A 46,932-nucleotide genomic window follows, 5' to 3' on the forward strand; every position below is an offset into this window, starting at 1 on the left:
ATTTGGAGAATATCAAGGTAATCACGGAGATGGAAATGAAAAACCATTTGAATGGCCAAAAGGTGTAACAAGAATCGTAGATCATGGAGATCATTGGCATTTATATGTTGGAGATAAAGAGGTTGCAGTTGTTCACGAAAATCCAAGAAGTCATTATCCTAATGCAGAATATATCAAAGAAGGAAGTGACCACTCTGATATTGGTGTAGATGAAAATGAATTATTTACTTATGAAAGTGTAAAAGCGGAAATAAAAGACAAAGTAATTCCATATCTTGACAATAATCTAAGAGCAATGAGACATTATGGAGATTTAAATACAACATTACCAGTTTATGGATCTAACGGAGTTACAAAAGGAATATTTTATTGGTTACATGGAAATCACTACCATGCGATAACTATAAAACAAATTATTCAAAATGCAAAAGCTGGTCAATATGGTGATTGTACTGCAAAAGAAATTGTATCTGCTCTAAAATATATAATTGAAAATCCAAATGCAAAAATTGAGTCTAAAATAACTGTTGATAGAGAAGAAGTAGAAAAATATCTTATGAAAGTTTATAATCTAAAAGATAAATTGGATGTACAGGTTATTGGAAATATTGCTTATGTTTATATAAATAATGAGACTTTAACATTTAGTTTAGCGGATTTTGAAAAAGTAAATGGAGAAATAAGATATAAAAAGGAACTACCGAAAGCACCAAAAAAAGTAGATAAAGATAATAAAAATTCTGATGTAGAAAAGGAAGATAATAATAAAAACACCATTTCTAAGTCTGAAGATAAAAAAGTTGATGAAAAGAAAAAAGAAAAATTAAATACTAATAAGTCAACAAAATTAGACGAAAATAAGAAAGAAAAAGACAACAAAAAGAAGTAATCTTCTAAATTTAAAATCACTCAAATAGAGTAAAATCTAATTGAGTGATTTTTTTGTAAATAAATAAGTTTTATTTAAATAAAATTTTTTAATTAAAAACTTTTTTTGTAAATATGTTTGTAAAATGTTTTTTATGTGGTATAATATATTTGTAATCAATTAGCACTCAAGTTAATAGACTGCTAATAACTTTAATAGGAGGGATATTATGAAATTAAAACCAATAGGAGATAAATTAGTTATAGAAATGGTTGAGGTAGAAGAAAAGACAAGCTCAGGTATTGTTCTTCCTACTTCTGCAAAGGAAGCGCCAAGTGTTGCAAAAGTTTTGGCAATTGGTGATGAAATTTTAAAAGATGAAGATAAAAAAGATTTAATCAAGGTTGGAGATAAAATAATTTTCTCTAAATATGCAGGAACTGAAGTTAAACTTGATAAAAAAGAATATATTGTTGTAAAAATTGCTGATGTTTTAGCAGTTGTTGAAGATTAGGAGGTTTTTAAATGGCTAAAGAAATTAAATTTAATGAAGATGCAAGAAAAGGAATGGAAGCTGGTATTAATAAACTTTCAAATGCAGTAAAAGTTACTCTTGGACCTAAGGGTAGAAATGTGGTTTTAGATAAAAAATTCGGTGCACCTCTTATAACAAATGATGGTGTTACTATTGCAAGAGAAATTGAATTGGAAGACCCTTATGAAAATATGGGTGCTCAACTTGTTAAAGAAGTTGCTACTAAGACAAATGATGTTGCAGGGGACGGTACAACTACTGCAACACTTTTAGCTCAAGCAATTATTAGAGAAGGATTAAAGAATGTTGCTGCTGGAGCAAATCCTATGATTATTCAAAAGGGAATTAAAAAGGCAGTTGAAAAGGCAGTTGAAGGAATTAAGGAATTTTCAAAACCTGTTGAAACAAAAGAAAGTATTGCTCAAGTAGCATCAATTTCTGCTGCTGATGAAGAGGTTGGAAAACTAATTTCAGATGCAATGGAAAAAGTTGGTAAAGACGGTGTTATAACTGTTGAAGAATCAAGAAGTATGGGAACAACTTTAGAAGTTGTTGAAGGTATGCAATTCGATAGAGGATATGTTTCTCCTTATATGGTAACAAATACTGAAAAAATGGAAGCTGAACTTGAAGACCCATACATTTTAATTACTGATAAAAAGATTAGTAATATTCAAGAAGTTTTACCTGTTTTAGAACAAATCGTTCAACAAGGAAAACCACTTTTAATTATCGCTGATGATGTTGAAGGGGAAGCAATGGCAACTCTTGTTGTTAATAAATTAAGAGGAACATTTAACTGTGTAGCAGTAAAAGCACCTGCTTTTGGAGATAGAAGAAAAGATATGTTACAAGATATTGCTATCTTAACAGGTGGTACAGTTATTTCAGAAGATTTAGGATATGAATTAAAAGAAACTTCTATTGAAATGTTAGGTAGAGCAAGAAGAGTAACTGTTGGAAAAGAACTTACTGTTATCGTAAATGGTGCTGGAGAACAAAAAGCTATTGAAGAAAGAGTTGCATTAATTAGAAATCAAATTGAAATAAGCGATTCTGAATATGATAGAGATAAATTACAAGAAAGACTTGCTAAACTTGCAGGTGGAGTTGCTGTAATCCAAGTTGGAGCAGCAACAGAAACAGAATTAAAAGAAAGAAAATTAAGAATTGAAGATGCTTTAGCAGCTACAAGAGCAGCAGTTGAAGAGGGTATCGTTCCAGGTGGTGGAACTGTATTGTTAAATGTAATTCCAAGAGTTAAAGCACTTCTTGAAAAAACAAATGGAGATGAAAAAACAGGTGTTAGCATAATTGTTAAAGCACTTGAAGAACCTGTTAGACAAATTGCTATTAATGCAGGTTTAGAAGGCTCTGTAATCGTTGAAAATGTTAAAAATGCAGAAGTTGGAATTGGTTTTGATGCTTTAAATGAAAAATATGTAAATATGCTTGAAAGCGGAATTGTTGACCCTACAAAAGTTACAAGGTCAGCATTACAAAATGCATCAAGTGTTGCATCAATGGTATTAACAACAGAGGCTGCTGTTGCTGATGTTACTAAAGAAGAACCAATGGGACAAATGCCTGGTGGAATGAATCCCGGAATGGGATATATGTAGGCTAATCTACACATAAGATTCAGTTGAAGTATCTTTTAAAATTAAAATTTAATTTTGAATATATTTAAATTTATGGTAAAATAGAACTTAGATGATGTCTAAGTTCTTTTTTTTATGGAGATTTTATGATTATTTTATTTTTTAATATTATATTTTTAATTTGTATTACTATTTTGGGGATACATCAAGGTTTTTATTTATATGAATTTAATAAAATTTTAAAAAATTTAAAAGTTTTAGGTGAAAATAAAGATTTAAAAGAAAATAAAAAAAATATTTTAGAGTATAATTACAATCTTGCACAACTTAATTATATTTTTTGTGTTTGTTTTTCTACACCTATGAAAAAATATTTTGAAAAAAAGATTAAATTTGAATACATTGAATAGGAGAAAATTTTGAAAGATTATTTATTTATACATAAAGATGAAGAAAAAATTGAATATGGAAAAGTTGTAGATAGCAAGTTGAATTCCTATTTTGTAAAAAAAATTAGTGATTTTGAAATAGGAGATATTTATAGAGTAAGAGTTGTAAAAAAAGTTGTAGCACTACATTGTTTTTTTGTTGAGCTTAAAAATGGGAAAAACGGATTTTTGGATTTTAAAGATACCATTGGAGAAATCAAAGTTGGAGATGTGATTTTTGTTGAAATATATAAGATAAACGCAGGAGATAAGGCACCTAATGTTTCAATGAATTTTTCAATTTCTTCTCTTTTTTCAGTTGTTTCATTTAAGAATAGTGAAGAAATTTTGATTTCAAAAAAATTAAAAGATTTTAAATTTGATATTGATAAAATAAAGGCTTTAAAATCAAATTTTTCAATAAAATTGAGGACGAAGTCTGTATCTTGTGATGAAGAATTTTTGTTAAATGATATAAGTGAAAATTTGAAAAAAATGCAAGAAATTGTGGACAGTATAAATAATTTACCGGTTCCAAAATTGATATATAAAAAAGAAAATTTTTTGGAAGACTTTTTAATTGAAAATGAAAAATATAGTTGTATCTTAAATGAAAAAGAGTTGTATAAAAAATTTAAAAATGATGAATTTTTAAAAAATGAATTGATTTTTGATGAAGAATATTCTCCAAAATATGACTATAACATTGGGATTTATCTTGAAAATTTAAACAAAAAAGTTGTTGAAGTTGAAAATATAAATATAGTAATAGAAAAAACAGAGGCACTTACTGTTATAGACGTAAATTCAAAAGGAAAGACAAGTGAAAGTGATAAAAGTAAAAATGCACTTAGTGTAAATTTAATTGCTATTGATGAAATTTTAAGGCAAATTTCTTTTAGAGATATTTCAGGGATAATAATCGTTGATTTTATAAATATGAAAGCAAAAGAAAAAGAAGTTTTAGAAGAAAAAATTAGTAAAATACAAGTTTTAGATAATAAAATTTGGAATTTTCACGGATTTACAAAACTTGGACTATATGAGATAACAAGACAGAGAGGAAAATAATGGAAATAAAAAATTTAGAAATAATAGACAACACTAATGAAGGACTTGGAGTTGCAAAAAGCGATGAGGGAATAATTTTTGTAAAAGGTGGACTTGTTGGTGATATTGTTGATGTTGAAATAACACAAAAAAAGAAAAATTTTTCTAATGGATATGTAAAAAATTATGTAAAGTTTAGTGAATTTAGAGAAAATAAATATGATGAAAACTTAACGGATATATATCCTTTTATAAATTTGAAATATGAAAAAGAACTTGAATTAAAGAAAAAAATGTTTTTAAACAATCTTAGAAAAAATACTAAAATTGAATTGGGAAATGTTGAAATTTTAGGAAATGAAAAAAATCTTAATTATAGAAATAAGATAGAATTAAAGACAAATGAAAATTTTGAACTTTGCTATTGTGTAGATAATGGAGAAAATAAATTAAAGCTTGAAAGCTGTCCGATTAGTGATTTAGCCATCAATGAATTTTTACCATTTTTACAAGAAAAGTTAAGAGAATTTAAAATAAAGTCTTATGATGTTAATACAGATATGGGAATTTTGAAGAATATCAGTATAAGAGCAAATTTTAATTCTGAAATTATGATTACCTTTGTTGTAAAGAAAAATACAAAAGAAGTTGAAAATTTTGTTAAAAGTTTAAAGATTTACGAAAATTTAGTTAGTGGATATGTAAATATAAATCCTAAAAAAGCAAGTATAATTATGGGTAATGAATGTATTTGTGTATTTTCAAAAAAACTTTTTATAGATAAAATCGGAAAATATGAATTTAATATTTCTCCAAAGAGCTTTTTTCAAGTAAATAAATTTCAAACTGAAAATTTATATAAAATAGCAAAAGAATTTTTAGGAGAAAATAAGGAAGAAACTTTGCTTGACCTTTACTCAGGAATAGGAACGACAAGTATATACTTTGCAGAAAATTTCAAAAAAGTAATCGGCGTTGAAGTCGTAAAAGATGCAGTAAAAGATGCAAAAGAAAATTTAAAACTGAACGAAGTTAAAAATGTAGAATTCATCTATGGGAAAAGTGAAGAAAAAATCGAAGAAATACTAAAAACAAAAAATATAGACATAGTTTCAGTGGACCCTCCACGAAAGGGATTGGATAAAAAAGTTGTAGATACAATATTGAAAAGCAATATAAAAAAATTAGTCTATATAAGCTGTAACGGAGCTACATTAACAAGAGATTTAAAACTTTTCATTGACGGTGGCTTTGAATTGCAAAAAGTAAAACTATGCGATATGTTCAGTAGAACAGCACATTGCGAGGTTGTTGTAGAGATTGGGAGATTAAAATAATTATTTAAGTGATTTGATAAAGGTGTAAGTTGGTGATTTTATGGAAAACAAACAAATTTATGATTTTGCAGTTAAGTGGGAGTCTGTTTTTAGAGATTTTACAAATTATAAATTTCAGGATATTTATTTTAAACTTATTAATGATTGTGAAAAGTTAGGTTTTAAAGAAGACTTAGGGATAGGTTTTGAGTATAGTTATGAAGAGGCTTTTTGTGATTATTTAGATTTTGAAGATATTGTTGACTATATTAGTGATGTTGATATTTTAGGCTCAATTATTTACCATAAACTTAAAACTTTTGATAAAAATTCTGATGCTTATGAATTTTCTTTGTGGTTAAACATTGCTTTTACTAGATTTGTTGAAATTTTTTGTGTAAAAATTATAGATAAGAAGTTAAAAAATGTAAACATTTCATCTAAAAAACATTTGAAAAAATTAGGTGTTTCTAAAATTGTAGAAGAAGTTGTTACCTTGAATAATTTGGGAGAAGTTAAATTTTATATATATGAAAATTTTGCAGGTATATCAAGAAAAATAGAAGAAAAAAGTTTTAATATAGATTCTGAAATGGTAGAAAAAATTTTTGAAAATTTAATTTGTTCAATTAATAAAAGAAAATTCCCAAAAGATGATATAGATGAGAATTTTTGGACTTTAAGCTTAGAGGACATATCCTATGAAAAATATAAATTTAAAGATTTTTTAGGTAATGATTTATTTTTTGATTCGCTTAGCTTGTCCGAATTTATCAGGAATACTTTAGATATTGATGATTTGTTATTGTTTGACAACAACAAATATGACGAAATCAAAAAATTTGAAATAAAATATGATAGGATTACTAAAATTTCTGATGATGAAATAAATTATAGTGAGAATTTTAGTATTGATGCAGATTTAGGAACTATTGAGCATATTCAAAATATTAGTGAGGATATAGTTGTTTCTAAAAAGTATCAAATTAAGTATGAAATAAAAAAATTATTAGATGAAATAAATTCAAAAAATTTATTTGAAAACAATAAACAAAATTTAAATGAAATTATTTTTCCAAGTAATGAAGAAAGAAAATATAGTATAATAATTGATTTTAAAAAGAAAGGTCAAAAGGTTATTAACGGCTTTTATTATAAAAATAATTTGCCAAAGTGCTGGAGAAATCTTATTTATAATATAGAACATTTAATTAAATTTTTTGATTATAAAGAATTATTTGACGAAAAAGTTTTTGATAAGGAACTTTTTTCTAAGGACGATTTTATGTTTTGTAGTGTTGTATTTTCAGATTGTGGTAAGAAATATTACTATATTTCTGAGGATAATAACATAAATATAGGTGATGATGTTTTGGTTTCCGTTGGTAAGGAACATAAAATAAAAATAGTAAAAGTTGTTAAAATTGAATATTTTAACGAAAAAAATTCACCGTTTCCTATTGAAAAAACTAAAAGAATAATTCGTAAATGTGTTAAATCTGATTATTATCTATATGAAGATTATGAATAAAAATATAAAAGACCTGTTTTATCAGGTCTTTAGTTTTTATCAATTTTTATTTATAGTCTTCAACAATCATCTTTGCAAGTTCGTGTGGGTTTCCACAGCCTGTTGTAATTATTGTATCTTTATTTTTGAATGTTTCAAATATATAATCTCTTGCCTCTTCAAAAGTTTTTAAGTAAATTGCATTTACACCATTTTTATTTAATTTTTCAACTAAATCTATTGAATGGATTGTTGGGTCAAACTTTTCTCTTGCTGCATATATTTCTGTAACTATTACTTCATCACAATCATCAAAACATTTTGCAAAGTCATTTAATAATGTTTTTGTTCTTGAGTAAGTATGTGGTTGGAATATACAAACAAGTCTGCCTTCTTTATGTTCGGCGATTGAACTTAAACAACTTTTTATTTCTCTTGGGTGATGACCGTAGTCTGTTAATATAGTAGCTTTTTTATCATTTCCAATTACTCCATAAACTTCCATTCTTCTATGAAGATTTCTATACTTTGAAATAGCCTCTTTTATAGTTTCTACATCAATTCCTGTTTCGTAAGTTGCAATGATTGCAGCAGCTGCATTATAAATATTATGCCTACCAATTATATTTAAACAGAAATGATGTTTTCCAAATTTTTCATTTTCAATGTCAAAACAAGGATGACCAACTTTGTCAAAACTTATATTTGTAATGTTGTAATTTGCTTTTTCGTTATTTACGCCAAAGGTAATAGTTTCTCCTTTTATATGTTCTAATAGTGGAAGACAGTTCGGGTCGTCAATATTTATTATAGCTTTTGAATCTTCATCAAGATTTTTCATATAACCGATAAAAGTATCAACAATATGGTCTAAATTTTTGTAAAAATCTAAATGGTCTTCGTCAATATTTAAAATAATTGCCATACTTGGATAATAATGCAATATATTTGCTTTGAATTCACAAGCCTCAGTTACCAGATAGTCTTCGCTTCCACATAGTACATTTCCGTCTATTTCATCTAAATTTCCACCGATTAAAATTGACGGCTTAAAAGGGGAATTAATTAAAATTTTTGAAATCATACTTGTAGTTGAACTCTTTCCGTGAGAGCCTGAAATTGCTATTGAATGAAGATAATTTCTCATCAAAGCACCTAAAAATTGTCCTCTTGTAACACAAGGAACACCAATAGATTTTGCTTTTATCAATTCTTCATTATCCGGTAAAATTGCATCTGTATATACAATTAAATCCGGATTTTGAATATTTTCTTTCTTTTGTCCAATAAAAATTTTAGCTCCATTTTTTTCTAAAATTTGAATTTCTTTAGAAGTATTCCTATCACTTCCTGAAATATTATATCCTTTTTTCAAAAGTAATTTTGCAATTCCACTCATACTTATTCCACCAATTCCGATGAAATGTATATTTTTATATTTTTTATCATTAAAATCAAATTTAAACATAATAAATCTCCATTGTATTAATTGTATGACTAAGTTATTAAGTCATACTAATTATATCATAGTTTCAATATGATAATCAAATAGTTTTCGTTTAATTATCAAATAATTATGTACAAAAAGCAATAAAAAATTTATTAAATTTTCAAAAAATTCAACTTTATGATATAATAAGTGTAACTTTATATTTTGGAGAAAAAAATGAAAAAAATACTTTTGATTGACGGTTCAAGTCTTATTTTTAGGGCTTTTTATGCAATAAAAAATTTAACAACTAAAGACGGTGTTTTCGTAAACGGAGTTTATGGATTTTTAAATATGTATTACAAAGCGTTGGAGTTAATAAAACCAACTCATATTTTTGTTGCCTTTGATAAGGGCTCAAAAACTTTTAGACATAATGAGTTTTCTGATTATAAAGGAACTCGTGATAAGGCTCCTAATGAAATAACATACCAATTTGGAATTTTAAAGGATTTACTTTCTTCTATGAATGTAAATTATTTAGAGCTTGATGAGTATGAGGCTGATGATATTTTGGGAACTGTTGCAAAACTTGCTCAAAAAGAGGGCTTTGAAGTAGATATTTTTACAGGAGATAGAGATTACTTGCAATTAGTTGATGAAAATATTTTTGTTCATTTAACTAAAAAGGGAATAAGTGAAATTAAACTTATGAATATGGATTCCATTTTAGAAGATTATGGTCTTTCTCCTAAACAATTAATCGATGTTAAGGCACTTCAAGGCGATAGCTCCGATAACATTCCAGGTGTTAAGGGTGTTGGAGAAAAAACTGCTTTAAAACTTATTCAAGAGTATGGAACGCTTGATAATTTATACGAAAATTTAGGAAATCTTAAAGGGAAGTTAAAAGAAAATCTTGAAAATGAAAAAGATAAGGCGTATTTGAGTCGTTATCTTGGAGAAATTTTCTTAAATGTTCCACTTGAAAAGAATATTGATGATTTTGTAATTAAGGAAGTAAATACTTCTGAATATATCGAAAAACTTGAAAAATTGGAATTTAAAAGTATTATAAATAAATATTTTAAAGATAGTAAAAAAGAAAATGTAGAAAAAACAAATCAAAATATTGATTTTGAAGTAATTAATTTTTCAGAAATTTTTGAAAAAATAAAAGATGATAAGGCTGTATCCATTAAATTTTTCTCCGATAAAAATTATATTTATAGAGATGAATTTTATATTGGAATTTATTCAGATGTAAACAAAAAAGTTTATATCTGTAGAGAATTTACTTTAAAAGATTTTGAAAAGTTTTGTAATTTAGATGTAGTAAAAATTGGTTATGATATAAAGGAAGAATTATTTTTTGCTTTAAAAAATAATTTAGATTTTAAAAATTATGAAGATGTTATGATTTTAGAATATCTAATTGATTCAAATAAGGGAAGTTATGAGATTTCAAGAGTTAGTAAAGAGTTTTTGGACTTTGAAATTTTAGATATAAAAGAAAAATTTGGAAAAGGTAAAAATAAAAAGACTTTTTTCGAATTGGACGAAGAGATTATTTTTAAATACATTTCACAAAATGTAATTGCTATTTTCAAATTGTATAATTTATTTAATGAAAAGGCGAAAGAAAATAATTTAATTTCATTGTATGAAGAAGTTGAAAAGCCTTTGGTTAAAGTTCTTGCAGATATGGAAAATGTTGGAGTTTTAGTTGATAGAGATAAAATTGTTGAGTTAAAGGAAGAGTATTCTAAACTCGCTTATGGGTATGAGCAAAAAGTTTATGAGTTTGCAGGAGAAACTTTTAACTTAAACTCTCCAAAACAACTTGGAGCGATTTTATTTGAAAAAATGGAACTTCCCGTTATTAAGAAAACTAAAACAGGGTATTCAACTGATGTTGAAGTTTTAGAAAAATTATCTGAAAAACATGAAATAGCAGACTATATTTTAAAGTATAGGTCTTTGAATAAATTAATTTCAACTTATTTAGATGGAATTTTGGAATATATTATGAATGACGGTAGGGTTAGAACTTCATTTAAACAGATGATTACTGCAACGGGTAGGCTTAGTTCTGTTGACCCTAATTTACAAAATATTCCGATAAGAAGTGAAGAGGGAAGAAATATCAGAAAAGTATTTGTTGCAGATAAAAATAAAGTTTTTATCGATGCAGACTATTCACAAATAGAGCTTAGAGTTTTAGCTCATCTGTCTAAAGATTCAGTTATGATTGATTCTTTCAAAAATGATTTGGATATTCATAGCAAAACTGCAAGTGAAGTTTTTGGAGTTCCTATTGATGAGGTAACTGCTAATCAAAGACGTAATGCAAAGGCTGTAAATTTTGGAATTGTTTATGGAATAAGTGATTATGGTCTTTCAAAGGATTTGAATATCACAAGGAAAGAGGCAAAACAATATATTGACGGTTATTTAAATACTTATTTAGATATAAAAGATTATATGGAAAAAATTGTTGAGAAAGCCAAAAAAGACGGTTTTGTAACTACTATTTTAGATAGAAAGAGATATATTCCTGAAATAAATTCAAAGAATTTTAATATTAGAAGTTTTGGAGAGAGAATTGCATTAAATACACCTATTCAAGGAAGTGCAGCTGATATTATAAAACTTGCTATGATTAAAGTTTATGAAAGATTAAAGGAAGAAAAACTTAATGCTAAATTGATTTTACAAGTTCACGATGAGCTTATAATCGAATGTGATGAGAATGAAAGAGAAAGAGTTAAGGAAATTTTAAAAGATTCAATGGAAAATGTATATAAGTTGGATTTACCATTGAAAGTAGATGTTTGTGAAGGGAGTAATTGGTATGAGTCAAAATAAAAAATATATTGTTATCACTGGACAAATCGCAAGTGGTAAGAGTAGTTTATCTAAACTTATCGAAGAAAGATGTGAAGATTATTTAGTTTTAGATGCCGATGACCAAGTTAAAGAATTATATAAAAGAGGAGCCGTTCTTTATAAAGTTTTAGTAAATGAGTTTGGAGATAGTATTTTAAATGAAAAAGGAAATATCTCAAAGGCAAAATTAAGAAGAACTGTATTTTTCAACGATGAAAATAGAGAAAGACTTAATGCTCTAACTCACCCTGTTATTTTAAAAAATATGGTTAATCTTGCTAAAAATTCTGATGCTGAAGTTGTATTTCTACAAATTCCATTATTGAATGAATCAATAGATAGATTAAAAAAATTAATTAATATTGATGAAGTTTGGAATATTACTGCAAGTGATGAAGTTAGATTCGCTAGAATTATGCAAAGAAAAGGAATGACAGAAGAACTTGCAAGTAGAATTATGTCAATTCAATCAGAGTTTGAAAGCGACGATTATGATATTTTATCAGTTGAAAATAATGGAGATTTTGAAGATTTAAAGAAAAAAGTTGATTTATTTTTTGAAAATAGTTGCATAAAAGAAAAGAAAAAAATCGGATTTTTTGCAAAGCTAAGACAAAATAAACAAGAAAAAGAAGTTGAAGAATTAGATGAAGCAAAAGAAGTTTTAGAAGAACCTGAAAATTTTGAAAAAGATAATTTGGTTAAATCTGAAGAATTAGATGATGAAGTTTCAAAAGTTGAAGAAACAGATAAATCTAAGCAAAAAGATGCAGATTTAAAAGAATTTATGCAATCTGTATTTTCTGAAAATGTAGAAGAAAATACACCAAAAGAAAATGTTGATTTAAAAATTTTAGAAAAGCAAGATTCTCTTGGTATGGAAAAAACTAAATTAACAGATTTAAGTTCTTTACGTGAAAATATTGGAGATACAGGTGTAATTAATAAGAATTTAGTAAATGATAATACAGTTTTTTTCGAAGAAGAAACAGAAGAACAAGAATTAGAAGTTAAAAAAAATGAACAAAAAGGTAGAAAAAAGAAAAAGATGAAATTATGGAAAAAAATATTAATGTTGATAGTTGCACTATTAGTATTGGTTAATGCTTTATTTTTTGGAGCAATATATTATGGAGGAAATAATTATCCGATAAATTATATTGAAGAGATACAAAAATATTCTGATGAATATGGAGTTGACCCTAAAGTTGTATTAGCTATAATGAGAGTTGAAAGTAATTTTAAAAGCGATGCAACAAGTAAGGTTAATGCAAAAGGATTGATGCAAATTTTACCTGATACTGCAAAACATATTGCAAAATTGATGCAAGTAGATGTGAATTCATTAGATTTAAATGACCCTGAAACTAATATAAAAATTGGAACATATTATATAAAATATTTGACTCAAAACTTTAGTAATATGGATACTGTTTATGCAGCCTATAATGGAGGAATTGGAAGTGTTAATACTTGGTTAAAAGATGCTAAGTATTCAAACGATGGAGTTACTCTTTACAATATCCCTTCATCAGAAACAAAACATTATGTTTATAAAGTTAATAAGGCTTTAAAAGCTTATGAAATTTTATATGGAAAGGAATTTCCAAAGAAGAAAACAAAAGGATTTTCAAAATTTATGGAAAATGTAAAAAATACATTTAGATATATTTTTAGAAGTTTTTAAATAAAATAGTATGAATTCAAAGATCAACGGGTGATAAAATCCCGTTGTTTTTTTGTGATATTAGAAAACTAAGTTATATGCTTTCTATAATGGAATGTTCTATAATTGGATATAAAAAATATATATTGTATAATCAGCATAATTTTATAAAAATATTGTAATGGGAAGCTATAACATTGTTTTTTTATGCTAGAAATTGTTTTTAGATTTGGATTAATTATATTTATAATAAGTTTTCTACTCTTATTTTAAGTTTTAATAGAGACACAAAAGAAAAAAGAAATATTTTTCTCTTTCTTTACTTTCTTTGTTTAGACTATTGTTTGTTGGAGCATTAGTTTATGGAATTTATTAGATAGGGAAGGTAATGACTGCTGTTGGATAATATTTTAGATAAATTGTGTAGAAAACTGCATCCAAAATTTTTGATATAAGAAATGGATGCAGTACACATATATTTTATTAAGAATTTAGTTTTTTAAAATTATTTTTGTTAAAAATTTGATGTATGTATTTTTTATTTAATTTTTTTCCTATTATTACAACTCTTGAATCTTCCATTGGATTGCATCCACATATCTCGTAATTATCATTTACTAAATCAAATTTAAACCAAAAATCTTTTATGTTAAAATATCCTTTTGCTCTCACAATATTTCCTAATTGTTTAGACATTAATACATTTAATTTAAAAATTAATTCAGGAATATTTTTTATTTTTATATTTAGTAAAGAAATATTTTCAAGTATTTGTTCTTCGTCTATTTCTATTTTATTAAACACTACTTTTAATTCGCCTTTGTGATCTTTTTTTATAGAATATTCATTATTAAATAAGTTCTCCCAATCTTGTTTTGTCCAATTTGAATAATGTGTTAGATTGAAATTTACTAATTTTCGATTTATCTCTAGTTCGTTTTTAATATTAGAAAATTCTACTTCTGACAAATTTTCTGATTTGCTTAAAATTACTTTTGAAGAATTATTTAGCTGATCTAAGAAATACTCAGAGTAATTTTCTAAATTATTTTTAAAGTTATTTGCATCTATAATTACTATGGGGGATAGTAGTACTATATTTTCATAGCATATTTTCGATAGTTGTTCTATTATATTGCTTAGCATAGCAACTCCACTTGGTTCTACTATCAAATATTCAGGATTTATGGTATTTGCTATTGTTAATATAGAATGTGTAAAATCTAAATTTAATGAACAACATATACAACCTTCTGTTAATTCCCAAATCTTTATTTCTTCATTATTAAAATTTTCTTTTATTAGATTTCCATCTAAACCAAGTTTTCCAAATTCATTTTCAACAATTACGAATTGTTTTTTTGTTTTTTTAACCATTTCTTTTATAAAAGTAGTTTTTCCTGAACCTAAAAATCCAGATATAATTAGTATTTTCATATTACTCCAATAATTAATATGGGGGAGTTTAACTCCCCCATAGTTATAATTTAATTTTTTACTAAAGAACAACCACTGGTTTAATTAAATCAGCAGGTTTATCTTTCATTAACAATAAAGCATCTTCAACATGTTCAAATCCTTTAAATTTGTGAGTTAATAAAGGTTTAACATCTAATTTTCCACATGCAATAAGTGATGCAAGTTTTTCTAAACGTAAACGACCGCCAGGCATAAGTCCACCTAAAATTTGTTTATGACCCATACCAACACCCCATTCAATACGTGGGATATTGATATAAGTACCTGAACCTAAATAATTTACATTACCAATTTTTCCACCTGGTTTTAAACACTTTATTACAGGTTCAAAAGTTTCAACTCCACCACCTGCTATTATAGCTTTATCGACACCAACACCATTTGTTAGTTTTAAAACTTGTTCATCTATAGAACCTTCTTTATATCCTATGAAATCAGTTGCACCATATCCCTTAGCAACTTGTTTACATATTTCCCTTGTACCAACACAAATTATTCTAGATGCTCCTCTTAAATTAGCACCAGCAACTGCCATAAGACCAACAGGTCCAATTCCAACAACTAATACAGTATCTCCAAATTGAACATCAGCAAGTTCAACTCCGTGGAAACCTGTAGGAACCATATCAGAAAGCATACATGCTTCTTCTGGAGAAATTTCGTCAGGTAAATGTGCAAGATTTCCATCCGCGTCATTCACATGGAAAACTTCTCCAAAAACACCATCTTTAAAGTTTGAAAATTTCCAACCAGCAAGCATCCCTCCAGAATGCATACTAAAACCACCTTGTGCTTCTAAAGAGTTCCAATCGGGAGTTATAGCTGCGACCATAACTCTGTCTCCAATTTTAAAATCTTTTACTAATTCACCAACTTTAACAACAACACCACAACCTTCATGACCTAAAATCATATCTTTTCTATCACCAATAGCACCTTCCCAAACAGTATGTACATCTGAAGTGCAAGGTGATAGGGCTAATGGTTTAACTAAAGCATCCATAGGACCACAAAATGGTTCTTCTTTTTCAATCCAACCGATTTCCCCGATTTTTTTCATTGCAAAACCTTTCATAACAAAAATCCTCCTTTAATATTTTTACAATAATAAATATTGTAAAAATATTATAAACCTACATTTGAACATTGTCAACACAAATTTTAGTATTTTCATAGATTTTTTTGACAAAAAGTTAACTTTAAATAAAAAAAATCAAAATAATTTAATAGATAAAATAATATTACAGTATATTATATAAAAAATTTTTTTGAGTAAATTATAAATCTTTTTTAATCTATAAAGATTAGTAAAAATTTTAAAAATATTTTTCAAAATGTAAAAAGTTTTTATTCGTTGGGTATAATATAGAAAAGGTCAAAGTAGGTCAAGAGGTGATTGTATGGCTGGTGTTAGCGATATTATTGAAAAATTTTTAAAAGAAATGTTGGAAAATTCAGAAAATGGAATTATAGAGATTGGAAGAAATGATTTAGCAAGTAAGTTTTCTTGTGCTCCATCTCAAATAAATTATGTTTTGACAACAAGATTTTCTTCAACTAATGGATACTATATAGAAAGTCATCGTGGTGGGAGTGGTTACATAAAGATTGCTACTCTTTCAAATGAAGACAGTTTTTTTAATTCTATTATGGAATATTTAGAGGAAAATTCTATAACTTTTAATGAAGGTCGAAGAATTGTAAATAGAATATTTGAACTTGGATATATCACAAAAAGAGAAAGATTTATTATTTTACACGCTATAAGTGATAATTCTCTTTGTATAGATAGTAAGGGAAGAGATAGTTTAAGGTCGAATGTTTTGCTTAATATTTTATATTCTTTTAGGAGGGAAAATGAGTAGAAAAATTGCATCAATACATTATGAAAGAGAAATAACGGATAGTAAATATGATAGTTTTTTTGAATCTCTACAAGAAGATAAAAGGAGTGAGTTGTTTTCCGATTTTAAAGGGCAAATTTCTAATTCAAATGTCAAATGTAAAAAATGTAAAACTTTCATAAAAGATATGGTTTTTGTAAAAACTACTGTTTGTCCTTGCTGTTTTGAAACTATTCATAAAGTTATAGAAAAAGGAAAATTAAAACCGACACTTGTTTATTCTAATTTTCTTAGAAGATTTTTATATAATGAGCCTAATAAATATAAGGGTAAAAGGCCTGACTATACCAAAGAATTTTTTAAAAATCAAGCGAAAATTGCTGATTTAAAAAGGGAATTGGAATATAGTATTGAAATGGAAGAATATGAAAGATGTGAAGTTTTGAAAAATACTATAAAAGATTTTACAAATAAAAATCTAAAACTTAGGAGGAAGATAAATGAGTAGTTTTTTAGGGAAAATTTCCGAAAAATATATTTCTCTTTCCAGTCAGGTTGATGTTTATAGAAATATAAAAGATTATAGATTCAATTATATGTTGTCTTTTGATGATGAAGTTAAACTCTACAATAAAATTTGCTCATCATTTTATAAATTGTATTATAGTGATAGATTTTCTTTTGAAAAGGTGAATACCAAAGAAAAAGTTTTAAAATATTACAATAAGGGGTTGTTTTTAGATTGCAATGATATTTTTAGAGAAAATTCTTATGTAGGCTCAAGAGATGATGAATTTGCTTTTGTAAATATTAATATTAGAGAGCATCTTAGATTTACCGGAAAACTTCCGGGCGTTAATTTTTTTAGATGTGGTCATTTTGCTTATGGATTAGAGTCTGATATGGATAGTAAATTGGATTTTGCTTTTAATACAAATTTTGGATATGTTTTTGAAGATGTGAATTTGGTCGGAAATGGTCTTAAAATGACAGGTGTTTTACATATTCCGTCATTGAAATATTATAAAACGACCGACTTTTTAGAAAAGAAAATGAGAAATTTAGGAATTAAATTTTATTCTTTATCTGAATTAGGTCTTTGTGAAGATTTTTATATTGCAGAATTTTTAAATCCTACTGCTGAGGAATTTTCTGCTATTAGAAAAATGGACAAATATATTACGGAGATTGTAAATTTAGAAATTGATAATCGTAGAAAGCTTTTAGGAATAAAAACCGATTATTATAGAGAAAAGTTTGAAAAATATAAAAAAATATTGATAAAGAGAGAAAATATAACTCCATATATAGTTAGTAAATTTATTTCTCTTTGTCTGTTGCTACAAAGTTTAGAGCTTATTGTGGGTTATGATGTGAAATTATTATATGAATGTCTTATGAAAGTTAGAAGTTCAACTTTTTTACCTGAAAAGGAAAGTAATGTGGAGCTTTTAGATAGCGTTCTTAAATTGATATAGAGGTGATTTTATGTATGAAAATATAATTAGAAGTGTTGATGAATTTATTCGTTATGCTGTGAATGAAGCTTTTTATTTGAAGGATGATTATATTGGAACAGAGCATATTTTACTTGCGTTTATGAAAGTAAACAGTAGAGAAACAGAATGTCTTGTTTCAGCCGGAGTAAATTATAATTCGTTGAAGAGCTATTTGATAAATAAAAGAGGAATGGGAAGTTTTAATAATGTTGCAAGTAAATTATCTAAAAATGCAAGAAAAGTTGTAGATAATGCAATGAGTATTGCTATGAACTCAGATAATGTTCAAGTTTTACCTTGCCATCTTTTGATTTCTCTTATGGAGCTTAAAGATGGTCTTGCATATAAAATGCTTATTGAATTAGGTATTAGTCCTGAAAGTATTTCAGCAGATATAAAGGAAAAGATAAATTTTGATGTAGATTCAAATGTTAGTGAGGGAGTATCAACCGAATCTTTAGAAAAATATACTGTAAATTTGAATGAAAGAGCGAAGAATGAAAAGATTGACCCGGTTATTGGTAGAGATAAGGAAATAGATAGGATTTTACAGATTTTACTTAGGAGAACAAAAAACAATCCCGTTTTGATTGGAGAGGCTGGTGTTGGAAAGACAGCAATAGCAGAGGGACTTGCTCTTAGAATTGTAGAGGGTAAAGTGCCAACGGTTTTAGAAAATAAAACAATTTATAGTTTAGATTTACCTGCAATGCTTGCAGGAAGTAAATATCGTGGAGATTTTGAAAAGAGAATAAAAGATACTCTAACAGAAATTATGGAAAATAAAAATGTAATTATCTTCATAGATGAATTTCATAATATAGTTGGAACGGGTGGTAGTGAAGGCTCTATTGACGCTGCAAATATTTTAAAACCATTTTTAGCTAGAGGAGAGATTCAATTAATTGGAGCGACAACTATTGATGAATATAGAAAGCATATTGAAAAGGATTCTGCTCTTGAAAGAAGATTACAACCGATTGAAGTTTTAGAGCCGACTGTAAATGAAACTATAAATATTTTACTTGGACTAAAGGAAAAGTATGAAAAACATCATGGTATAAAAATTACAGATGAGGCAATAAAAGCATCAGTTGAACTTTCAAATAGATATTTAACGGATAGATTTTTACCTGATAAGGCTATTGATTTGATAGATGAGGCTGGCTCTATGGTAAGGATAAAATCATATCTAAATACAGATGATATAAATTTCTTAAAAGATGAAAATATCAAATTGAAAGCTGAAATAAAAGATTTAGTTGCAAAACAAGAATTTTTAAAAGCACAAGAATGTAAGGATAAATACGAAGAAAATTTAGAAGAAATAAAAAAGCTTAAAGAGATAAAAAAAGATAGAAAAAATAATGAAAGTCTAACTTTAAAATATGATGATATTGCAAAGATTGTTTCTGATTGGAGCAAAATTCCTGTTAATAGATTAACTGCAAAGGAAAGTCAAAAATATTTATCTCTTTCTGATAATTTGAAAAATATTGTTATAGGACAAGGAACGGCGATTGATAGAGTTGCCAATGCAATAAAAAGGTCAAGGGCAGGGGTTTCTTTAGGTAGTAAGCCGATAGGTAGTTTTATCTTTGTTGGAGCAACAGGAGTTGGAAAAACTTATCTTGCAAAATCTTTGGCTAATCTTTTATTTGAATCTGAAGAAAATATGATTAGAATAGATATGAGTGAGTATATGGAAAAGCATACTGTTTCTAAACTTATAGGCTCTCCACCAGGATATGTTGGATATGGAGAGGGTGGATATTTAACAGAGGCAGTTAGAAGAAAGCCGTATAGTGTAATTCTATTTGATGAAATTGAAAAAGCTCACCCTGATGTATTTAATATGTTACTTCAAATTTTAGATGATGGTAGGCTAACAGATTCACAAGGAAAAACTGTTAATTTCAAAAATACTGTAATCATTATGACTTCAAATGTTGGAGCATCGACTATTGATAAGAAAAACACTTTGGGCTTTTCATCAAAGAAAGATGAAGAGGAAAAAGAATATGATAGAATAAAAGAAATTGTAAATTCCGAATTAAAAATTATGTTTAAACCTGAATTTTTAAACAGGGTAGATGATATCATCGTCTTTTCAAGATTAGATGAAAAAGATATAATGAAAATTACAGAGCTTTTACTTGAAAAGTTAAAGAAAAGACTTAAAAATTTAGGGCTTAATATCGGATATAGTTCAAAGCTTGTAAAAAAATTATCCGATATGGGATTTGATAAATCTTATGGAGCAAGACCTCTTGAAAGAATTATAAAATCAGAACTTGAAAATAAAATTGCAGATGAAATTTTAAAAGATACTATTCTTGATGATGAAAAATTGTTCCTAGACGTAAAAAGAGGAAATATAGTATTAGAAAAAGTAAAAGTTAAGACACAATGAATTTAAGAGAGCAAAAGCTCTCTTTTTAGTTGACTAAATTGCAAAAACATGATATTATCTATTAAAAGATATGTTTAGATAAATTAATAATGTGTTTATAACTGTTTAATATGGGTGAAATATGAAAAGGAAAAATTTTAAAATTTTTATGTTGATGAGTTTATTAGTTCTGACTTCTTGTTAAACTTTGTTATCTACTTTACCTTTATCACAAGCAGATAAAACCATTGCTGATAAAATTAAAATAGATAAAATTCTTTTATTCTTCATATTGTCTCCTTAATAAGAATTAGTTTTATTTTTGCTTATAATATTAACATTTTTTTCTTTTTTGTTAATAAAAATATTGATAAAAGTAAAAAAATATGCTAATATTATTTTAGAGGAGGTAGTATTTATGATAATTACAACTACAAATAATGTTGACGGATATGAAATTGTTGAGTATAAGGGAGTTATCTTTGGAGAGGTAATTACAGGTGTTAATTTTATAAAAGACTTTAGTGCAGGTCTTAGAGATTTCTTTGGTGGACGTTCATCTTCTTACGAAGAAGAATTAATGGGTGCAAGAGATGAAAGTTTAAAAGAAATTATGCAAAGAGCAAATGAAGTAGGAGCAAATGCTATTGTAGGTCTTAAAATGGACTATGAAATGCTTGGAGCGTCAAACAGTATGATGATGGTTACTTGTTCAGGAACTGCCGTTAGAATTGAAAAAAGATAATTTTTAGGTGTTTTGTTTTTAAAACACCTTTTTGATAGGAATTTATTTTTGAAATTTGATGTATTATACTTGAAATAATTTTAAAAGTTTAGTATAATATAGTCAATAAAGGGGAGTAGCTAATTTTGTTTAGTCGTCAATACGGTTTATCCCGGCTAAGCACCTAACTATTTCAATAGGAAGCAAGACCTTTGTTTAATTTTATTAAACAAGGTTTTTTTTATGCAAAAAAACCTTAAAGGAGGAAAAATTATGTTTTGGTACAATAAGAGTACAGATGAATGTATCAACGAGCTTGGAAGTGATTTAAAAAATGGTCTTTCAAGTGAAAAAGCAAGTGAGCTTTTAGAAAAAAACGGAAGAAATGAATTGAAACAAAAAAATAAAAAATCACTTCTTTCAAAAATAATCGACCAATTTAAAGACCCAATGATTTTAATTTTGATTGGTGCTTGTATTATGTCAGCTGTGGTTGGTGAAATAACAGATGCTTTTATAATCATTGCGATAGTAGTTGTAAATGCAATTCTTTCACTTAATCAAGAAGGAAAGGCTGAAAAGGCGATTGAAGCTTTACAAAAAATGGCAAGTCCTATGGCTAAGGTTTATAGAGATGGAAAGTTACTTCATATTCCTTCTCCGGAAATTGTTGTTGGGGATATTGTTGAACTTGAAACGGGAGATATTATTCCTGCCGATTTAAGACTTATCGAAAGTGTAAACTTAAAAATTGATGAGGCGTCTTTAACCGGAGAATCCGTACCTGTTGAAAAATTTGCCCAAAAAGTTTATGATGGAGAAATGGAAATAGGCGATAGAGAAAATATGGCTTATTCATCAACTATCGTATCCTATGGTAGAGGACTTGGAATAGTTATTTCTACCGGAGAAAATACAGAAATAGGTAAAATTGCAACAACTCTTGATTCTTTTGAAGATGAAGATACTCCACTTCAAAGAAAACTTGCAGGACTTTCAAAGTCTTTAGGGCTTATAACAATAGGAGTTTGTATTGTTGTTTTTATTGTAGGACTTTTATATAAACAACCATTTTTACTTATGCTTTTAACTGCTATTTCTCTTGCAGTTGCAGCTGTTCCGGAAGGTTTACCTGCGATTGTTACAATAGTATTATCACTTGGTATGACTAGAATGGTTAAGAAAAATGCAATAGTAAAGAAACTTTTAGCAGTTGAAACTCTAGGAACTACAACAGTAATTTGTTCTGATAAAACAGGAACACTTACTCAAAATGAAATGACTGTAAAAAAAGTTTTTGTAAATAATTCTGTTTATGATGTAGAAGGGACAGGTTATGAGCCTGTTGGAGATATACTTTTAAATGGAGAAAAAACTAATGCAAAAGAAAATGAAGATTTTATTTCAATTTCAAAGATTGCAACTTTAGTAAATGATGCGAAACTTATTAATGAAGAAAATCTTTATAAAATAGTAGGAGACCCTACTGAAGGAGCATTATTAACTCTTTCTGAAAAAGTAAATATTTCTAAAGAAGAATTAAATATTGCACATAAGAGAATTGCAGAGATACCTTTTGATTCCACAAGAAAAATGATGACAACTTTTAACGAAAATATTTTTGGAGCAAATGTTGTTTCTGCTACAAAAGGTGCACCTGATATTGTAATAGATAATTGCAAATATATTTTGATAAATGGAAAAGAAGAAGAATTTACTTCTGAATTAAAAGAAAAAGTTCTTTCACAAAATATTGAATTTGCCAGAGAAGCACTTCGTGTTTTAGCTTTTGCTTATAGAAAATTTGATTCATTACCTGAAGAACAAACAACTGAAAATATTGAAAGAGATATGGTTTTTGTTGGACTTATGGGAATGATTGACCCTGCAAGACCTGAAGCTAAAGAAGCTATTAAAGAATGTAAAAAAGCCGGTATTATTCCAATAATGATAACGGGAGATTATCTTGAAACAGCTGTTGCAATCGCAAAAGATTTAGGAATTTTAGATGAAAACTCAAAGGCCATTATGGGTCGTGAGTTAAATAAAATGACTGAAGAAGAAATTTGTGAAGTAGTTAAGACTACAAGAGTTTTTGCTCGTGTAAGTCCTGAAAATAAGGTACAAATAGTTAGTGCTTTAAAGAAAAATGGACATATTGCTGCGATGACAGGTGATGGAGTAAATGATGCACCTGCTATCAAGAGAGCTGACATAGGTGTTTCAATGGGAATTACCGGAACAGATGTTGCGAAAAATACTTCAGATGTAATTTTGACTGACGATAATTTTGCTACAATAGTTTCAGCAGTACACGAAGGACGTATAATTTATTCAAATATTAAGAAATTTGTTTCTTTCCTATTATCTTGTAATGTTGGGGAAATTTTGATAGTTTTAGTTTCAATTCTATTGAATATTCCGGTACCATTTATACCGATTCAATTACTTTGGTTGAATTTAGTTACAGACAGTTTCCCTGCTCTTGCACTTGGAGTTGAAAAGGGTGATGAGGATATTATGGAAGTTCCACCTAGAAATCCAAATGAACCGATTTTGGATAAAGATATGATTTACAGTATAATTTCTCAATCAATTGCAATTACCGTTGCTACACTTGGAGCATATTTCTATGGAATGCATCATTATCCAAATCATATTGAAGGAGCAAGAACTGTTGCATTCTTTACACTTATAACTGCAGAACTTTTAAGAAGTTATTCAGTTAGAAGTAGTAGATTTACATTATTCCATATAGGTGTATTTTCAAATAAAACATTGTTATATGGAACTGCTTTATCATTCGTTATGATGCTTGTAGTTGTTTATGTACCATTCTTACAACCATATTTCGATACTGTTTCATTAGGAATAAAAGAATTAGCAGTTGCAATTCCACTTGCATTTGTTCCTTTTGTAGTTGCAGAAATTTCAAAAGTTATAAGAAAAAAATAATATAAAAAAATATTATGAGTAATTTAAACTGACCTTTATGTTTGGAGGTCAGTTTTTTCATGTCTTATCAAAATTAAGAAACGTTTTAATTGATTTTTTATATTAAAAAAATTTATAGATAAGACAAATTTTACTTTAATTATACTTTGTTAGTAAAAAGTAGTTCACCAAATATGTAAAAAACATTCATTTTGCTATAAAAAATAAATTAAAAAATTTTTTAAAAATTGTGTTTTATATTTTATCCATAAGGGTATCTTATATCATAAGTATATAGTTTGGTTTATACGCAAGTAAATTTCTTTTTTTAATAAAAGACATTGACAAATTGTTAAATAAGTTATATACTTAATAATAGGAATAACGATTCCCTAATAAAATTTTTTTGTAAATAAAAAAGGAGGATTTTTTATGAAGACAGATGTGCAAATTGCTCAAGAAGCAAAAATGAAACCTATCAGAGAAGTTGCTGATTACTTAGGATTCCCGGAAGAAGCCATAGAGCTTTACGGAAATTACAAAGCTAAGCTAAATATACACGAATTAAAAGATTATAATGATAGACCAAATGGTAAATTAATTTTAGTTACTGCCATTACTCCAACTCCTGCAGGAGAAGGAAAAACTACAACTGTTGTAGGTCTTGGCGACGGATTAAATAAAATAGGAAAAAGAACTGCTCTTGCACTTAGAGAACCTTCTTTAGGACCGGTTTTTGGAGTTAAAGGTGGAGCTGCCGGTGGTGGATATGCTCAAGTAGTTCCTATGGAAGATATAAATTTACATTTTACAGGAGATTTTAATGCTATTGGAGCAGCAAATAACTTACTTGCTGCAATGTTAGATAACCATATCAATCATGGAAATGAATTAGATATTGATGCTAGAACTATTACTTTAAAGAGAGTTGTAGATATGAACGATAGACAACTTCGTTTCATAGTTGACGGTTTAAATGGTAAAGTTAATGGTGTTCCAAGAGAAGACGGATTTGAAATAGTAGTAGCATCAGAAGTAATGGCTATTTTATGCTTATCAAATGATTTAAAAGATTTAAAAGAAAAACTTGGAAAGATTATAGTTGCTTATAATAGAAAAGGCGAACCTGTAACTGCAAAAGATTTGAAAGCACAAGGTGCAATGGCTGCTTTATTAAAAGATGCTATTAAACCAAATCTTGTTCAAACATTAGAACATACTCCAGCTTTCATTCATGGTGGACCATTTGCAAATATAGCTCATGGATGTAATAGTATTATAGCTACAAAATTAGCTTTAAAATATGCTGATTATGTTGTAACTGAAGCAGGTTTCGGTGCTGACTTGGGTGCTGAAAAGTTCTTAGACATTAAATGTAGATTTGCAGGTTTAAATCCTAATGCTGTTGTAGTTGTTGCTACTGTAAGAGCATTAAAAATGCATGGTGGACTTGCTAAAACTGAACTTGGAAATGAAGACCTTGTTGCATTAGAAAAAGGACTTCCAAACTTGTTAAAGCATGTTGAAAATATGCAAAACTTATTTGGTATTCCATGTGTTGTTGCAATTAATAAATTCCCACTAGATACTGACGCTGAAATTAAGTTAATCGAAACTAAATGTAAAGAATTAGGTGTTAATGTTGTTCTTTCTGACGTTTGGGCTAAAGGTGGCGAAGGTGCAGTTGACCTTGCAAATGAAGTTGTTAAACTTGCTGAAAATGACAAACCGATTAATCAAATTTACGATATTGAAGATTCATTAGAAGAAAAATTAAATAAAATTGTTCAAAAAGTTTATGGTGGTTCTGGTGTAACTTTCTCTCCTGGAGTTAAAAAGAAAATTAGAACTATCGAAGAATTAGGCTTTAAAAATGTTCCTATTTGTATGGCTAAAACACAATATTCATTCTCTGACGACAAGAATAAAGTTGGAAGACCTGAAGGCTTTAAAGTAAATATTAAAGACATAAAGATTGCTGCAGGAGCAGGTTTTGCTGTTGCTTACAGTGGCGATATTATGACTATGCCAGGACTTCCAAAAGTTCCAGCTGCAAATAATATTGATATTACAGATGATGGAAAGATAGTTGGTTTATTCTAGTTAATAGGAGGAATTTATGGAACAAAAAATGTGTGATAAAACCATAAATTTATTTATTCAAGAATTATCAGATAAACAACCTGTACCAGGGGGCGGAGGTGCCTCTGCCCTTGTTGGTGCTTTAGGCGTTGCGCTTTTAAATATGGACGCAATTTATACAACTGGTAATGAAAAGTTTAAAGATGTTGAAGAAGAAATAAAAGAACAAATTAAAAAATACAATGAATTAATTATTTCATTAAAAGAGTTAGTTCAAGGCGATGCTGATGCTTTTTATCCACTTTCTCAATGCTATAAAATGCCAAGAAATACTGATGAAGAAAAGAGATTAAAGAGAGAGGCTCTGGAAGAAAATCTTTATAAGGCTGCTATGATTCCATTACAAATAATGGAAAAATCTTATGAGGCTATTCTTTTGATTGACAGATTAACTGAGATAGGTAATAAAAATTTAATTGGTGATGTTGCAACAGGAGCCGTATTTTTAGAGTCTGCACTTAAGGGTGCAAGTCTTAGTGTTTTTGCAAATACTTGTTCAATGAAAAACGAAGACAATATCAAGATGATAAATGAAAAATCTATGAAATTGTTAAAAGAAGGAACTGAACTTGCTAATAAAGCATTTGAAAAAATCTTTAATGGCTTTTTGAAATAAGGAGATTATTATGACAACAATAATGAAAGGTAAAGAAGTAGCGATAGCTTTAAAAGAAAAAATTAAAGCCGGAGTTGCTGAACTTAAGGAAAAAGGAAAAGTTACTACTTGTGGTTTTATTAGAGTTGGAGATAGAAGTGATTCTATCGGTTATGAAAATGCTGCTATAAAGGTTTTATCTTCTCTAGGTATTGAATGTGTTCAATTCCATTTCCCTGAGGATATTACAGAGGCGAATTTTATAGCTGAACTTGAAAAAATCGGAAATGATGATAGTGTAGATGGATTTTTGCTTTTAAGACCATTACCTGCACATATCGATGATGACTTGGTTGGTATGAAGATTAATCCTAAAAAAGATATTGACGGTGTTAGTCCATATAATATCGGAGAAGTTTTCTATCCTAAGGAAGACAGTTTTATTCCTTGTACTGCTGCAGCAGTTATAAAAATGTTAGAATTCTATGATTTAGAGTTAACTGGTAAAAATGCAGTTGTATTGGGACGTAGTAATGTTATCGGTAAACCGGTTGCAATGTTATTATTAGCAAAGAATGCAACAGTTACTGTATGTCATAGTAGAACTCAAAACTTAAAAGAAGTTTGTAAAAATGCAGACATTTTAGTTTCAGCTATCGGTAAGGCTCATTTTGTTACAAAGGAATTTGTAAAAGAAGGAGCAATCGTAGTTGATGTTGGAACAAATTATGATGAAAACGGAAAGGTAACAGGCGATGTTCATTTTGATGAAGTTTCTGAAATTGCAAGTTTTATTAATCCGGTACCGGGTGGTATTGGCTCAATAACAACTTCAGTTTTAGCTGAAAAATGTTTAATCGCTGCTAGAAAAAAGGTAAAATAAATGGATTATGAAACTGCAATGATAAAACTTAGAGGAGAAGTTTGCAGTGGAATTAAATTAGGTTTACAAAATATAAAAACTCTTATGGAAAAATTAGGAAATCCACAAGATAAATTAAAAATTATTCATATTGCAGGAACCAACGGTAAAGGTTCCTGCACTTCTTTTGTAAATTCTGCCTTAGTTTCACAAGGATATAAAGTTGGAATGTTCACTTCTCCATCTATTTATAATTTTGAAGAAAGAATTAGAATTAATAATAAAAATATTCCTGAAGATAAGTTAATAGACTTGATGAATGAGGTTAGAGAAGTCGCAGAAACAATGGAAGTTTTTCCTGCTGATTTTGAGCTTGTAACAGCTATTGCATTTTTGTATTTTTATAGGGAAAAATGTGATTTTGCGATTATGGAAGTAGGATTGGGTGGCAGACTTGATGCTACAAATGTAGCCCAAAACCCTCTAATAACTTTAATAACTTCAATAAGTTTAGACCATCAACAATTTTTAGGAAATACAATTCCTGAGATTGCTCTCGAAAAGGCAGGAATTATAAAAGAAAATGTTCCTCTTGTTTTGTATTCACAAAGTAAAGAAGCTATGGATAGTATAATTGGGGTTGCTAATTCTAAAAACTCTAAAGTTATTCTAAATGATTTAGAAAAAATTGAACTTTTAGAAAATACAAAAAATGGACAAATAATAAATTATAAAGATTTTAAAGATTTAAAAATAAATTTACTTGGTTCACATCAAATTAATAATGCTACAATTTCACTTGAATTGCTTGAACAACTTAGAAAAATGGGATTTGAAATTTCAAATGAAAGCATTTATAATGGTTTTTCAAGTGTAACTTGGCCTTGTAGATTTGAATTAGTTTCAAAAAATCCTGATTTTATTTTAGATGGAGCACATAATATTGATGGAATAGAAAAATTTATTTCAAGTATGAATTTTTATTATAAAGACAATAAAAAAATTGGAATTTTTGGTGTTTTAGCTGATAAAGATTACAATGAAATGTTAGCTAAAATAGTTCCTTGTTTTGATGTATTCTTAACTGTTAGACCGGATTCTGATAGGGCAATGGAATCTAAAGAATTAAAAGAAAGAATTGAAAAATTAACAGAAAAGAAAGTTTATAGTTTTGAAAATTATCAAGATGCAATAAATAAAGCGATTGAAATTTCTAAAGAAGATGATGTTATATCGGCTTTCGGCTCTTTGTATTTTGTTGGGGAAGTGCGTAATCTTTTGGGAGTTGGTGATTATTAATGGATAAAAAATTTTTAAGAAAAGAAATTCAGGAAAAATTAAAAAAAATATCAACAGAAGATAGAAAAAATTTTGAAGAAATTTTATATAAAAAGTTATTTGAAAATGAAAATTTTAAAAATGCAAGATGTATTGCACTTACAATTCCTTTTGGGACAGAGATAAATACATATCCAATAATTGAAAAATTATTAGAAGAAGGTAAAATTATTTGTGCTCCTATTTGTGAAAAGGAAACTAGAAAGATGCTCTTTTATAAAATAAGTTCTTTAGATGAGTTAGTTGAGGGACATTATGGAATAAAAACTCCACCTGAAATTGAAGAAAATATTATTGAAAAAGAAAATATTGATTTGATTTTAGTTCCGGGTGTTGGATTTGACAAAGATAACTACAGAATCGGTTTTGGTGGGGGATATTATGATAGATATTTAAAAGACTTTAAAGGACATACAATAGCTTTAGCTTTTAAAGAACAAATAATCGAAAAAGTTCCAACAAATGAATTTGACTTGCCTGTTGAGTTGGTAATTACAAATTAACATGAATTTTAAAACAGTTTTGATTTCAAAGCTGTTTTTTCTTGCAAAATTTTTTAAAATAGTATATTATATATACTAGGTAAGTTTTTGAAAATAGGAGGTATATATGATAAAGTTATTTTCTGATATGGGAGCAGATATTCCAGTAGAAATTGCCAAAAAATATAAAATACAAATTTTTAATATGATGGTTACAGATGGCGAAAATGAATATACTTTAAATTCTGATATAGACAAATATAAATTATTTGAAAATATGGCTAAAGGTATTGATTATAAAACTTCACAAGTTTCATATAAAGAGTTTTATGATGTTTTTAAAGCAGAAATTTTATCTGAAAATGAAATTATTTATATTTCTTTATCTTCTGGACTTTCAGGAACTTTTAGTACAGCAAATATGGTAAAAAATGATTTGTTAGATGAATTTCCAAACGCAAAAATTCATATAATAGATAGTTTAGGTGCTAGTTTTGGTTATGGTGCTTTAACTATCAAAGTTGCAAAAATGATTGAAAATAAAGAAAGTTTAGAAGAGATTTTAAAATATATTGATTTTTATAAAAATCATATAAATTATATTTTTACAGTTGATGATTTGACATATCTTTATAGAGGTGGAAGATTAAATAAGGCTAAATTTATTTTAGGTAATTTATTAAATATTTGCCCTATATTAGATATTTCTAAAGAAACAGGAAAGCTTAACTTTTTCGACAAAGTTAGAGGGCATAAGGCTTTTAAGAAAAAAATTATTGATATAGTTAAGAAAAAATCTGATTGCTTAGATAAGCAGACTATTGTTATTTTGCAAGGCGATTGTATGGATAAAGCGAATGAATTAAAAGAACTTTTAACTAAAGAGTTTAATAATTCAGATATTATTATAACCGGTGTAGATGCTGTTATCGGTTGTCATACAGGTCCTAGTATTTTGGCTATGGTTTATTTAGACGAGTTATATGGAAAATATGATAATTTTGAAATTTAAGGGTTAGAAATAACCCTTTTATTGTGAAGTAATAAGGTTGCTACCAACTCTATGCGAAGCATCGTGTAAAGAGTATTTTAATTTTTGGGGAGATGATTAATATTAAACATATTTATGAATTTTTAGTTATTTTGATTTTTTTAGTTTTTGGGACATTTGTAGAAATAATTTTTAAATCTCCTGTTCCGGCGACAATTTTATCGATGTTATTTTTAGTTGTATTATTATATTTTAAAATAATTGAGCTTAAAAAAATTGAAAGAGTTTCAGAGTTTTTGCTTGAAAATATTACATTATTTATGACACCTTTGGTTATTGGTGTTATAGATAAATTTAATTATTTTAATGGGAAATTTTTACAAATATTTTTGATTTTATTTGTAAGTGTAGTCGTATCTATAATTGTTACAGCATTTGCAACTTCTTTTTTAGTAAAAATTTTTGTAAAAGGAGGTAGTAAAAATGGAATTAATGATTAATAGTCCACTTTTTGGAATATTTTTAACTGTTATAACTTTTATTATCGGATATGAAATTCAAACTAAATTGGGATTAAAATTTTTAAGTCCAATGGTTACATCTTCAGTTTTAATCATAGCTGTTCTTTTGATTTTTAAAATTCCTTATGTGAATTACAAAGAAGGTGCTGATATTTTAACTTTTTTTGTTGCTCCTGCAACAGTTGTTTTAGCAATTCCACTTTATAAAAACTTAGATATAATAAAAAAGTATTTTATTCCAATTTTTCTTGGTTGTTTAATAGGAATAAGTGTTGGAGCAATCACTGCAATTATTTTATGTAATATTTTTGGAATAAATAGAGAAATTTTGCTTTCAATGTTACCTAAGTCAGTTACATCAGCAATAGGATATGAAATTTCTAAAAAAATTGGTGCAATAATTGAAATTTCTATGGTATTTATAGTTATATGTGGAATTATAGGATATAGTGTTGGAGAATTGATTTTTAAGATTTTTAAGATTGATGATAAAATTGCAAGAGGAGTTGCACTTGGCTCTTGTAGTCATGTTTTAGGAACTGCAAAAGCAATGGAGCTTGGAGAAGTTGAAGGTTCAATTTCAACAGTTTCAATTTCAATCTCCGGAGTATTAGCAGTTATACTACTACCTTTAATTTTAAATTTTATTTAATGAAAATTAATGAAAAATAACTACCGTTCTGTCGGTAGTTATTTTTTTAAAAATGAAATAAATTCAGTTGAGTTTTTGTTATTTGTAAATAACTTGTAAATTTTTCTTGTATTTTTTTCCAATTCAAATTTGTTTTTTTGTAATTCTGATAAATTTTGTGAGCTTTTGTGTGTAGTTATTATCTCTAAATTTGATTTATTTTTTATTTCTTTTAATAATTCCTGCCCGTTTTTGTTAAATGCAAGGACACTTATATACTCAGGTTCTTTAGAATAAATTTCTTTTACACTGTTATCTATGTTAAGCAGGTAATTGTAAATAAATCTTTTTATTCTAACTTTTTTATATCTTTTACTTTGAATTTTTTCTGCTAATTCTTCTATTGAATTTACGGTAAAAATATTTTTCTTTATCAAATTTAAAATTCCATTTTCATAATTTACAATATTTTCAGGGTTTATTTGATTTATTAAAATATTGTATTTCAATATTTCTAAAATATTTTTTTCATTTGGAAGAATATTGTTCTTTACTGAATTTTTTAATTCTTCAAAAGTATCTTTATCTATAAAATTTTCTATTTTTTCAAAATTATTTTCATAAATTGCTTTTCTGATTGCAGATGCACTTAATTGCTTATTTGAATTATAGTTTTCACTATTATAATTCTCGCCTTTTCTTTTTATAGGGAAAGGAATTATTTTAGAATTTGAAAGAATTAAATTTTTTACATATTCTATTGAAAGAATATTATTTGAAATAAAGAAATTATCCTTAATTTCTAAAACATTATATTTTTTATTTATTTCTATACAAGCATTTTTGTAAGCGACTGCATAACTTTTTCCAAGTTTCATTTCAGAATTTAAAAATTCTTCTATGTCGCTTTTATATTCAAGTTGAAATTTTGCAATTTCTAAAATGTCTTCTTTTTTTTCACATTCAAAGCCAAAACATAGATAATCTACAATATTTAATTTATTTAAAATTGAAATTCCACCTTTTGCAAAATTTTCAGCGCTTTGTAAACTGAAATAAAAAGGAAGTTCTATAACTAAATCTACACCATTTTTTACAGCAAGACCCGCTCTTGTATATTTATCTAAAATCGCACATTCACCACGTTGAACAAAATCTCCACTCATAATTGAAATTACAAAAGTGTCCAATTTGTTTTTTAAAGTATCTATTTGATATTTGTGTCCCAGATGAAATGGATTATATTCAGAAATTATTCCGGAAACTTTCATAAATTCTCCTTTAATTTTTTATTATAAATTTTATTAAGATTATTATATCATATTTTCAATTTAGATAATCTTTAAACGGTAAATATGATGAAATAAATACACTTTTATACAATAACCATAAAACTGTATTTATTATATCATATTTTCATTCAAATAACTTTTCAACTTGAATTAATAATTTGATATAATTTTTTAAGCATAAATTTATCAATATTATGTATCTTTGATTATTGACTAAATACAAAAAAAACTATATAATAAACGTACTGTTTTATAATATTTTTTGGAGGTTTTGTTATGGACATTAGAGTTGTTAGTGAAAGCATTTTTGATATTGAATCAGATTGTATTGTTTACTTTGTTGACAATGCTTTTTCAAGCGAAGATACTATGGAATTAGTTTCTAAAGCCGGAGATAGACTACTTGATGTTTTTAGCAAGATAAGTTCATTTGCAACTGGAGAGTTTAAAATCGTTCCGGCATTTAACCTTAAAACGACTTATGTGATTATTTCTTCAATTCCACAAAGAATTGAAAATGAAGAAGATGAAAAATTTTTGGAAGAAATTTTTTCAAATATTTTATCAGGAATTGAAAAATATGAATTTAACACAATAGCAGTTGATGTTACAAGGCTTTCAAATAGTTATAGTTCAAAACATAGTGAAGTTTTTAAAAGATTTTTAAGAAATGTAAAAAAAGATATTGTAGTTTTTATGTGTAAATAGATTAGATTTAAATTTATGAAAGGAGGAGAATATGAATACTTTATTAGATAGAGATACTAGACGTGCTTTAGAGTATAGTTTTTTGTATTTAAAAGATTCTGTTGCTTTTGATATTTTTATTTCCTCACTTTCAATAGAACAACGTGGTTTTAATGTAAGATTTAGACAGGCAATTTTTAATAAAATCTCTAAGAGTTTAGATGTTTTTTACAAGAATAGAACAGATAGAGAATATATCAAAAGTGCTGTTAAAAAAGTAGTTTATGATGATATTAATCGCTTGGAAATTGTACTTGCCGTTAATTCATATATTTATGGTAAAAAGTCTAATGTTTTTGCAAATGAACTGGAAAATTATTTTTTACTTAATTATCCTGATTTGAAGATTAGTAGAAAACAAAAACTTATAGTTAGAAAGTTGACTTCTAAAGATTATAGATTTAGAAATAGACTTATAAATAATGTTATAGATTATTACAATTTAAATGAAAAGTTTGAAGAAAAAACTAATGATTTTTTCGAAAATGTAATAAAAGACTATATTTTTAATCTTAATAATTATATTGTAAAACAATTAAAGTTGGAATTTCAGGGTAATAGATATTATATTTTACAAAAAGAAAATTTTTTGACAAAAAAAGATTTAGAAGAACTTTATGCACATATAAAAAAAGTATTTATGGAACATTTATGTAAGACTTCAAGGATATTTATATGGTATGGGCTTAATGATAAAGTTACAAGTAGATATAAAAACTAGAGTCAAAAACGTGAGTTTTTGACTTTTTTATGATAGGAGAATTTTATGGGTTATACAGCTTTTTTACTTATGATTATAAATATTTTATCTAAAATTTTAGGATTTTTTAGAGAAATATTATTATCGTATTTTTATGGAACAGGTGAGATAGCAACCGCTTTTCAAATTTCATTTTTAATTCCATATACTATTTTAGGATTTGTAATGTCCGGACTTTCTACAAATTTTATACCAACATATACGTCTTTGTATAAATCAAAGGGAAGAAATGAGTCAGATAGATTTACAAGTAATATTTTAAATATAATTTTTATAATAGGGATTATTGCGACTATTTTAGCTTATATTTTTGCCAGACAAATAGTTTTTATATTTGCTATGGGATATTCTGGAGAAATTTTTGAATTATCTGTTAAATTTACAAGAATTACAATACTTGGAATGTTTGCTCAACTTTTAAATGCAATTTTAAAGGGATATTTGAATATAAAGGGTAATTTTGTTATACCGGGTTCAACAGGATTTTTATATAATATAGTTATAATTGTATTTTTGATTATAAGTTATAAAATTAATCCGATACTTGCTCCGATTGGAGTTGCTACTGCTACAATTTTTCAATATGTTCCATATATTCCTGCAATCAGAGGAACAAAATATAGACATAAGTTTGTTCTAAATTTTAAAGACGAAAATGTGAAAAGACTTTTGATTTTAGCTCTTCCAATAATTTTTGGGGTTGCAGTAAATCAGATAAATATGATTATAGACCAAAATTTGGCATCATTTATTTCTGATAAGGGTATTTCTGTTTTAACTTATTCTACAAGACTTTATGAATTTGTATGGGGAATAATGATTGTTTCAATAACAACAGCAATTTATCCGACTTTGAGCAGACTTGCAATAGAATCAACTGTGAAGTTTAAAGTACAAATAACAAAGACAATTTCAACTATTTTATATCTTGTTATTCCTTCAGCTATTGGAATTATGATTTTTTCTACTGAAATAATAACTTTGATATACAAGAGAGGAAAGTTTGATGAAAATGACGTTACATTGGTTTCAGGTGCACTGTTTTATTACTCTTTGGGACTTATAGGACTAGGAGTTAGAGATGTTTTATCTTCATCATTCTATGCATTAAAGCTAACTAAAATTCCTTTGATAAATTCAATAGAAATGGTTATTTTAAATGTTATTTCATCAGTAATTTTATCAAGATTTATGGGACTTAACGGTCTTGCATTAGGTTCAACTATTGCGTCTTTCTTTGGAGCGATAAATCTTTATATAAAATTGGAAAAACAAATAGGTAAAATAAAGTGTAAAGTTATGTTGAAAAACATATACAAGATGATAATTTCCGTTTTATTTATGGCTATAGGTTCAAAAGTTATTTTTACTGTATTACATTCAAGATTTTCAAACAACTTAAGTTTGCTTGTATCAATAATTTTTGCAGTAATAATTTATGCGACAGTTTCTATCTTGCTTAGAACAAGACAGGCATTAGATATTTTAAGAGCAATAATAAATAAATTAGAAAGTAAAATTGAATAGACTTGACTTTAATTACATTTGTTGATATAATTAGAAAAAAATTAAATATATGCGTTGAAGGAAAAAAACTTTAAGGAAATTTTTAGAGAGTTAGCATTTGGTGAAAGCTAATATTTGATTTAAGGTGGGACACTCCGGAGCTTTTATTTTAAAGAGAGATACCAATAATTAGGGTGGTACCGCGGATTATATTCGTCCCTGCAGTTTGCAGGGACTTTTTTTATACAAGGAGGAAAGATATGGCACAAATGGGAAATTTAAGAAGAACACATATGTGTGGAAACTTAAGAAAAGAAGATGTTGGAAAAGAAGTAATTTTAATGGGGTGGGTTGCTAAGGAAAGAAACTTAGGCTCATTAATTTTTATGGATTTGAGAGATACAACAGGTATTTCACAAATTGTTGTACGAGATACACTGGGAGAAGAAATTTTTAATAGTGCAAAGGAAGTTAGGTCAGAATTTGTTTTAGCTGTTAAGGGGATTGTTTCTGAAAGAGAAAGCAAAAATCCTAAAATTCCAACAGGAGATATTGAGATTGAAGTTAATGAATTTGTAGTTTTAGATACTGCACAAACTCCTCCAATCTATATTAAAGATGACGACAATGCTTCAGAAAATTTAAGATTAAAATACAGATTTTTAGACTTAAGAAAAGAAAGTTTACAAAATAATTTAAAATTAAGAGCAAAAGTTTGTAAAGTAATTAGAGATTTTTATTCAGAAAATAATTTTGTTGAAATAGAAACTCCATACTTAAACAAACCAACTCCGGAAGGAGCGAGAGATTATCTTGTACCTTCAAGAGTTAATCCGGGTAACTTCTATGCTCTTCCACAATCACCACAAATTATGAAACAACTTTTGATGATTGCAGGAATGGATAGATATTTTCAAATAGTAAAATGCTTTAGAGATGAGGACTTAAGAGCTAATAGACAACCGGAATTTACTCAAGTTGACCTTGAAATGAGTTTTGTAGATGTTGAAGATGTTATCGATGTAAATGAAAGAATGTTACAAAAATTATTTAAGGAAATTAAAGGAATAGATATTGAATTGCCAATAAAGAGAATGAAATATGATGATGCAATGGAAAAATACGGAAGTGATAAACCTGATTTACGTTTTGGTTTTGAAATTAGAAATATTACAGATTGTGTTAAAGATGTTGAATTTGATTTATTTAAAAATGCTATTTCATCAGGTGGAAGTGTAAGAGCAATTTCAATCGGTAAATATTCAAAAGAATATACTAGAAAGAAAATTGACAAATTAATAGACTCAATAAGAGATTATGGGGCTAAAAATATTTTCTGGATAAAAATTGTAAATGGTGAAGTAACTTCTTCAATTTCAAAATTCTTAAATGAAGAAATTATTGCTAATATTAAAGAGAGAATGAATGCTGAAAATGATGATTTAATTTTAATTATTGCAGATAAAAATGATGTAGTTTTAAATTCATTAGGAGCATTAAGGGGTGTAATTGCAAGAGAAATGAATTTATTAAATCCGAATGAATATAATTTATGTTGGATAGTAGATTTTCCACTTTTTGAATATGATGAAGAAGAACAAAGATATGTTTCAAAGCATCATCCATTTACACACCCAAAAGATGAGGATATTCAATATTTAGAAAGCAATCCTGAAAAAGTTTATGCAAAGGCTTATGATATTGTAATAAATGGAGATGAGCTTGGCGGAGGTTCAATTAGAATTAACAATTCTGATTTACAAAACAAAATGTTTAAGGCATTAGGTCTAACAAAAGAAGAAACTGAAGTTAAATTCGGATTCTTACTTGAGGCTTTAAAATATGGAACACCACCACATGGTGGACTTGCATTTGGTCTTGATAGATTGATTATGTTACTTGCGGGTACAAATAATATAAAAGATGTAATAGCATTTCCAAAGACACAATCTGCATCCGACTTGCTTACAGAAGCACCTTGCATAGTTTCAGAGACACAACTTGAGGAGTTAAATTTAAAAATTGGAAAATAATATTTATACGAGAACAGAACTTTTAATAGGAACAGAATCACTTAATATTTTGAAAAATTCTAAAGTAATTGTATTTGGAATTGGTGGTGTTGGAAGTTTTAGCGTTGAATCACTTTGTCGTTGTGGAATCGGAGAAATTTCACTTGTAGATTTTGACACTATTGATATAACAAATGTGAATAGACAAATTCATGCAATGTTAAATAATGTCGGAAAATATAAAGTTGATGAAATGAAAAAGAGGATAGAACTTATTAATCCCGATATAAAAGTTAATGTTTTTAAGGAAAAGTTAGATAAAGATAATATTGAAAAATTTAATTTAAAATATTATGATTATGTTGTAGATGCAATAGATACAATTACTTCTAAGATTTATCTTGCAAAATATTGTTATGAAAATAATATAAAAATAATCAGCGCAATGGGAGCGGGAAATAAATTAGACCCTACAAGATTTAAAGTAGCTGATATTTATAAAACTTCGGTTTGTCCACTTGCAAGAGTTATGCGAAAAGAGCTTAAAAGTTTGGGAGTAAAAAAATTAAAATGCGTCTATTCAGATGAAATTTCTGTTGGGGAAAAGATTGAATCTAATGAGAGAAGAAAATCATCACCGTCCAGCATAAGTTTTATTCCTTCAACTTTAGGACTCATTATTACATCAGAAGTAGTAAAGGATTTGATATTATGGAACAAGTAGGATATATAACTAAAATTTTGCCTGAGAATAAGTGTAAAGTTTTGGTTTCAAGGATAAGTGGTTGTAAAGGAACTTGTAAAACTTGTAGTGGTTGTCCAACACCGACTATGCATATAGTTATGAAAAAGACATTGGACGTTGCAGTTGGTGATTATGTAAAAATAGGTGTAGATAGTAGTATTGTTTTAAAATATTCTATTTTTCTGTATGGTTTTCCACTTTTAATGTTTATGCTTTCAATAGTTTTAGTTAATGTGATTTTTCCAAATTTAAAAGGAATAGATATAATTGGCTTTTTAGTTGGAACTGTTACAATGATTTTAGCTTTTTTTGTAGTTAAACTTGTAGATAAAAAATATGCTCATCTATCAACAAAAGCAATGTATATGGAACAAAAAATTTCAAAAAAAGACATATAAATGAAAAGGTCGATTCAAACGAATCGGCCTTTTGCATCTTTTTATTTAATTCTTATAAAATTTTTTGGTTATTATTTAACTCTTGTAAAAACAGTTTCTCCTGCTTCGTCTTTTATTGTAAGTTTATCATCTTTTATTGAGAAAGTAGCTTTTACCTTTTCTCCCATAAAGTTAATTGTTAAATTTTCTCCATCTACTTTATATTTCATTTCCATTTGTTCAGCTTCTTTTTTAGCTTCTTCTCCAGCAAGAGCAGCCACTGACTTCATTTTTTCTAAAAGACTTTCATCTCCAACTTTAATATCCATCTTTTCATCTTTAGTGAATACTAATGTTACTTCACCTTTCACACCTAAGAATTTTAATGACTCTGAGTCAGTTAATTCTTTCATTGCACCACTAGCTTTTCCTTCCGGTTTCCATTGTCCAACTATTGAATTACTTGAAGCTTTACAAGCAACTAATGAAAACATTATTAATAGTGGTAATACAAATAACATAATTTTTTTGAATTTTTTCATAATATGCCTCCCTTAAAATAAATTAAATTAGTATGTTCTAATTTGTAACTATAGTATAACATAAAAAAGTTTATATAGTTATACACTTTTGGGTAGTATTTTAATAATTATATATTTTGTGAATAAATTGATTTTTTTTCAAAAAAATGATATTATAACATAAAGATTATTTTAAAAGGAGGATATTATGAAAAAGATAGATAAATTTTTTGTTAAATTATTTATAAGTTGTATTCTTCTTTTTTTATATGGATTTTTAAGAGATTATAAATTTAGTTCACATATTATAGATACTTTTTTTGCCCAATTTTTAAGTTTAATTTTGTTTTTAAATATAATATTGTGGGGATTGAAAATAAATAAAAGAATATTGAATGAAAATATAAAAAAATATACTCTTAACATTTCATATCTATTGCTATTTTGGGTTTTTGTTCGTGTGTTTAAGTTTCAATACAGTAATATTTCTGTGGATACAACAAGATTTCTTAGATATTGTTATTATATTCCAATGATTTTAATTCCTTTACTTTTTTATTTTATTAGCTTGTGTATTGATAAAGATGAAAATTATGTTCCGAAAATTGTTTTTCCAACTGCTTTTTCAGTAATTTTAATTTTTATTGTACTTACAAATAATATACATCAACTTGTATTTAAATTTAATTCCATTAATGATGGAGATGGACAAAAAGTATTTTTTTATTTCATAATTGCATTATGGATTGTCTTTATTACTACTTATTCGCTTTATATATTTTTAAAGAAATCATATTTTAAAAAGAATATTAGATATAATTGGTTACCGTTTTTTGTGATTTTTCTATGTATTATATATAATATTATTTATTCATTAAATGGTAGTAAAAATATTTTTGGAGTAGATTTTACAGTTTTTATGTGCTTTTTTTGTATATTGCTACTTGAAACTTTGGTTTTTGTTGGAGAAATTTCGTCCAATGATAATTATAAAATATTTTTTAAAGATATAAAACTTCCTTTAACAATAGTAGATAACAAAGCAAATGTTAAATATCGTTCAGATATTGCTGAAAATTTTAGTAAAGATATTATTAAAAGCATAAAAAATGAAAAGATAAATTTAGACGAAAACAATTTGCTTTACACCTTTAAAATTTTAGGAGGAAATGTTCTTTGGCAAAAAGACATTTCAGAGATTAATAAATTAAATGATGAAATAGCTGAAAGTTCAAATGAAATAAAAAATTCTTTAAGTTTATTGGAGGAAAAGTATAGAATAAAATTGCATAAACTTAGTTTGGTGCATCAAAGTCAAATCTTTACACTTATTTCAAATAGTATTTCATATAAAATTTCAAAGATAAAAAAATTATTAAATGATATGGAGGGGAAAGATTATTCCGTTCAAGAAAATATTTTAAAAAATATAAATGTAATTGGAATTTTTGTAAAAAGATTTACAAATATGATTTTAATAAATGAAATTGGAGAAAAACTAACTTCCGGAGAGTTAAAGCTGTCGCTTTTAGAAAGCTCCACTAATCTTGAATTTTTCGACATTTATTGTGTCATTAATATTGAAGATGAAAATATGGTTTATGGAAAGAATGCTCTTTTATTTTATGAGATTTTTGAAAATATTGTTGAAAAACATATTTTTAATATTGATAATATTTTTATTTCATCTAATTGTAAGAAAAAATTTTTTATACAAATTGAATTGAAAGAAGAAAGTTATTTAGAAATTAATTTTGATAGGGTTAAAGAAAAATATGAAAATATAGAATTTGAAATTAACACAGAAACTTTTGGTAAGTTATTATCATATAGTATTTGTGAAAAGGGGGCGAATTCTAATGATTGATAGTATTATGACTACTAATGATTTATTCTTATTTATTAGTTTAATCGCTTTATTGCTTGTTTCGATTATATTTTGTTATGAATTTAAATCAAATTTGAATAAATTTAGAAATATTGCTCTTTTCGTTATATTAATTTTTTTGCTTTTAGAAACTATTATTGCTAAATATCTTAGTGATGTAGCTTTAAAGGGGCTTGAAATGAGTAAATTTTTTATTTTTAAAATTAAAATTTCATATCATATAATTTTCATTTCTATATTAGTCATACTTGCGTTTTTGTTGAAAATGGAAAGAAAAAAAGATACTATTGATAGAAATTCTATAAAAGAGGCTATTGATAATATACCTGTTGGAATTTGTTTTTATGATAAAACTGGAAAATCTTTATTGATTAATAGGGTTATGAATAGAATAATATTTTCTTTTTCAGGAACTTATATTAATAATATAGAATATTTCCTTGCTTTACTTGAAAATAATAAATTAGATGTAAAGAAAATATTTTTTAAAGATTCTATTGCATATAAAATTAAAGGGCAAGTTTTTCTTTTTGATAAAAGTACGATTAATATAAATGGAGTAGAAATTTTTCAAGTTATAGTGCATAACATTACAGATTTGTATGCCAAAACTGAAAAACTGGAAGAGGAAAGATTAAAAATTCAAAATCAAAAAAAATCTCTTGAAAAATTATTAAAAGATATAGTAAAGATAAATCGTTCTAAAGAAATTTTAATTTCAAAATCAAAGTTACATCACGAGTTTGGAAAGTCGGTTTTAGCTACAAAATTATATTTTAAAAATTCTAAAGAGTCAGAAGATAATTTTGAATATATAAATTTTGCTAAAAATCAGTGGGTTGAAGTTATAAGAAAGATAGAAAACAATTTAGCTGAAGAGCCTAAAAGTAATTTATATGATGAATTGGTTTTAGGAGCAAAATCTTTTGGCTGTAAAGTTGTTTTGTCAGGAGATATAAAAGACGGAAATGAATTACCTTATATCTTTATATTTGCACTAAAAGAATCTATAACCAACGCAGTTAGACATTCGAATGCTGATGAAGTAAATTTGAATATTATAAAAAGTGAAAATAAATTATCTGGAATTATCAGAGATAATGGATATAGTGAAGTTTCTGAAATCAAAGAAGGGGTTGGACTTTCTTCACTTAGAAAAAGAATTGAACAAAATGGTGGAACTTTTGAAATAAAAATAAATAATGGCGTAGAACTTCATATCAGTTTGAATTTATCGGAGGATTATTATGATAAAAGTTTTAATTGTTGATGACCAAAGAATGGTTAGAGAAATGATAAAATTAAATTTGGAAAAGCTTGAAAATATAAAAATAGTTAATTCCATTGAGAATGCACAAATGGCTGAAATGTTTTGCTCCAATGGACAAATTGATTTAATTATAATGGATATATGCACTGCTAATGGAGAAAGTGGTCTTGAGGCATCAAGAAATATAAAAAAATATTATCCCAATATAAAAATAATAATTGTAACTTCAATGCCTGAACATAGTTTTATCGAGAAAGCTAAGGATATTGGTTGCGATAGCTTTTGGTATAAGGATTTTGATAAAATTTCCTTTATAGAAGTTGTGGAAAAAACTTTGAATGGAGAAAAAATCTATCCGGATAGAACTCCAACCATTGAAATCGGCTTGGCAAAAAGTTATGAATTTACAAGTAGAGAACTTGAAGTTTTGAGAGAATTGGTAAATGGTAGTACACATTTGGAAATTTCAGAAAATTTGGATATAAGTATAAATACAGTAAAGTTCCATATAAAAAATTTACTTTCAAAGACCGGATATACCAATTCGATGCAATTAGTTATAGATGTTGTAAATAAAAAGTTAATATTACCGGAATTTTAATAGAACTGCAAAGTTCTATTTTTTTGTAAAGATTTAACTACCTAAAAGGGTGTATTAAGAAAAATAAAATTTTGTTAATATAAAATTGTAAAAATGAAATAATGTAAATAAACGAAAGGAGTATGTTATGGGACTTATTAAAGCAATTGCCGGTGCAACCGGTGGAGTATTGGCAGACCAGTGGAAAGAATTTTTTTATTGTGAGGCATTAAATAAAGATGTACTTATGATGAAAGGACAAAAAAGCATTGGTGGAAGGTCATCGAATACGAAAGGAAGTGACAATATTATTTCTAACGGTTCAGGAATAGCAGTAGCTGACGGACAATGTATGATTATTGTTGAGCAGGGAAAAGTTGTAGAAGTATGCGCCGAACCTGGAGAATTTACTTATAACAATTCAACTGAGCCAAGCATTTTTAGTGGTAAACTTGGAGATAGTATAAAACAAAGTTTTGCAACTATTGGAAAGAGATTTACTCATGGTGGAGATACCAGAAAAGACCAAAGGGTTTATTATTTTAATATAAAAGAAATTATAGACAATAAATTTGGAACAGCAAATCCGATTCCTTTTAGAGTCGTAGATAACAAAATTGGATTGGACTTAGATGTATCTATTAGATGTAATGGAGTTTATTCTTATAAAATTACAGACCCGATAGTTTTTTATACAAATGTTTGTGGAAATGTTGCTAATCAATATGATAGAGAAGAAATAGACGGACAATTAAAGACTGAATTTGTCAGCGCTTTACAACCTGCATTTGCAAAAATTTCCGATTTGGAGATTAGACCAAGTTCAATTCCTGCTCATGCAGAAGAATTGTCAGAGGCTATGAATGAGGTTTTAACTAAAAAATGGAATGAACTTAGAGGAATTTCAGTTGTGTCTATTGCAATGAATCCTATAACATTACCTGAAGAAGATGCAGATATGATTAAACAAGCACAAAGAAATGCTATGTTTAGAGATCCGACTATGGCAGCTGCAACTCTTGTCGGAGCACAATCAGAAGCTATGAAATCTGCTGCAAATAATCCTAATGGAGCTATGATGGGCTTTATGGGAATGAATATGGCAGGACAAGCTGGTGGAATGAATGCACAAAACTTGTTCCAAATGGGGCAACAAAATTCAGGGGCGCAAGTGCAACAAAATGCTCAGCCTCAACAACAGCAACAAGCTCCAAATCCAAATGAATGGAAATGTAATTGTGGAACTGTAAATAGTGGAAAGTTCTGTTTAGAATGTGGAACTCCAAAGCCTGAACCAAAAGGAAATTGGACTTGTAGTTGTGGAGCAACAAATTCTGGAAAATTCTGTGCAGAATGTGGTAGTCCTAAGCCACAAAATTCTAAATTTAAGTGTAACAAATGTGGTTGGGAACCTGAAGATTCATCAAATCCACCAAAATTCTGTCCGGAATGTGGCGATGTGTTTGACGAAAATGATAAAATTTAATTTGAAATAATTAAAATAAGAGGTGATATTATGTCTGATTTAACTGATTATAAATGTCCTAGTTGTGGAGGAAGATTTGAGTTTGATAGTGCAAGTCAACAGATGAAATGTCCTTATTGTGATGCTGTTTGTGATATAGAAACTCTTGAAAAACTTGAAGAAGAAAAACAAGCCTCAAAAGGAACGGCTTGGGAAAAAACTTCAACAGAAAGTTTTGATAATGCCGATGGTGTTAAAACTTTTGTTTGTAGTGCTTGTGGTGGAGAAATAATTGGAGATGACACATTAGCTGCTACAAATTGTCCTTTCTGTGATAATCCCGTTGTTATTGGAGATAAAATTAGTGGTGAATTAAAACCTGATTGTATCATTCCTTTTAAACTGGATAAAAAATCTGCAAAAGAATCTTTGAAAAATTTTGTAAATAGTAAAAAATTTGTACCAAAAATATTTAAAGATGAAAATCATATTGATGAAATAAAAGGTATATATGTTCCATATTGGCTATTTAAGACTGATGCTAATGCAGATATTTCCTTTGATGGAGAAATAGTAGAAAGATGGTCTGATTCTGAATATGATTATAAGAGTGTAGATTATTATAAATTATTGCGTGAAGGATATATGAATTTTGAAAATATTCCAATAGACGGTTCAAGTAAAATTGAAAATGTAATTACAGAGTCTATTGAACCTTTTTATAATGAGGAATTGACTGATTTTAAAATGCCGTATTTATCAGGATATCTAGCTGAAAAGTATGATGTTTCTTATGAGGATTGTACTGAAAATATAAATAGTAGAATATACAGTAGCGTTGAAGAATATTTTTTAACAAGTACTAATGATTATAAAAATGTAACTGTTAGAGAAAAAAATATTGAATTAAGTGATGCAGAAGTAAAATACGCTCTTTATCCGGTTTGGTTTTTGAATACTTCTTGGAATGGAGAAACTTATACATTTGCTATGAATGGGCAAACAGGTAAATTTGTTGGAAGTCTGCCTTTAGATAAGACTGCATTTTGGAAAATGGTATTAATCTTATGGCCAATATTTAGTGTGATAATATACTTTATTGCAAACTTTTTTAGATAGGAGAAAATTATGAAAAATAAATTTTTACTTGTTTTAACCTTAATTTTTTCTATGATTTTACCGTCTTGTGTATTTGTATCTTTTTCCTCAATGGCTACTCAGGAAGAAGAAACTTATATTTTAGATGAAACTGGCACACTAAAAGAAAATGAAATATCAGAACTGAATAAAACTTTAAAAGAAATTTCTTCAAAATATAAAATAGGAACTTTTGTAGCTTTAATTGATAAAGAGGCAAAAATTACGGCTAAAGGTTATATAAAAGAATTTGAAACTAAAGATAATATAGTTTTTGTAATTTCAAAAAAAGATAGAAAATGGGCAATAGAAGCTTCTGGAAAAGGGAAAACAAATTTTGATTCCTATTGTCAAGAATATACTATAGAAAAAATAAAATCATATTTATCAAAAAGTGATTATTTCGAAGCTATAAAAGAATATAACAAAAATGTTGAAAAATTTTTAGAAAAAGGATCAAAGGGCGAACCATATTCTCAAAAAAATAAAATAAAAGAGAATAATTTGCTTTGGATAGCAGGCTCTTTAGTTGCAGGATTTCTAATTGCTTATGGAATTGGAGCGTATTATAAATCACAATTAAATAATGTTCATAATGAAACATCAGCTAATAATTATATTTTGGATTCAGAAATTACAAATAAAGATGATGTATTTATTAGAAATGAAATCACAAAAACTGCAAGACCTAAATCTTCAAGTAGTTCAAGTAGTGATGGAGATTCTTCTGACGGAAGTTTTTAAAATATATGTTACAAAAAAATCTGTGTTTTGATACACGGATTTTTTTAATTTTTATTCCAATAAATCCAAATTTTATATGAGCTTATAGCTGATAAGATAAATAGTATAGATTTTATTAAAATAAATATAAAATTATTTTTATGTGGCTAATTTATTCTTGCA

At 27.1% G+C, this 46,932-nt stretch carries 39 protein-coding genes and 1 pseudogene; 35 read left to right on the forward strand and 5 right to left on the reverse strand.

From position 1 onward, the window contains the following. From HMPREF3181_RS07785 to HMPREF3181_RS00640, 7 genes and pseudogenes are all read left to right on the forward strand, one after another. Positions 1-889 (forward strand): annotated as a pseudogene (locus tag HMPREF3181_RS07785) (hypothetical protein); the annotation flags it as partial. A 208-nt stretch (positions 890-1,097) separates the two neighbouring features. Then, positions 1,098-1,382 carry a co-chaperone GroES gene (groES, locus tag HMPREF3181_RS00610; RefSeq protein ID WP_004833192.1) on the forward strand — a complete coding sequence of 95 codons (285 nt, stop codon included), beginning with the start codon at positions 1,098-1,100 and terminating at the stop codon, positions 1,380-1,382. Positions 1,383-1,393: 11 nt separating this feature from the next. Further along, complete coding sequence (gene groL, locus HMPREF3181_RS00615; RefSeq protein WP_068471985.1) at positions 1,394-3,025, forward strand: chaperonin GroEL; 1,632 nt, start codon at positions 1,394-1,396, stop codon at positions 3,023-3,025. A 125-nt stretch (positions 3,026-3,150) separates the two neighbouring features. Then, on the forward strand, positions 3,151-3,414 hold the full coding sequence (locus HMPREF3181_RS00620) for a hypothetical protein (RefSeq protein WP_068471987.1): 264 nt from the start codon (positions 3,151-3,153) through the stop codon (positions 3,412-3,414). A 9-nt stretch (positions 3,415-3,423) separates the two neighbouring features. Continuing rightward, complete coding sequence (locus tag HMPREF3181_RS07425; RefSeq protein ID WP_082713854.1) at positions 3,424-4,503, forward strand: ribonuclease E/G; 1,080 nt, start codon at positions 3,424-3,426, stop codon at positions 4,501-4,503. After that, on the forward strand, positions 4,503-5,819 hold the full coding sequence (rlmD, locus tag HMPREF3181_RS00635) for a 23S rRNA (uracil(1939)-C(5))-methyltransferase RlmD (protein WP_068471989.1): 1,317 nt from the start codon (positions 4,503-4,505) through the stop codon (positions 5,817-5,819). Before HMPREF3181_RS07425 ends, rlmD begins: the two co-directional genes overlap by 1 nt. A 40-nt stretch (positions 5,820-5,859) precedes the next feature. After that, positions 5,860-7,329, forward strand: a complete 1,470-nt coding sequence (locus tag HMPREF3181_RS00640) for a hypothetical protein (RefSeq protein WP_068471991.1) — start codon at positions 5,860-5,862, stop codon at positions 7,327-7,329. A 46-nt stretch (positions 7,330-7,375) separates the two neighbouring features. Here the strand turns inward: HMPREF3181_RS00640 and murC are convergent, their stop codons facing one another. After that, positions 7,376-8,776, reverse strand: coding sequence for a UDP-N-acetylmuramate--L-alanine ligase (gene murC / locus HMPREF3181_RS00645; protein WP_068471993.1), 1,401 nt, complete (start codon positions 8,774-8,776; stop codon positions 7,376-7,378). A 198-nt stretch (positions 8,777-8,974) separates the two neighbouring features. Here murC and polA point away from each other — a divergent pair, with 198 nt between their 5' ends. Both polA and coaE read left to right on the forward strand, forming a co-directional pair. Next, the gene (gene polA / locus HMPREF3181_RS00650; protein ID WP_068471995.1) at positions 8,975-11,605 is read left to right on the forward strand and encodes a DNA polymerase I; all 2,631 of its coding nucleotides are present in this window, start codon (positions 8,975-8,977) and stop codon (positions 11,603-11,605) included. Further along, positions 11,592-13,313, forward strand: a complete 1,722-nt coding sequence (gene coaE / locus HMPREF3181_RS00655) for a dephospho-CoA kinase (RefSeq protein WP_068471997.1) — start codon at positions 11,592-11,594, stop codon at positions 13,311-13,313. The genes polA and coaE overlap by 14 nt, the downstream gene beginning before the upstream one ends. Positions 13,314-13,775: 462 nt before the next feature. Here the strand turns inward: coaE and HMPREF3181_RS00660 are convergent, their stop codons facing one another. Next, positions 13,776-14,729 (reverse strand): GTP-binding protein, encoded by a 954-nt coding sequence (locus tag HMPREF3181_RS00660; RefSeq protein ID WP_068471999.1) that lies wholly within the window; start codon positions 14,727-14,729, stop codon positions 13,776-13,778. A 61-nt stretch (positions 14,730-14,790) separates the two neighbouring features. Beyond that, positions 14,791-15,846: an NAD(P)-dependent alcohol dehydrogenase gene (locus HMPREF3181_RS00665; RefSeq protein ID WP_068472001.1), complete on the reverse strand. Its 1,056-nt coding sequence runs from the start codon at positions 15,844-15,846 to the stop codon at positions 14,791-14,793. A 325-nt stretch (positions 15,847-16,171) separates the two neighbouring features. Between HMPREF3181_RS00665 and HMPREF3181_RS00670 the strand changes: the two genes are divergently transcribed. From HMPREF3181_RS00670 to HMPREF3181_RS00735, 14 genes are all read left to right on the forward strand, one after another. Next, positions 16,172-16,636 carry a CtsR family transcriptional regulator gene (locus tag HMPREF3181_RS00670; protein ID WP_068472003.1) on the forward strand — a complete coding sequence of 155 codons (465 nt, stop codon included), beginning with the start codon at positions 16,172-16,174 and terminating at the stop codon, positions 16,634-16,636. Beyond that, complete coding sequence (locus HMPREF3181_RS00675) at positions 16,629-17,123, forward strand: hypothetical protein (RefSeq protein ID WP_068472005.1); 495 nt, start codon at positions 16,629-16,631, stop codon at positions 17,121-17,123. Before HMPREF3181_RS00670 ends, HMPREF3181_RS00675 begins: the two co-directional genes overlap by 8 nt. Next, a complete protein-coding gene (locus tag HMPREF3181_RS00680) occupies positions 17,116-18,093 on the forward strand; it encodes an ATP--guanido phosphotransferase (protein WP_068472007.1) in 978 nt (325 codons plus the stop codon). Before HMPREF3181_RS00675 ends, HMPREF3181_RS00680 begins: the two co-directional genes overlap by 8 nt. 10 nt (positions 18,094-18,103) lie before the next feature. Further along, positions 18,104-20,527: an ATP-dependent Clp protease ATP-binding subunit gene (locus HMPREF3181_RS00685; protein ID WP_068472009.1), complete on the forward strand. Its 2,424-nt coding sequence runs from the start codon at positions 18,104-18,106 to the stop codon at positions 20,525-20,527. Positions 20,528-20,924: 397 nt separating this feature from the next. Continuing rightward, positions 20,925-21,251: a heavy metal-binding domain-containing protein gene (locus HMPREF3181_RS00690; protein WP_068472012.1), complete on the forward strand. Its 327-nt coding sequence runs from the start codon at positions 20,925-20,927 to the stop codon at positions 21,249-21,251. Between the two features lie 252 nt (positions 21,252-21,503). Next, positions 21,504-24,185, forward strand: a complete 2,682-nt coding sequence (locus tag HMPREF3181_RS00695) for a calcium-translocating P-type ATPase, PMCA-type (protein WP_156435973.1) — start codon at positions 21,504-21,506, stop codon at positions 24,183-24,185. 411 nt (positions 24,186-24,596) lie between these two features. Beyond that, positions 24,597-26,267, forward strand: a complete 1,671-nt coding sequence (locus HMPREF3181_RS00700) for a formate--tetrahydrofolate ligase (protein ID WP_068472016.1) — start codon at positions 24,597-24,599, stop codon at positions 26,265-26,267. A gap of 16 nt (positions 26,268-26,283) precedes the next feature. Beyond that, positions 26,284-26,922 (forward strand): cyclodeaminase/cyclohydrolase family protein, encoded by a 639-nt coding sequence (locus HMPREF3181_RS00705; RefSeq protein WP_068472018.1) that lies wholly within the window; start codon positions 26,284-26,286, stop codon positions 26,920-26,922. 10 nt (positions 26,923-26,932) lie between these two features. Continuing rightward, a complete protein-coding gene (locus tag HMPREF3181_RS00710) occupies positions 26,933-27,784 on the forward strand; it encodes a bifunctional 5,10-methylenetetrahydrofolate dehydrogenase/5,10-methenyltetrahydrofolate cyclohydrolase (protein ID WP_068472021.1) in 852 nt (283 codons plus the stop codon). Then, positions 27,785-29,062: a bifunctional folylpolyglutamate synthase/dihydrofolate synthase gene (locus tag HMPREF3181_RS00715; protein WP_068472023.1), complete on the forward strand. Its 1,278-nt coding sequence runs from the start codon at positions 27,785-27,787 to the stop codon at positions 29,060-29,062. It abuts the gene before it with no gap. Next, on the forward strand, positions 29,062-29,604 hold the full coding sequence (locus tag HMPREF3181_RS00720) for a 5-formyltetrahydrofolate cyclo-ligase (protein WP_068472025.1): 543 nt from the start codon (positions 29,062-29,064) through the stop codon (positions 29,602-29,604). The genes HMPREF3181_RS00715 and HMPREF3181_RS00720 overlap by 1 nt, the downstream gene beginning before the upstream one ends. 106 nt (positions 29,605-29,710) lie before the next feature. Next, positions 29,711-30,595 (forward strand): DegV family protein, encoded by an 885-nt coding sequence (locus HMPREF3181_RS00725; RefSeq protein WP_068472027.1) that lies wholly within the window; start codon positions 29,711-29,713, stop codon positions 30,593-30,595. 92 nt (positions 30,596-30,687) lie between these two features. Next, complete coding sequence (locus HMPREF3181_RS00730) at positions 30,688-31,074, forward strand: CidA/LrgA family protein (RefSeq protein ID WP_068472029.1); 387 nt, start codon at positions 30,688-30,690, stop codon at positions 31,072-31,074. After that, positions 31,058-31,747, forward strand: a complete 690-nt coding sequence (locus tag HMPREF3181_RS00735; RefSeq protein WP_068472031.1) for an LrgB family protein — start codon at positions 31,058-31,060, stop codon at positions 31,745-31,747. Before HMPREF3181_RS00730 ends, HMPREF3181_RS00735 begins: the two co-directional genes overlap by 17 nt. A gap of 38 nt (positions 31,748-31,785) precedes the next feature. On the opposite strand, the gene HMPREF3181_RS00740 is transcribed toward HMPREF3181_RS00735, so the two are convergent. Further along, positions 31,786-32,997 carry a tRNA(Met) cytidine acetate ligase gene (locus HMPREF3181_RS00740; RefSeq protein ID WP_068472033.1) on the reverse strand — a complete coding sequence of 404 codons (1,212 nt, stop codon included), beginning with the start codon at positions 32,995-32,997 and terminating at the stop codon, positions 31,786-31,788. Between the two features lie 297 nt (positions 32,998-33,294). On the opposite strand from HMPREF3181_RS00740, the gene HMPREF3181_RS00745 reads away from it, so the two are divergent. The 6 genes from HMPREF3181_RS00745 (at position 33,295) to HMPREF3181_RS00770 (ending at position 39,186) form a co-directional block, all read left to right on the forward strand. Next, positions 33,295-33,726 (forward strand): macro domain-containing protein, encoded by a 432-nt coding sequence (locus HMPREF3181_RS00745; RefSeq protein ID WP_068472035.1) that lies wholly within the window; start codon positions 33,295-33,297, stop codon positions 33,724-33,726. Positions 33,727-33,757: 31 nt separating this feature from the next. After that, entirely contained in the window at positions 33,758-34,486 is a 729-nt protein-coding gene (locus tag HMPREF3181_RS00750; protein ID WP_068472037.1) for a hypothetical protein, read from the forward strand. A gap of 45 nt (positions 34,487-34,531) precedes the next feature. Beyond that, positions 34,532-36,052, forward strand: a complete 1,521-nt coding sequence (gene murJ / locus HMPREF3181_RS00755; protein ID WP_068472039.1) for a murein biosynthesis integral membrane protein MurJ — start codon at positions 34,532-34,534, stop codon at positions 36,050-36,052. A 239-nt stretch (positions 36,053-36,291) separates the two neighbouring features. Next, on the forward strand, positions 36,292-38,064 hold the full coding sequence (aspS, locus tag HMPREF3181_RS00760) for an aspartate--tRNA ligase (protein WP_068472041.1): 1,773 nt from the start codon (positions 36,292-36,294) through the stop codon (positions 38,062-38,064). Beyond that, the gene (locus tag HMPREF3181_RS00765) at positions 38,054-38,767 is read left to right on the forward strand and encodes a tRNA threonylcarbamoyladenosine dehydratase (RefSeq protein ID WP_068472043.1); all 714 of its coding nucleotides are present in this window, start codon (positions 38,054-38,056) and stop codon (positions 38,765-38,767) included. The genes aspS and HMPREF3181_RS00765 overlap by 11 nt, the downstream gene beginning before the upstream one ends. Beyond that, complete coding sequence (locus HMPREF3181_RS00770; protein WP_068472045.1) at positions 38,755-39,186, forward strand: SoxR reducing system RseC family protein; 432 nt, start codon at positions 38,755-38,757, stop codon at positions 39,184-39,186. Before HMPREF3181_RS00765 ends, HMPREF3181_RS00770 begins: the two co-directional genes overlap by 13 nt. A gap of 71 nt (positions 39,187-39,257) precedes the next feature. Here the strand turns inward: HMPREF3181_RS00770 and HMPREF3181_RS00775 are convergent, their stop codons facing one another. Further along, complete coding sequence (locus HMPREF3181_RS00775; RefSeq protein ID WP_068472047.1) at positions 39,258-39,707, reverse strand: hypothetical protein; 450 nt, start codon at positions 39,705-39,707, stop codon at positions 39,258-39,260. Positions 39,708-39,894: 187 nt separating this feature from the next. Here HMPREF3181_RS00775 and HMPREF3181_RS00780 point away from each other — a divergent pair, with 187 nt between their 5' ends. From HMPREF3181_RS00780 to HMPREF3181_RS00805, 6 genes are all read left to right on the forward strand, one after another. After that, complete coding sequence (locus HMPREF3181_RS00780) at positions 39,895-41,553, forward strand: histidine kinase N-terminal 7TM domain-containing protein (protein ID WP_068472049.1); 1,659 nt, start codon at positions 39,895-39,897, stop codon at positions 41,551-41,553. Then, positions 41,546-42,844 (forward strand): sensor histidine kinase, encoded by a 1,299-nt coding sequence (locus HMPREF3181_RS00785; RefSeq protein WP_068472051.1) that lies wholly within the window; start codon positions 41,546-41,548, stop codon positions 42,842-42,844. Before HMPREF3181_RS00780 ends, HMPREF3181_RS00785 begins: the two co-directional genes overlap by 8 nt. Further along, positions 42,822-43,445, forward strand: a complete 624-nt coding sequence (locus HMPREF3181_RS00790; protein ID WP_082713855.1) for a response regulator transcription factor — start codon at positions 42,822-42,824, stop codon at positions 43,443-43,445. The genes HMPREF3181_RS00785 and HMPREF3181_RS00790 overlap by 23 nt, the downstream gene beginning before the upstream one ends. A 127-nt stretch (positions 43,446-43,572) precedes the next feature. Continuing rightward, positions 43,573-44,910: an SPFH domain-containing protein gene (locus HMPREF3181_RS00795; protein ID WP_068472053.1), complete on the forward strand. Its 1,338-nt coding sequence runs from the start codon at positions 43,573-43,575 to the stop codon at positions 44,908-44,910. 30 nt (positions 44,911-44,940) lie between these two features. Next, positions 44,941-46,008: a TFIIB-type zinc ribbon-containing protein gene (locus HMPREF3181_RS00800; protein WP_068472055.1), complete on the forward strand. Its 1,068-nt coding sequence runs from the start codon at positions 44,941-44,943 to the stop codon at positions 46,006-46,008. Between the two features lie 9 nt (positions 46,009-46,017). Then, positions 46,018-46,770, forward strand: coding sequence for a TPM domain-containing protein (locus tag HMPREF3181_RS00805; RefSeq protein ID WP_068472057.1), 753 nt, complete (start codon positions 46,018-46,020; stop codon positions 46,768-46,770). Positions 46,771-46,932 lie beyond the last annotated feature (162 nt).

The organism is Parvimonas sp. KA00067 (assembly GCF_001553085.1).
Taxonomy (GTDB): Bacteria; Bacillota; Clostridia; order Tissierellales; family Peptoniphilaceae; genus Parvimonas; species Parvimonas parva.

What these genes read in the sequence shown, in the direction of transcription:
- HMPREF3181_RS00620 (WP_068471987.1), top strand. Translation starts at nt 3,151, where the DNA reads ATGATTATTTTATTTTTTAATATTATATTTTTAATTTGTATTACTATT.
- groES (WP_004833192.1), top strand. Translation starts at nt 1,098, where the DNA reads ATGAAATTAAAACCAATAGGAGATAAATTAGTTATAGAAATGGTTGAG.
- murJ (WP_068472039.1), top strand. Translation starts at nt 34,532, where the DNA reads ATGGGTTATACAGCTTTTTTACTTATGATTATAAATATTTTATCTAAA.
- HMPREF3181_RS00660 (WP_068471999.1), bottom strand. Translation starts at nt 14,729, where the DNA reads ATGAAAATACTAATTATATCTGGATTTTTAGGTTCAGGAAAAACTACT.
- coaE (WP_068471997.1), top strand. Translation starts at nt 11,592, where the DNA reads ATGAGTCAAAATAAAAAATATATTGTTATCACTGGACAAATCGCAAGT.
- HMPREF3181_RS00685 (WP_068472009.1), top strand. Translation starts at nt 18,104, where the DNA reads ATGTATGAAAATATAATTAGAAGTGTTGATGAATTTATTCGTTATGCT.
- aspS (WP_068472041.1), top strand. Translation starts at nt 36,292, where the DNA reads ATGGCACAAATGGGAAATTTAAGAAGAACACATATGTGTGGAAACTTA.
- HMPREF3181_RS00730 (WP_068472029.1), top strand. Translation starts at nt 30,688, where the DNA reads ATGATTAATATTAAACATATTTATGAATTTTTAGTTATTTTGATTTTT.
- HMPREF3181_RS00710 (WP_068472021.1), top strand. Translation starts at nt 26,933, where the DNA reads ATGACAACAATAATGAAAGGTAAAGAAGTAGCGATAGCTTTAAAAGAA.
- HMPREF3181_RS00690 (WP_068472012.1), top strand. Translation starts at nt 20,925, where the DNA reads ATGATAATTACAACTACAAATAATGTTGACGGATATGAAATTGTTGAG.
- HMPREF3181_RS00735 (WP_068472031.1), top strand. Translation starts at nt 31,058, where the DNA reads ATGGAATTAATGATTAATAGTCCACTTTTTGGAATATTTTTAACTGTT.
- HMPREF3181_RS00680 (WP_068472007.1), top strand. Translation starts at nt 17,116, where the DNA reads ATGAGTAGTTTTTTAGGGAAAATTTCCGAAAAATATATTTCTCTTTCC.
- HMPREF3181_RS00695 (WP_156435973.1), top strand. Translation starts at nt 21,504, where the DNA reads ATGTTTTGGTACAATAAGAGTACAGATGAATGTATCAACGAGCTTGGA.
- HMPREF3181_RS00790 (WP_082713855.1), top strand. Translation starts at nt 42,822, where the DNA reads ATGATAAAAGTTTTAATTGTTGATGACCAAAGAATGGTTAGAGAAATG.
- HMPREF3181_RS00745 (WP_068472035.1), top strand. Translation starts at nt 33,295, where the DNA reads ATGGACATTAGAGTTGTTAGTGAAAGCATTTTTGATATTGAATCAGAT.
- HMPREF3181_RS00720 (WP_068472025.1), top strand. Translation starts at nt 29,062, where the DNA reads ATGGATAAAAAATTTTTAAGAAAAGAAATTCAGGAAAAATTAAAAAAA.
- HMPREF3181_RS00740 (WP_068472033.1), bottom strand. Translation starts at nt 32,997, where the DNA reads ATGAAAGTTTCCGGAATAATTTCTGAATATAATCCATTTCATCTGGGA.
- HMPREF3181_RS00675 (WP_068472005.1), top strand. Translation starts at nt 16,629, where the DNA reads ATGAGTAGAAAAATTGCATCAATACATTATGAAAGAGAAATAACGGAT.
- HMPREF3181_RS00700 (WP_068472016.1), top strand. Translation starts at nt 24,597, where the DNA reads ATGAAGACAGATGTGCAAATTGCTCAAGAAGCAAAAATGAAACCTATC.
- HMPREF3181_RS00670 (WP_068472003.1), top strand. Translation starts at nt 16,172, where the DNA reads ATGGCTGGTGTTAGCGATATTATTGAAAAATTTTTAAAAGAAATGTTG.
- rlmD (WP_068471989.1), top strand. Translation starts at nt 4,503, where the DNA reads ATGGAAATAAAAAATTTAGAAATAATAGACAACACTAATGAAGGACTT.
- HMPREF3181_RS00725 (WP_068472027.1), top strand. Translation starts at nt 29,711, where the DNA reads ATGATAAAGTTATTTTCTGATATGGGAGCAGATATTCCAGTAGAAATT.
- HMPREF3181_RS00665 (WP_068472001.1), bottom strand. Translation starts at nt 15,846, where the DNA reads ATGAAAGGTTTTGCAATGAAAAAAATCGGGGAAATCGGTTGGATTGAA.
- murC (WP_068471993.1), bottom strand. Translation starts at nt 8,776, where the DNA reads ATGTTTAAATTTGATTTTAATGATAAAAAATATAAAAATATACATTTC.
- HMPREF3181_RS00770 (WP_068472045.1), top strand. Translation starts at nt 38,755, where the DNA reads ATGGAACAAGTAGGATATATAACTAAAATTTTGCCTGAGAATAAGTGT.
- groL (WP_068471985.1), top strand. Translation starts at nt 1,394, where the DNA reads ATGGCTAAAGAAATTAAATTTAATGAAGATGCAAGAAAAGGAATGGAA.
- polA (WP_068471995.1), top strand. Translation starts at nt 8,975, where the DNA reads ATGAAAAAAATACTTTTGATTGACGGTTCAAGTCTTATTTTTAGGGCT.
- HMPREF3181_RS00775 (WP_068472047.1), bottom strand. Translation starts at nt 39,707, where the DNA reads ATGAAAAAATTCAAAAAAATTATGTTATTTGTATTACCACTATTAATA.
- HMPREF3181_RS00640 (WP_068471991.1), top strand. Translation starts at nt 5,860, where the DNA reads ATGGAAAACAAACAAATTTATGATTTTGCAGTTAAGTGGGAGTCTGTT.
- HMPREF3181_RS00780 (WP_068472049.1), top strand. Translation starts at nt 39,895, where the DNA reads ATGAAAAAGATAGATAAATTTTTTGTTAAATTATTTATAAGTTGTATT.
- HMPREF3181_RS00795 (WP_068472053.1), top strand. Translation starts at nt 43,573, where the DNA reads ATGGGACTTATTAAAGCAATTGCCGGTGCAACCGGTGGAGTATTGGCA.
- HMPREF3181_RS00705 (WP_068472018.1), top strand. Translation starts at nt 26,284, where the DNA reads ATGGAACAAAAAATGTGTGATAAAACCATAAATTTATTTATTCAAGAA.
- HMPREF3181_RS00805 (WP_068472057.1), top strand. Translation starts at nt 46,018, where the DNA reads ATGAAAAATAAATTTTTACTTGTTTTAACCTTAATTTTTTCTATGATT.
- HMPREF3181_RS00800 (WP_068472055.1), top strand. Translation starts at nt 44,941, where the DNA reads ATGTCTGATTTAACTGATTATAAATGTCCTAGTTGTGGAGGAAGATTT.
- HMPREF3181_RS00750 (WP_068472037.1), top strand. Translation starts at nt 33,758, where the DNA reads ATGAATACTTTATTAGATAGAGATACTAGACGTGCTTTAGAGTATAGT.
- HMPREF3181_RS00715 (WP_068472023.1), top strand. Translation starts at nt 27,785, where the DNA reads ATGGATTATGAAACTGCAATGATAAAACTTAGAGGAGAAGTTTGCAGT.
- HMPREF3181_RS00785 (WP_068472051.1), top strand. Translation starts at nt 41,546, where the DNA reads ATGATTGATAGTATTATGACTACTAATGATTTATTCTTATTTATTAGT.